The following is a 53,873-nucleotide window of genomic DNA, read 5'->3' as shown; positions in this document are numbered from 1 at the left end:
ATGGCTGGGGGATTCCTTATTGTGGGATAGATGTATCATACAATAAGAATGGTAACGGCAAGATTGCGACGATGCTCAAGTTTGCGTGAAAGAGGGGAGCACCTTCTAAAATCATGTACACATGGGTGTACACAAAATAATTATCAAACTTTAAATTTACATATAAAACAATGTACTTATGGGTTTTATTGTCTTTCACATCAAGAAAAGCAAATAAGCTATCAGCAAGATTTACTCACCAACATGAATCCTTCAAAGCCCGCTCTGCCGGGCTTTTTTATTAAGGACGATTGTAGCGACGCAACAACGCGCATGATTGGCATGTATATCTGCACGTATCCTATGAGATTTCTCATTTGCCAGCTTCGCTTGCTCAAGCAATTGTTTGAGTACGCTATGATAATATATACGCAGAAAGTTATCGCAATGATACGAGAGAAAACGCATCTGGATATATCGGAGAAAATCCACGGTGTCGCTCTTCTGTAATATGGGAGAAACTGGAGAGTCTACTTTATGGCTGAGTATTGTGGTAAATTGCGGTTCTTCCCAGGATGGGGAAATTAATCGGCAAGGCGCGATTATGTATTACAGCAATGTTGTCATCAGCTATTTACAGGCCAATAAAATTCTCGCAATGAAACTTGATCGCGCTGTTTCAGGCACAGAACAACGGGTTTCCGGTCAGGTTAAAACAATAGGTGCTGGCGTAACTCGAATCCTATATTATACATCCTGTTTTACTGATGAGTATCAGGATGTATGTAAAAAGCAGAAGAATGAGGATGTTAGATTTGCTAAAGGTATCTACCATCTTTTACAGCGTAAGAATATTGTATATGAAATACTGAAAATATATTTTGAAGAAATATTTAAGCACAAAACAACAGAGCAGTTAGAGCATATTAAAAGAATTCTGATGGCTGTTAACATTCATATCGCTGCAGACTCTCTAACCAAATCTGGATTTGTTTTAGCTACGGCTACCTGTGTTTCGGTTGGCATGAAACTAAGCCTTGATATGGGAGCGATTGCTGGGCGTTCTGCGGGGGTCGCCGTTACAGTGGCTGGTATGTATGGCGTTGTGCAGAGGGCTGCAGATAGCGCTGAGCGTCTCCGAATCTGTTATCCTGCATTCTTTTCTATACTATACGAACAAGAACTTGAAATGATGTATTTCCTGGTGGCGCCATTATTTGAACATGCCGACGCTTTTAAAGCCCAATGGGCTTCAGAGGCAGAGCTCGCTAATATCATCGAAAGAATGATTAGGTAGTGATGATGTCATTTATTAAAAGATCGCTTTTGTGGTTGTTCCAGCAATTAATTTCGCTGTATGCCCCGCCACTTTGCATTGTCATATTTGCAGTGGTTTTTTTTCAAATTTTTCCTGAGGGGCCGGTTTGGCCTGTTGGTATATTCGCTGTGCTTATGATTATTATCTTTGGGCGCTATGTGAAATGGTAATTCTAACGTTATTTATGATAAGGAAATTGTATGTCTACTCCCGCACATTTATGGCTTGAAGATGAAAACGGTTCTCCGATCATTGGAAGCTGCATGATGCCAACGCGTCTTGGATCTATTGAGTTAAAATCATTCTCTCATGGTATTACTATTCCAGTTGATCCAAGCTGGGGAAAATTGACAGGTACGCGAATACATCGTCCTGTGTCGATAGTGAAGGAATTCGATCAGACAACACCGATTTTGTATCGTGCCGTGTGTGAGGGGCGCCCGATGAAGAAGGCGATTATAAAGATGTATCGCATTCTGGAGGCGGGCATTGAGGCCGAGTATTTCAACATCATCCTGGAGAACGTCAAAGTCACTACGGTTACGCCGTATTTATCACCTACTGGTATGAGCAGTACCCACCTGGAAACGCTCGAGATGCGTTATGAGGCGATCACCTGGAAATACATGGACGGAAATATTTACTACCGCGACTCATGGAATGACCGTTGTTGTGCATGACTCCATTATTCTCACGCAAAAAATGCCAGGTATCTCGTAGTAGGTACAATTTTATACATCAATTCACAGTTGAAATTCATATTGGTGGGTTTTTGTGGCCGCCATGCCGGTAAATGTCAAAACCTTCCGCCATAATCCCGCGATACTTCGCCGGGAACAGAGCGGCTCAAAGGTGGACTTACTATGCAGATTGGTTTTATCGGCCTCGGCGCGGTGGTGGAAACCGCCTATTTACCGGCGCTGCGTCGCCTGGGGGACGTCATCGACCGCTGCCAGGGCTATGACCTGGACTGCAGCAGAGCGCTGCCGGGGATCCAGCGCTGTAGTTCGCTGTCGGCGCTGCTGGCCGAACCCCTGGATACGCTCTTCATTACCACCTCATCACTTCAGCATCTGCCCGTACTGGAGAGGGCGTTAGCCAGCGGCATTTCCCGCATCGTGGTGGAAAAGCCGATCGTGGCCAACCTTGAGCAGGCCGCCCGGCTGCGGGCGCTGCTGGCGCCGCCTGAGCAGGCCGCGCGGGTGCTGGCTCTTGACCACTGGATGGCGCGAGGCGTTGCGCTGAACGCTCCTGGCCCGCGGTGGCGAGCGGAAGGGGAGGCCAGCCGCCTGCCGCCGCCGCACCTGTCAGCGCAGGATATCGTCTGGCTCGAAGGCTATTTACAGGAGCCAAGCGGCTTTAACAGCGCTGGTGAGCCGGTCGCACTCAATTTTGCCACCGGGGAGCTGGATACCCGGCAGCTGCGTCACCCTGATGGGGTGATCCTTGATATCGGCACCCATGTCCTGGCGATGCTCCGCGAAACCCTGCACGCCAGCGGAGGCGATACGGCGCTGAGCCTTTCCCTTCGGGTGGCGAAAGACCGCCTCGGCCATGACATTGCTCCTGGGGATACGAGCACTGCCGAGGGGGAGGCGCATCTGCAGGGAACCCTGGGCACTATCCCGCTCAATATCTGGCTCAACAAATACGCGGGTCCCGCAGGCGGGCAAAAGGGAATGCGAATAGGACTGCGGGACGGGCGAATAATCACCCTCGATCGCGCCCCTGAGGGCGAAGTGGTGACGCTACAGGACGGCGAGCGGGTGCAGCGCTGGACCCGGCCCGGGGCGATCTATACGCACTGTCTTGATGAGCAGATCCTCGGCGCGGATAATCTGTTTATCCGGGCGCCGGACAGCGTGGCCGGGCTAACGCAGCGTAGGCTTGAGGAAGTGGAATGGCTGCTCAGGTTGCAGCAGCAATTACGCGGCCCGCATTAAACCCGGAACATGATAAAATAGGTGCAGATAAACGTTGAAAGGAATGGTTATGGAACTTGATTGCCCTCTGTGCCACGCGCCGTTAGATGTCAAAGGCAGTAGCGCGCATTGCGCCCAGTGCGAAAGGGTATTTACCCTTGAGGCCCGCTGCCCGGAATGCCACCAGCCGCTGGAGGTGCTGAAGGCGTGCGGCGCGGTGGATTACTTTTGCCAGCATGGGCATGGCCTTATCTCGAAAAAACGGGTGGAATTTATTCCGCTGGTTTAGTGGGCGAAGGCTTTCTGGCCCGCGTTTTTTTCACCGGCGCGATCTGCTTCACTTCGCTTTCGACCCAGCCGTCTTTCAGGCGGGTGGTGAGCAGATCGCCGGTTTTGACCTGTTTTGTCTGCTTCAGCACCGTACCGTCGCTCACCGAGGTGACGCTGTAGCCCCGCGCCAGGGTGGCTAAGGGGCTCACCGCCTCCAGATGGGTCACCGCGTTGCCAAACCGTTCACGCCGCTCGCTGAGGCGGCCACGCATAATTTCCGCCAGCCGGTATTCCAGCTGCTGGATCCGCGACTGCGCGCGGTGGATCCGCGGCTGCGGGTTGTAGTGATTCAGACGCTGAACGGTGCGCTTTTGCCGCTGTTCTGCGCGCTTAAGCTGTGACTCCACGGCGATACGCATCCGCTGGCGCAGGCGTTCCAGGGTGGTCTGCTGGCGGGCCAAGCGCAGCTGTGGATGCTGTTGCTGCAGGCGATGGAACAGCTGGGTAAAACGGCGCTGGCGACTGGCGAGGAAATAGTCCATCGCCATCTCCAGCCGCTGCTGTCCGGACTGCAGCTGGCGCAGCAGCTCCTGCTGGTTGCGGCTGACGATTTCCGCGGCGGCTGAGGGAGTCGGTGCCCGCAGGTCGGCAACAAAATCAGCGATCGTGACGTCGGTTTCATGGCCGACGGCGCTGACGATAGGGATCTGGCTGGCGAAAATAGCCCGCGCCACCCGCTCATCGTTAAAACTCCACAGATCCTCCAGCGAACCGCCGCCGCGTCCGACAATCAGTACGTCACACTCCTGGCGCGCGTTGGCCAGCGCGATGGCGCGCACAATCTGCCCGGGGGCGTCGTCACCCTGGACCGCGGTTGGGTAGATGATCACCGGCAGCCCGGGATCGCGGCGCCTGAGGACATGGAGAATATCGTGCAGCGCGGCACCGGTTTTCGAGGTGATGACGCCGACGCAGTGGGCGGGAGAGGGGAGCGCCTGCTTATGTTTTTGCTCGAACAGTCCTTCCGCCGTTAACTGCGCTTTCAGCTGCTCATACTTCTGCTGCAGCAACCCTTCGCCGGCGGGCTGCATGCTTTCGACGATAATCTGGTAGTCGCCGCGCGGCTCATACAGCGTGATGTTGGCGCGAACCAGCACCTGCTGCCCGTGCTGCGGGCGGAACGTGACCCGGCGGTTGCTGTTGCGGAACATCGCGCAGCGCACCTGGGCGTTATCGTCTTTTAAGGTGAAGTACCAGTGGCCGGAAGAGGGCTGGCTGAAGTTAGAGATCTCGCCGCTGATCCAAACCTGGCCCATTTCGCGCTCAAGCAGCAGACGCACCGTCTGATTGAGGCGGCTTACGGTAAAAATTGCGGGGGATTGAGAGGGTAACATGTGAGCAAGATCAAACTTTAAATCAGCAGGTTATTCAGTCGATAGTAACGCGCTCAGAGGGGATGGCAAGTATTATTTGCAAAAAAGGGTAGATGCAATCGGTTACGCTCTGTATAATGCCACGGCAATATTTATCCACCCTGGTCGAGATATTGCCCATGCTACGTATCGCTAAAGAAGCCCTGACGTTTGACGACGTCCTCCTCGTTCCCGCTCATTCTACCGTTCTGCCGAATACTGCCGATCTCAGCACTCAGCTGACGAAAACCATTCGTCTGAATATTCCTATGCTCTCCGCAGCCATGGATACCGTAACGGAAGCGCGTCTGGCTATTGCCCTGGCACAGGAAGGCGGCATCGGCTTTATTCACAAAAACATGTCCATCGAGCGCCAGGCTGAAGAAGTTCGTCGCGTGAAGAAACATGAGTCCGGCGTGGTCACCGACCCGCAGACCGTTCTGCCGACGACCACTCTGCGTGAAGTGAAAGAGCTGACCGAGCGCAACGGTTTCGCCGGCTACCCGGTGGTTACCGAAGAAAACGAGCTGGTTGGCATCATCACCGGCCGCGACGTGCGTTTCGTCACCGATCTGAACCAGCCGGTCAGCGTCTACATGACGCCGAAAGAGCGTCTGGTCACCGTTCGTGAAGGCGAAAGCCGTGAAGTGGTCTTCGCTAAGATGCACGAAAAACGCGTTGAGAAAGCGCTGGTCGTGGATGATAGCTTCCACCTGCGCGGCATGATCACCGTCAAAGACTTCCAGAAAGCAGAACGTAAACCGAACGCCTGTAAAGATGAGCAGGGCCGTCTGCGCGTAGGCGCGGCGGTCGGCGCCGGGGCTGGCAACGAAGAGCGCGTAGACGCGTTGGTAGCGGCAGGCGTTGATGTTCTGCTGATCGACTCCTCGCACGGTCACTCAGAAGGCGTTCTGCAGCGTATCCGTGAAACGCGCGCGAAATATCCTGACCTGCAGATCATCGGCGGCAACGTCGCCACTGGCGCAGGCGCGCGCGCGCTGGCGGAAGCCGGCTGCAGCGCGGTGAAAGTGGGCATCGGCCCGGGCTCCATCTGTACTACCCGTATCGTCACCGGCGTGGGTGTGCCGCAGATCACTGCTGTTTCCGACGCGGTGGAAGCGCTGGAAGGGACCGGTATTCCGGTTATCGCTGACGGCGGTATCCGTTTCTCCGGCGATATCGCCAAAGCGATCGCCGCCGGTGCGGCGGCGGTGATGGTTGGCTCCATGCTGGCGGGTACCGAAGAGTCCCCGGGTGAAATCGAACTCTATCAGGGTCGCTCTTACAAATCCTACCGCGGGATGGGCTCCCTTGGCGCGATGTCCAAAGGCTCCTCTGATCGCTATTTCCAGAGCGATAACGCCGCTGACAAACTGGTGCCGGAAGGTATCGAAGGCCGCGTGGCCTATAAAGGCCGCCTGAAAGAGATCATTCACCAGCAGATGGGCGGTCTGCGTTCCTGTATGGGTCTGACCGGCTGTGGTACCATTGACCTGCTGCGTACCAAAGCTGAATTCGTACGCATCAGCGGTGCGGGCATTCAGGAAAGCCACGTTCACGACGTGACCATCACCAAAGAGTCCCCGAACTACCGTCTGGGCTCCTGATTTCTTCGCCCGACCTTGCGTCGGGCGATTTATTTACTCTGTTTCACTTGCCTCGGAATTAGCGTCAATGACGGAAAACATTCATAAACATCGCATCCTCATCCTCGACTTCGGGTCTCAGTATACTCAGCTGGTGGCGCGTCGCGTGCGTGAGCTGGGCGTCTACTGTGAGCTGTGGGCATGGGATGTCACGGAAGCACAGATCCGCGAATTTAATCCAAGCGGCATCATTCTTTCCGGCGGCCCGGAAAGCACCACCGAAGAGAACAGCCCGCGCGCGCCGCAGTATGTGTTCGAAGCCGGCGTGCCGGTATTTGGCGTCTGCTACGGCATGCAGACCATGGCGATGCAGCTGGGCGGCCATGTAGAAGGTTCTAACGAGCGTGAGTTTGGTTACGCGCAGGTTGAAGTGGTTAACGACAGCGCGCTGGTGCGCGGTATCGAAGATTCCCTGACCGCAGACGGCAAACCGCTGCTGGACGTGTGGATGAGCCACGGCGACAAAGTGACCGCCATCCCAGCGGACTTCGTAACCGTCGCCAGCACCGACAACTGCCCGTTCGCCATTATGGCCAACGAAGAAAAACGCTTCTACGGCGTGCAGTTCCACCCGGAAGTGACCCACACCCGTCAGGGAATGCGTATGCTGGAGCGCTTCGTGCGCGACATCTGCCAGTGCGAAGCGCTGTGGACCCCGGCGAAAATCATTGACGACGCCGTTGAGCGTATCCGTCAGCAGGTTGGCGACGACAAAGTGATCCTCGGTCTCTCCGGCGGTGTGGACTCTTCGGTGACCGCGATGCTGCTGCACCGCGCTATCGGCAAAAACCTGACCTGCGTATTCGTGGACAACGGTCTGCTGCGCCTGAACGAAGCGCAGCAGGTGATGGAGATGTTCGGCGACCACTTTGGCCTGAACATTGTTCACGTTGAAGGCGAGCAGCGTTTCCTCGACGCGCTGGCGGGTGAAAGCGATCCTGAAGCGAAGCGTAAAATTATCGGTCGCGTTTTCGTGGAAGTGTTCGACGAAGAAGCGCTGAAGCTGGACGACGTCAAATGGCTGGCGCAGGGTACCATCTACCCTGACGTTATCGAGTCTGCTGCTTCCGCCACCGGTAAAGCGCACGTCATCAAATCTCACCACAACGTGGGTGGCCTGCCGAAAGAGATGAAGATGGGCCTGGTTGAGCCGCTGCGTGAGCTGTTCAAAGACGAAGTACGTAAGATCGGCCTGGAACTGGGCCTGCCGTACGACATGCTCTACCGTCACCCGTTCCCGGGCCCCGGCCTTGGCGTGCGCGTGCTGGGCGAAGTGAAGAAAGAGTACTGCGACCTGCTGCGTCGTGCGGACGCTATCTTCATCGAAGAGCTGCACAAAGCTGACCTGTATAACAAAGTCAGCCAGGCGTTCACTGTGTTCCTGCCGGTTCGTTCCGTCGGCGTGATGGGCGATGGCCGTAAATACGACTGGGTGGTTTCCCTGCGTGCGGTGGAAACCATCGACTTCATGACCGCGCACTGGGCACACCTGCCGTATGATTTCCTCGGCCGCGTCTCCAACCGTATCATCAATGAAGTGAACGGTATCTCCCGCGTGGTGTATGACATCAGCGGCAAGCCGCCAGCAACGATTGAGTGGGAATGATTAACGGCTACCTTATAGCTAATCATATCTACTCAAATCGAAATGTAACCCTCTGTTTTTACAGAGGGTTTTTCTTTATATCACTTCAACACTATTCACTCTATCTCACATTTTTTGACGGTATACCTGACGGTATTACCATTACGGTATACTCTCGTACCGTCAGAAAAATGATGCATCACGGGTGAAATGTGCTTACCGATACCAAACTAAAAAACCTGAAACCGCAGGGCAAAATGTACAAGGTCTCCGATCGCGACGGTCTATACGTAGCCGTGCTGATCTCAGGCACCATCTCGTTTCGTTACGATTACCGCATCAACGGCCGCCGGGAGACGCTGGTTATCGGTCAGTATGGTCGTGACGGTATCACGCTGGCAGAAGCCAGGGATGAACTGATAGCCGCTAAAAAGCTGCTGAACGCAGGCCAATCGCCGGCTGCGGCTAAACGTGACGGTATCAAACGGATCCGCGGCGCAGAAACATTTACGGTACATACCGACGCCTACATGAAACATGTGGTCCTGGCTGACAGCACGCGGGCTATGAAGCAATCAGTAATCGACCGGGATATTTTGCCTGTTCTCGGAAACAAAATGATGTCCGAGATAACGACCCCTATGGTGCGTGATCTTTGCGATCGCATAGTCGAGCGCGGCGGACGTGCGACGGCGGTGCAGGCGCGCGAAATAATTAGCAGCGTGTACCGGTACGCCAATGACCGCGGGCACGGGTTATTCAACCCGGCCGCAGATATCAAACCTTCTGCGATCGCCATGTTTAAACCGCGTGACCGTTGCCTGCAGCCGGAAGAAATCGGCGTGCTGTTCAGGTCGCTCGACATCGTCAGCACGTTGCCAACTTTAAAACTGGCGGTAAAGCTCATCCTGATCACGATGGTGCGCAAAACCGAGTTCATCATGGCGACGTGGAAAGAGGTGGATTTCAGCAAAGGAACCTGGACGATCCCATCTGACAGGATGAAGGGGAGCCGGTCGCACGTCATCTACCTGCCGCCTCAGGCGCAGGATCTGATGGTAGGCCTGCAGATGTGCGCAGGCGGGAGTGACTATCTGTTGCCAGGTCGCTACAGCACCAGTAAGCCGCTATCCAATGCCGCTCTGAACTCAGTCATCGATCGCGCGGTTGCTGCGGCAGCGGATGCCGGGGAGAGCCTGCAACCTCTCACGGTGCACGACCTGCGGCGCACAGCGAGCACGCTTTTGCATGAAGCTGGATTCCCGTCAGACTGGATAGAGAAGGCGCTTGCGCATGAACAGAAGGGCGTGAGGGCTGTTTATAACAAGGCTGAGTATGCAGATGGCCGTACTTATATGCTTCAGCAGTGGGCTGACATGATCGACATGTGGATAGCCGGGGAAAACACCGATCTGGTGCCGTTCTCTCCGGCTAAGTATGAGAGGTGGATGGAGAAAGGTGATTAATCACGCGGTTTGCTTCACCTTCTTCCCTGATGGTTGCGCCGACCGTCGACGCTCACTGCTACGGATAAGCTGCTGCGCGCCATCATCGCCGGGGCCGCGATTATTGCCTAGGGCGCGCATCACGCTTTCACGTTCGTAGCGTTCGATATCACTGCGCTTCACGGCTCACCTCCCACCCGCGCATGTTAATCCACTGGCTGACGCATACCAGCGCCACCAGTACGCCGTAACCAATGCACCAGGCTGCGATCTGATGGTCTGTCATAGCGCCTCCCCGATATTGACCAATGTTAAATTTCCGCAGAATACGGCACCGGTATCGATATACATCTGGTTGGCATATGTGAGCGGATTGCGCATCGGGGTATGCCCGAAGATAAACAGGTCAGCACCATTGATTTCGCTGACATTGCCATCCATCGCATCGCTGACGCGCTCTCGATTCCAGATGACCATTTCTTCTGGGACAGGCTTATCGAATGCGTATTCATCGTGGGGGTAGTCTGCATGGCAGATGACTACTTTCCGGTCTCCGGTCACAAGTTCGATGATCAACGGCAGTCTTGCCACCTTATCCAGTAGCGGCTTCACCAGACGCTCTTTTTCGTAGTCTAGATAGAAGAACCAACTCCCTCCGTTAGCCCTCCAATGGCGCTCATGAGTAGCGCTAGCAATGCCATCTAGCATCATCTGCTCATGGTTGCCGCGAACCGCCCGGAACCACGGTTGGTTGATCAGGTCCAGGCACTCTACGTTTTCTGTACCGCGATCAACCAGGTCGCCTACGGAGATGAGCAGGTCTTTATCAGCCTCAAAGCCAACCTCATCCAGACGGTTCATCAGGTTGGTGTAGCAGCCATGCAGGTCTCCAACGACCCACACGTTACGCCAGTCATCGCCATTAATTTTTTGGTATAGGCTCATGCTGCCTGCTCCTTCTGGTTCTTGATGAATTCAGCCATGCCGGGCATCAAGTTCACCGCAGGCGCCGTGCACTGGTTACCCCACACGTCGAAACCGTGAGACGACTGGCGGGCGAAGAGTTCAATACGCGGGACATCGCCAAGCAGCTGCACCAGTTTCTCGCGGATAACGTCCGGTTTGCGCGAGTTCTCCAGGCGCGGCGCCGTGACATGCTGGCAGATTGAGGCATCCATGCGGGCAGGTAGTTTTCCGCGCACGGCAAACAGGCAGTCTTCGCTGTTCGCCCGGGTCATATGGCCCATGCCGATCGCACTGTTGCCTTTGTGCTTGTTTGTCTTGTGCCAGGTGAATCCCTTCATGGTCATCAGGCGGAATCCCCAGGCTTCCATAACTTTCAGCGCCTCTACCGGCTGAGTCGGTACCCACCACATAGCCAGAAGGCAATCGTCGGCAGCCAGTTCCCACACAGGCAGCCGGCAGATATCCAGCACATTCATTACCGGGTATTTGAAACCGGCGCCGCGGTCACCGTCGGCTGCCTTGTCGCGGTATGCCCAAGGCGGATCGCTATAAATTAGAGTGTATTTTTTAGTTGTCATGATTTTTTCCTCAACAGCTCAGCTACGCGACGAAAAGATGAAAATGATTCGATATTTCTTGAATAATCAAGAATTCTTTGTTTTCCGGTAGGGTAAATTCGTCCTGGGTAAACTTTATCTTCAGTGCGAAACTCTAAAGTTTGTTTTATTGAGCCAATGTTTTTGCAGCTGGTAAGCTCCTTTGCTGCCATGAAACCTATTTTTTCATCCTCGATCACAACAAAGGCATAAAAATCACAATATCCACATTGAGTTGCTCGTATGCTCCCTTTTCCGGTTCTGGTGCTAAATCTGTAAACATTTTTTGACTTACCGTAATCTCGCATACGAAGTGTTGATCTGACCTGTCCTCGCAATAACCTTCCTTCACTTTGGACAACGATGTCATATGGCAATCCCTGGTCTGACGGGAAACAAATAAACCCTTGTTTTGTTAATGAGAAAATTGCGTAATACTCACCACATTTCCCCATTTCGAGTTCATTGACATATCCATCAGTCATGCTGCCACCTTCTTGCTATTCAGTTGCTCCGCCAGGCGCTGAGCCTTCAGCGGGTTCTGGATAACCTGGCCGCCGGGCGCCAGCCAGCCACGCCGCACGGACGAATAAACCAGCGTGATACTGCCTACGCGAATGCTGTCGTGTGGGTTAGTCATAAATCACCCCGGCGGTTGCGCAGATCCCGGCATAGCATCCCTGGCGAAGCCGGTTCCCGCGGCCAATGCACTGATCGCGGCGTATAGCGATACGGGCCCGCTCAACCTCGCCAGTGGCTGCATCCATGCACTCAAGCCAGAGACGAGCGGCCAGGCGGTACTGGCCTTTGTTCTCGCGAGCAATAGCGCGCTGCTCGATCTCCATTGCCGCCGGCGTTACGGCGACAAGAGGGGGCGCTTTGCGCTGCGAGACATAATCCGCGTGGTATTTTTCCATCCGATTCATCGTATCCAACCCTCTCGAAAAATTACCGCCAGCAGGAACATCCAGGCGGATACGGCGGCCAGGTACAGAACCCATCCTGACCACCTTTCCCAGTACCTCGCCAGCGACGTCACGCCGCGTTACCAACCGGGCGAAATACTCGCTGCTCAACCGGAGGCTTTTTTCCAGCAAACTCCGTTGTTCCGTTCTGCTGACGTTCATCAAGCCAGCGCTCGATCTCTTCGCTGTTCCAGGCACAGCGCTTGTCTGTGATCCAGAAACGCTTAGGGAACTCCCCGTTTTTCTCCATGCGGTCGATAGTGCTCATCGATACAGGCACCACCGCCAGCAGTTCCTTTTTGCCTAATGCACCTTTCATCGTTACCTCTCTTTTTTCAGTGCGGCGCGCCCGGCGCCGCGGTGGTGGTGTTATGCAAATTCAGGACGCATATCGTTAAGCGTCGTCATGAATCCCTGGTGGTATTCATCGCCTAACTTTTTAGCCAGTGCGTTTATTTCGTCTTCTGCCCGCTTAAAAAGCGCCTTTGCATCATCCACAGAAGGATCAAGGCTGTTCAGAATGGCGCTAGCGTATTCACGTGCTTCTTCTCGATCAGATTCAGAAACTGCTGTCATGCTCTGCTGCTCATCGTCTACGACGGAATACTCACCGGTGATAACAGCTGCGTTATCCTGGCTCAGGCCGGCTTCAGCTCGTTCATCCATCACAACCGCTTTTTGCAGTTCGATAGAAACAGGCAGGTATTTAAACAGGCGACGGATCACCGTCTTTTTGGCCATCTCGTCAAAGTGGTCCACCCACGGTCCGCTGCTTCCGGCTTTGCTCAGGGCACGAACTTTCTCAACGTCTGCCCGGCTCATAACTTCGAACTGAACACCGCCATCTTTCAGGCGTGCAACGGCGTAAACATGCGTAAGTTCTCCTCGGTCACCGGTCTCGCAAGGTGAATGCTCGAGCGTTTCTTCCAGTCCGTATGAGTAACTGAATTTGTCGTTCGCATGGACTGTGCGCGCTGATATGCTCAGGATTTGACCTGACCGACGGGCGAGGTCAATCATTCCGCGATAACCAATAATCAACTGCGCTTCTGTCGATACAGTTTCCCAGCGGCCATTTACTTTCTGGCGTTTGTCGAACGGAATCAGGTATGCATGGCCAAGTGCGCCGCCCGGTTCCAGTCCGAGTTGAGCGCACTGCATAATTGCCCCGAGGAAACTGGCCTGGTCACATGCGGCCAGTTTTGGGATCTTGCGGATCTCTGTAGTAGCGATGCGCGCAAGGCGGTCGGCTGTCATGTGCTTTGGAAGAGCCAGCGCCATCTGAGCCTTAATTTTTGGATCTGCGAGCAAGCCAGCCAGAGTGGTCGGTTTATCGCTATGCTGCGCGACCTGGTTTCCTGTCGCAGCTGCCTTAAGTGCGTTGGTAGACATGTTTTCTCCTTACTTCATTCTGAATACGCGTGATGTCGTTGCTGTTTTGAATTTTTCGTAAAGGTCAGGGTGTTCTGCCTGGAATAGCTTTTGGTCAAATCGATTGCTAACCTGAGATTTCCACGTGCAGATCGGCTTACCATCCAGCGTCAGAATTGAGTTATCCTGCATATAAATCTTCAGTTTCTCTTCTGATACAGCTATTTCTGCTTCCAGCGCTTTGCAGCGTGACTTCATATCTCTAAGGTCGTTGTATAGCGACAGAGCTTTACCGTCTGCCTCAATACTGGTACCGGCGTCCTTCTCAAACATCAGCGAAATATCGCTTACGCTGGTGGCCTCCGGCGGGTTGAGGTTTATTACCCTGTCCCAGAAGGAGACTTCTTTCTCCAGGATGGCCTGGATGGTTTCTTCGTCACGCTCAACCCGATAGATACGGAAGTCGTCACCGCCGATCAGCACACCAAATACGCATACCTGTTTCCCGGTAACCATCAGCCCATGCATGGCCTGCGCCGTGTAATGCACAGGGATCGCATCTGTCTGAACCTCTCCCCATTCCTTAGCCTTGAACGGGCTAACTGTTTTGATCTCGATGTTCTCTCCGGTAGCTGCTTCTGCATCAATCTCAGCTGCGATAAAGCCGTAATCACGATGGATGTACCGGTTCCCGCGGTGGATGATTTCGAGTCCTGTTTCTTCAGCCAGCAGGTCGATTACGTATGGCTCCATACGCTGGCCACGCGTAAACACTCTCTGTTTCCCTGGATCTATTGGCTTGTTGCGTGGCTGAACTTTGTCGAGGTAAACCTCAAGCGGAGTGCGCCACGGGCTAATCCCGAGAATACCGGCGACATCACTGCCGCCGAGATACTTGGTTCTGTCCATGCTTCCAACGTTATTCATCATGCTGCGTTCCTCGCCGTATCCAGTTGGTCAGCCAGATCCCACTTGGCAATGATGCCGGTGAGTTCCCGCTGATACGCGGCCAGGCATTCTTCAAACTCAGAGCTCATCATCAGCTCTTCCAGGATCTCGCTGCGCACGCCTTTGCGCTCCAGTTCGTAGAATGGCTTTTGCAGTTGATGGAACTTGATCGCGTCGATAAGCTCGACGTGGCGCTCATACAGCATCTGGTTAAGCTGGTAGTCGCCGTCGATGTTGTTCATGATTTTTTTCAGGTTGTTAATCTGCTGAATGTTCACTTGCTCACCCCCATACCCATTTCCGTCTTTGCTGCCAGTTTGCTGACGAACGCCCAGCTGATTGCTTCCGGCAGCGTGCGAAACTTCCAGCTCATCAGCCCGCATGCCGTAACGCAGTACCAGCCGTTAATGATTTGCCATTGCATACACACCTCACTATTACCATTTGGTAAATATCAGGGGTATGAGAAATCCACCCGATGGTGGGTTTCTGGTAATTTAACGCCCTGTTGTTACCGTTAAGGTAATAATCTGATCAATTTATGGTTGTGTCAATAGATTTGATGAGGAAAAGTTTACCATTTTGGTAAGTGCATGAGGCGCGGGGAGTTATCCCACCGGCAGGAGTGACAGGTAGGGTAGAGGTTACTGGTTCTGGCTGACGATGAACTTGATGAAGGCGGCGATCTTGTTTTTCTCTTCCTGCGGCAGCCCGGCGTATTCATGGTGGTCATAGTCAATCAGACCAGCATTACCAGGCGGCAGGATCAGCTCATATGCATCGCGGCCGAACGCCCTGGCGATAGCCGACAGTACGCCAATGCTGGTGGAACCTTCGCAGTTCAGGATGCGATTTACGGTCGCCTGGCCGATACCGGCCGCTTCCGAAACCTTTTTCTCTGAGTTCAGATCCGGATGCTGTCCCATCCATACACCAAGGGTAAACGCTGCCTGCTTTTCCACACTCCATTCCTGCGGGTCGATAATCTCCGGCAGCGTCGGGGTATCTGACAGATGGTCGATATCCAGCCAGAAACGACCTTTCCCGGCGAACGACTCGATCTCGCGTGCCGCGTTGGCGCCGATATTTTTTGTCCCCTTGCCCCACCTGTTAACGAGGTTAGCTGATTTTTTGATTCTCTCGGCAAACCGGAGTTGCGTGTTATCGAAATCCTTCCGGATTATCTCATTGAGGTTGTCGCGTCTTATGTCGTAGATGCTTTTCATTTCTATTTTTTTAGCCTGAAATTGTTACCTAACTGATTAAATTTAATAGAATATTACCATAAAGGTAAACTTACCAAAAAGGTAACAGTCATTGATTTTTACACCAGATTGGTAATAATCAGGCTGTCTAAAGTTAGTCCGGGACTAAAAAAATATGAGCGATGTGCAAAAATTTGACTTCAAACGCTGCTGGCTCGACCTCTCGCCGGCTGAGCGAGAAGAGTTCGCAAGTGACGCCGGCACGACCAGCCACTACATTCAGGTTCACCTGACTGGCCGTAGAAGAATTCCACGTAAACCTCTGTTAGAAAGACTGTTTAAAGCCTGCAAATCCCGTAAGTGGATCTCCGCAAAATCCGACCTGGTCCTCTGGTTCCACGAACGTTAATCCTCAAAACTCACCCGCGCCGCCACCCCCAGGCGGCTCCTGCCTCTCCCTGTACACCAATTTGGTAATAATTATCCAAATACGGTTGATCTTTTTTTGGCTTGCTGCAAAATTACCGTAACCACAACCAGAGTGAGACAGGAACTATGGAGATCATTACTCGCGTCGAAGCGGCAAAGGCAGGACTAAAGCGCTACTACACCGGTAAGCAATGTAAGCACGGCCATGACAGTGAGCGATGGGTATACAACGGGCATTGTGTCGAATGCACCCTCGAGACTAACCGCCGCCGCCATGCTGAGATAAAACGGCTAATGCATGAGGCCTCAAAAGGTAATGCCGTGGAGGTGATCTGATGGCCCGCATTCGCACCATTAAGCCCGAGTTCTGGACCGATGAAGACATGGCAGAGGTATCAGAACCAGCCTGCTTGCTGGCTATTGGTCTGCTTAATTACGCAGATGATGAAGGCTATTTCAATGCAAACCCGAAGCTTATCAAAGCTGCAGTTTTCCCCATCCGAGAACCATCCGTTCCTATTCCGGTACTAATACGGGAGCTTTCCAACTGTGGTTATTTATCCATGTTTTCCACCCCTGATGGCAAGCATTTTGGGGTCATAACTAATTTCCTTAAACATCAGGTAGTAAATAAGCCAAAAGAAAGCAAAATCAAAGGTTTACCCCTAGTACCGTATGAGTACGGTACTGATACGGTACAAGTACCATTAGGAATGGATCAGGGATCAGGGATCAGGGAAATAAAAACCCCTCTCTCTGCGCGCGAAGTAATTCAAGTCCCTCCGGTTGTCGTTGATGGTATCGGAGAGCCAATTGGCAAATTCACCATGCATGAAAACTGGAAGCCGTCAGAGGACTTTGTCATGCGCGCCAGAACATGGGGCCATGCGCTACCAGCTGACGGTTACAAGAAATCAGACCTGATCGAATTCATCACCTACTGGATGGCAGAAGGCAATGTGATGCAACACGTGCAGTGGGAGCAGAAGTTTGCCCGGCTGCTGATGAACAGGAAAAAAAGAGCGGCAGGAAAGCGCGGTGAAAGCTCTGACGATGAAGTACCACACTGGAACAGCCCTGAAGGCTGGAAGGATTTCTTATGAGTAACGTATTCGCAGCAATTCAGAATCGTGATGCCGGCGCCCTGGCTCGCATGATGGGTCCGGACAATCACCAGGCTCAGCAAGACAATGTTGTGAACATCAGCGCAGAGAGACTTGTCGATGCCCTGTTTAAACAGCTCAAGCAACTGTTTCCGGCAGCAGAGCAGACCAACCTTAAGACCGCACAGCAGGAGACCGACGCTAAGCGCCAGTGGATCGCCGCTTTCGCCGAAGGTGGTATCCGTACCCGCGAGCAGGTATCAGCAGGAATGCGCCATGCCCGTGCCAGTGAATCACCGTTCTGGCCGTCACCAGGTCAATTCATCAAGTGGTGCAAAGACAGCAAGATGGTGCTTGGCGTGAGCATCGAAGATGTGATGGGGGAGTTTCACCGCTACGCCAAGGAGAAAAGCCTACAGCCTGGCGGACCAGAACAATTCCCGTGGCGCCACCCTGTCATGTACTGGATTGTGTGCGATACCAGGCGCGCGATGTACCAGCGTCAGTTAAGTGAGATTGAGGTTGAGAAACATGCGCGTAAGCTTCTTGACGAATGGGCATCAAAGGTCGCGGCAGGTCATCAGATACCTGATCCGATTCTGAGCATCCAGTCGAAGCCAGAGCCTATAAGCACCCCTCCAGACCCCGGTGGCAATACCTACCATCCACCAGGTCGAAGCTTCGGATGCATGCCTAACGCGGCGACACTCGGAGGTATAACCCCGGCACAGTGGCTGATGGAGGAATACCGGCGAGGGAAGGCAGCAGGACTCATCAAGTAATACCGGCGCGGAAGCGCATTTTTTTACGCCTTAATGTTTACCAAAAGGGTAATAAAATATGCGCAAGACTATTGATATTGATCCGTTTATGGTTATAAATTACCAATAAGGTAAAAATCATGCGAAAGACACTACAGGCACTTGGCCGGCTTAAAGCGGGCCAGATGAACAAAACCGAAACGGCGTATGCGCAAGAGCTTGAGCTGCGTAAGCGCTACGGGGAAATCGCCTGGTACCGGTTCGAAGGCATCAAGCTGCGTCTGGCTGACAACACGTTCTACACGCCTGACTTCGCTGTGATGCTGGCAAACGGCCAACTGGAAATGCACGAAGTGAAGGGGGGTTACTGGACCGACGATGCCAGGGTGAAAACCAAAGTCGCCGCCGACCAGTACCCATTCCGGATCATCGGAGTAACGAAGCTCCCGGCAAAAGTCGGCGGCGGGTGGAAGGTCGAAGAGTTCTAAAACAACGATCTTCATTGATATCAATTGAATCAATAAGTTAAACGGGTAAGCGGGGGTAAGTATGGATTTCGATTTCGTGAATTACAGCCGGCGGTCACTGCTGCTGTTCGTGATGGTGGCAAACATCATTGGGTGGGTGGCGATCATCGCCGTCCTGTATGTGGCTTATCTGGCGATCGAATGGGTGGCGGCATGAACATCGAAACAGTAAACGAGCTCATCGCTTCCCTGGAGAGCGCAGGCGAGCTGTCGATCAAAGAGACAACGGTTATGGCGCTGGCGAAAGCGTATAAGCAGCTGGCTGCTGAGAATGTGGCGCTGAAGAACGCCATTACAGACCATAGTCATTCGGTTCACTTCTGCGAGGTTTGCGGAAAGGATGATCCGTGCAGCACTGACGATGTTTGTTATGCGCTGAAAGATATCCCCGCTACCGATGCCTACCTGGCCGGGATTAAGGCTAATGGCCGCGTTGAAGGTGCGCACTTTGTGGCTAACCGAATGCTGGCCGCCTGGGATGCAGGTTTTATTGAAGACACAGCCAAAAACGCCGCCGATATCGCCCAGCAGCTGCGCGAGGGGGCCGACAAATGAGCAAGCACCTAAAACTAACTGACGCTCAAATTTTCACGCTTCGCCGTATGTATAACGGCACACGGTATTTCATGCGCGGCGACAAACAAAAAGGTGAGCAAGATAAAATCTCCCACCGCGTTAATTGCCCCTCTATTCCGGTGCTTTTTCGTGAGGGGCTAGTGAATTGGCGTAATCCAGCGTGCAGAAAATTTGATGGCCTGTATTACAGCGTGAATTTAACCCCTTCAGGCTTCGATGCAGTCGTAGATGGAAAAACCAGCAAGGAGCGTGCCGCATGACAACTGATATCACCGAACTGGCGCTGAGGTTGAAGCTTGAAGTACATCGCGCGGTAAGCAATTTCAATTCTCAGATGAATATTAAAACCAGAGACCTAAAAGCGCTGGTAGAGGCACTGGAGAAGGCGCAGCACCGCATCGATGAGCTAGAGTCTGATCTGTCGGAATGGACAGACTGCAAGCACGATGGAGCTACCTACTACGACATGAGCGGCCAAGAGCGCTGCGGAAGATGTGGGGCAGACGTATGATCAGCAAATTAACCAAAAAAGAATCGGCCTGGTTCGATGAAGTTAACGCGGTGCTGGCGCGCTGTCCTTCGCCGGAAAAATTCGGCTTCTACACCATTGGCGATCCTAACGTGATGGTATACGACCTGCGCAAAGAGAAAGAGATCGATCGCTTGTTAGACACACGCCGTTCGCCAGATTGGTGTATTGCGGTTCGTGACGCCGACGCTGAGATCGACGCCAATATTTACTTTCCTTCTGCCGTACTGAGCACGGCAGGATAAGGAGCCAACCAATGACCAAATCAACCATAACCAGAGAGCAGTTACTCGAAATTATTGAAACCGATCACGTGCAGTGTGGTGAGGCATCGTATCTCGCCCGCATGGCGCTGGCCGCAATGGACAGCGAGCCGGTGGCTGAGGTGTATCAGACGCCAAATGTAGGAATATGCGCTGCGCTTGGGCCATCCATCAGGATGCTATGTGCCCTGGAGCCAGGAACTAAGCTCTATCGCCACGCGCAGCCAGCGCCGGTAGTACCGGAGAATTGCGTAACAGCAGAACACCGTCGCGTTATTGAAATGCTTCTAAACGTTTGCGGGGCCGCATTCGAACTCGCCGATGATAGTTGTCAGCAAGATGTTGACGGGGAAGATTGCCATGTTGTTCCAGACGATGCGTTTCAGAAACTAAGTGATGCGCTGGACGAAATCGAAAACACTCTCCCTACCGAGGATATCGACAGTCCTGACGTATTTCTTACCTGGTCGGCAATGCCGAGGGCAGCGCTGAAATCGCTTCTTCAGGCTGGCAACTCTCAGGTGATTCCGGATGGTTGGACATGCAACGATAAAGCAAACGCAGCGCTGATGATGCTTGATCGGATTGAAACGGTAGACCCTGTTGATGATGACCGTATCGACGGCATTAAGCGCATTGTTCGTGAGCTCGCAGCCGCCCAGCAGGAGGTGAAGGGTGAGTAAGGTCGAATTGCTTGAGAAGATATCGGCGCTCGCTACTGAATGCCACGCGCTGGCCTGTGAGCTTGATATTGGTGATGAGCGAACCGAAATGTTCGAAATCTACGGCGTGCTGCACAACCTCGGTCGCCGAGGCTACGCCAGTCAGGTAGGGCGGCGAATGAATCCATTGCTCTCATCCTGCGATGATGACGAGGATGAGGAAGATGACGATTGGGATGAGGATGAAGACTGATGCCTAAATCCCCCGCAGAACGCAAAGCCGCGCAGCGCGCGCGGCAGTCCGCCGCCGGTGAGCGCAAAATTGAAATAGTGCTGGATGAGCAGGAGCAGGAAATGCTGGCGCGGAACTGCGCCGCCCGGCGCCCTGGTCGTGAACCATACGAAATGGCCGAGTACATCGCGTTGCTGATCCGCCAGGATGATGCCCGGGTGCGCGGCCGGATTAACGCCATCAGCAAACGGCGCTGCGGCAAGTGCGGCGACCAACTGCCGGTGGCATCATGCCCGCACTCAGGAGAAGCCGCATGCTGGGTGATGTACGGTTGGCACGAAACCAAACTACCGCTGTGACATGTCACGACAGATTGACTAAATCCTCATATGATTATACTGTTTAAACATACAGTATTTTAGGGGTGAAGATCATGGGTGGCAAAGACCGTAATTATACTGTCGTTTATCGCGGGGATTTTATCGACGCCGTACCTGATGGCCGATGGATGATGATACAGCGTGGCAAGGAGTACGGCGGCGGGTACTGGTTTGGTCGAGCTTATGCCGACTGCTTCTGGCTTGAGTTTGAGCGGCCAATGCCACTATCAAGCTGTGTTGAGTACGTCGTGCTATACGACCATGTCGCCGCCCGAGCTCATGAGTTTGAGGATGAATTTAAACTGGAATGACCGCGGCCGCCGACTATGGCGGCTTTGTTTTGCGTGTTACTATTACCTAAAAGGTAATTATTTTCGGGGTGTTTACCATGCCAAAGGATCCGAAGCGCAAATCAACTCAGTACAAACCGTTGACGGTGATGCAGGAAGGCTACGCCCAGGAGTATGTGAAATGCCCTGAAAATCAGACGCAGGCGGCCATCAATGCCGGGTTTTCCCCAAAGTCTGCCCACGTCAAAGCCAGCACGATGATGCGTGATGAACGTATCCAGAAACGAATCGCTGAGCTGATGGAAGAGCGCAACAAGCGCCTGCGCGTCAGCGCCGATTACGTGCTGCTGCGCCTGGTGGAAATCGACCAGATGGACGTGCTGGATATCCTTAACGACGACGGCAGCCTGAAGCCTATCCGCGAGTGGCCGAAAATCTGGCGAACCACGCTAAGCGGGTTTGACCTGTCCTCAACCATCATGAACATGGATGAGACCTCGATAGAGACCATCCTCAAGAAAATCAAATGGCCCGACAAGGTGAAAAACCTCGAGCTCATCGGTAAGCATGTCGACGTTAACGCGTTCAAAGAGCGCATGGAAGTTAACGTGAACGTCACCATTGCCGACCGCATGGCCGCCGCCCGGCGCCGCCTGAAAGAGCGCCAGGGTGGTGACCAGTGACAGACGCCGCTTTATCCCCGGAAGAACAGCTGATCGACGATATCGCCAGCTTCACCCATGACCCGCTGGGCTATGCGCTGTATGCGTTTCCGTGGGGAGAGGATGGCACAGAGCTGGCGCATGCCTCAGGGCCGCGCGAGTGGCAGGCTGACGCATTCCGCGAGATAGGCGAGCACCTCCAGAACCCCGCGACGCGTCACCAGCCGCTGATGATTGCCCGGGCCTCCGGTCATGGTATCGGTAAATCCGCTTTCATCTCGATGCTGATTAACTGGGGTATGTCCACCTGTGAGGACTGCAAGGTGGTGGTGACCGCCAACACCGACAACCAGCTGCGCACGAAGACCTGGCCGGAAATCATCAAATGGTCGAACCTTGCTATCAACAAAGACTGGTTTACGTGCACCGCCACGGCGATGTACAGCAACGATCCGGGCCACGACAAACGCTGGCGCGCCGATGCTATCCCCTGGTCTGAGCACAACACCGAGGCGTTTGCAGGCCTGCACAACGAGCGTAAGCGCATCGTTGTGGTGTTCGACGAAGCATCCAACATCGCGGATCTGGTCTGGGAGGTGGCTGAGGGCGCGCTGACGGACGAAGACACCGAAATCATCTGGGTGGCGTTCGGTAACCCTACGCGCAACACCGGGCGATTCCGGGAGTGCTTCCGCAAATACAAGCACCGCTGGAAGTGCGCGCAGATCGACAGCCGCACCGTCGAAGGCACCAACAAGCAGCAGCTGCAGAAATGGGTGGACGACTACGGCGAGGACAGCGACTTTGTGAAGGTCCGCGTGCGCGGGATCTTCCCGGATGCCTCAGAACTGCAGTTTATCCCTACCGGTCTCACTGACGAGGCGATGAAGCGCGTAGTGACCTCGGCGCAGGTGGCGCACGCCCCGCGGATAATCGGCGTCGACCCGGCATATTCCGGCGTGGATGATGCAGTGATTTATCTCCGCCAGGGGCTGCACAGCAAAGTGCTCTGGACCGGCAACAAGACCACCGACGATCTGATTATGGCGAAGCGTATCGCTGATTTTGAGGATCAGTACCAGGCTGATGCGGTGTTTATCGACTTCGGCTATGGCACCGGGCTGAAGTCTATAGGTGACGGCTGGGGTCGCACCTGGCAGCTTGTGCCATTCGGCGGCGCATCGGCAGACCCACAGATGCTGAATAAGCGTGGCGAGATGTTCAACGCCTGTAAGACGTGGCTCAAGCTAGGCGGCGCTCTGGACGACCAGGAGACGGCGGACGACCTGTCCGCGGCAGAGTACAAGGTGAGGGTGGACGGTAAGATCGTCATGGAGCCGAAGGAAGATATCAAAGAGCGTTTGGGCCGGTCGCCGGGCAAGGGCGATGCGCTGCTTCTGACGTTCGCATACCCGGTGACGAAGCGTTCAGATTTCCCTGCTGCCGGCGGAAAGCAGCCCAACGTGATCAGCGAGTACGACCCGTGGGCATGAAAAGCCCGCGCATCGGCGGGCTGATTGTGACATGTCACGGTATTATTTTTCGCTCAGTCTCTGCTTCAACAGATAACCTTCCAGCATCCAAATTTTATTTACCGCATTCTCGCGGGCAATCTTGCGCCCGATTTCAGGGTCGAAGTTTTCCGGGCTGGCGCAGGCGCTTTCGCCAGTGACGGTGAAGCCGTTGCGCAGCACCATGACGCAGAACGTCAGCAGAGAAAGTGATTCGTGCGGCTGGTAGTTTACCTCTCCGCCAGTATGTTTTGCTTTTATGGCTACGCCAAAGGCACCATCTTCTGCTGTGAAATACGCCTCCTGAGCAATAATGCTTTCGATATGGTCGGGCGTAACGCGCGGCGCCGTTAAGCCTTTAGCCTGAATTTCAGATTCAATGTCTTTGTCACTCATAGTCTAATCTCACCTTAAAAAAATGCCCGGACGAACCGGGCGAAACAGGGATGATGGAAAGTGCCGTCCTTGGCTGGGTGTCACAGGGTTTACAGCATGAAGTCATCGCAATGGCGTCATGGTGTAAAAAGTGCGGTGGTCAGAAAGGGAATAACTGCCACCGCCAAACTTGCACTGGAACTACGGGTATCACGGTCATGAGGCGTGATTCTGGTGTGGTGGCCGGTGCTGATCTCCGGCTTACTGGTTAGAGCGCCCGCACTACCAGTGACACTGTCTTGAGGCGCCGATTGGTTACGGCTTGCCATGGGCGCTGTGAATACATCGGTCGCGCATCAGCCTACGCATTCACCACAACAAAAAGAGCACTACCGCGTTATGCCGTTCCATCCTGGCTTTTGGTACCGCAACGGCTGCGAGATGTTTTTTGCATGCCAGCACTCTTTTGGTTGTGCCCTCGTCTCTTCCGAGGTGTCACACCGAACCGCCACGATGGTGAGTCGCTGTCGTGCATGCATGGCATGGCTTGCACATTCCGGCTACCCGCTGGGCCATGTACCAAGGAGCCCCCGGACCGCTATCGGCGCATGTGCCATACGCCGGATGCTTTCACACCTGGAAGCGCACTCCGCCATCTGAGTAACGACAAAGCCACCAATGGAAGAGAATGGGGTGCGCTTTCATGTTGTGTTTACCAAAAAGGTAATAATTTATCGTCAAAAGGTCAATACACTACGACAAATAAATCATATGTGGTTAAATTGGTAATAATTTAAACGCGTATGGAGCGCAGCAAAATGTGCATCAGCAAGCCGAAAGTGAGTTCTCCGCAGGTTCAGGCGGCGCCGCAGGTTTCCGATTCTGCTGTACAGAACGCCGCTGATAGCGATCGTCGTCGCCGTGCCGCAGCGGGCGGGCAGAAATCAACAATCCTGACGTCGAGCCAGGGGGTAACGCAGCCTTCTGGCGGCACTCAGGGTAAGACCCTGCTCGGGGCGTAATCCATGGCCGAACTCTCTCCGAAACAGCATTACCTCAAACACCTGGGGCAGCTCAAAAATGAGCGCACCAGCTTTGAGGAGCACTGGCGCGAACTGGCGGAATTTATCGATCCGCGCAGCACGCGCTTTCTTACGACGGAGAGAAACAACGGCAGCAAGCGTAATACCCGCATCGTTGACCCTACCGCCTCCAAAGCTGCCCGCACTCTGCAATCAGGCATGCTGTCAGGTATCACCAGCCCAACCCGCCCATGGTTTAAGCTGGCAACGCCGGATCCGGAGATGATGCAATATGGACCGGTAAAACGCTGGCTTGATGTGGTCATGACCAGGATGAACGACGTCATGAACCGCTCTAACGTCTACCAGTCCCTGCCGATTATCTACCGGCACCTTGGTGTTTTTGGTACCGCGGCTATGGCGGTTCTCGAAGACGACGAAGATGTGATTCGTACTCATCCTCTGCCGATCGGAAGTTACTACCTGTCAAACTCGCATCGTTTGTCAGTCGATACCACGTATCGCGTTTTCTCCATGACTGCCCGCCAGATTGTTATGCAGTTTGGCCTGGACAATGTCAGTAACGCCGTGCGCGGCGCCTGGGATAACGCGAACTATGAAGCATGGTTCGATGTGGTCCATCTGACAGAGCCCAATATCGATCGTGTGAATGGCAAGCTGAACTCCCGCAACAAGGCATTCAAATCGGTGTATTTCGAGTTGTCCGGAGACGGTGACAAGCTCCTTCGTGAGGCTGGTTTTGATGAGCCGCCGATCCTTTCACCGCGCTGGGAGATTAACGGGGAAGACGTTTACGGGAGTAACTGCCCGGGAATGATGGCGCTCGGTACTGGTAAGGCGCTGCAGCTGGAGCAAATTCGCAAAGCTAACGCGATCGATAAGCTTGTTAACCCGCCAATGGTGGCCCCGACAGGTCTTAAAAATAAGCTGATCAACCTTGCCCCTGGCGGCGTTACTTATGTTGATGAGGTTGATGCTACCAAGCTAGTGCGTCCGGCTTACGCCGTCAGCCCTCAGCTTAATGACATGCTCGGCAGCATTGCTGATGACCGCCAAATGATTGAAGCCTGCTTCTTCTCTGACCTGTTTAACCTGTTCAGCACCATCAACACCAGGAGCATGCCAGTGGAAGCTGTGGCTGCAATGCAGGATGAGAAACTCCTGCAGCTTGGTCCAGTACTTGAGCGACTTAATGATGAATTCCTTGATCCTTTCGTTGATCGCACATTCAACATCATGGCGCGCCGCAACCTCTTTCCTGAGCCACCGGAAGAACTGCAGGGAACTCCTCTGAAAGTTGAATATGTATCCATTTTGGCACAGGCCCAGAAATCCATAGGGATCAGCAGCGTTGAGCGCTTTGTTGGCTTTGTTGGGAATCTTGCAAAAGCCAATCCTGCGGCGCTCGACAAACTCAATATCGACCAGACGATTGACGAGTACGGAAATATGCTCGGCGTCCCGGCCACGATCGTTAACTCTGATGATGAGGTGCAAGCTACGCGCGAGCAGCGTGCTCAAATGGAGCAACAGCAGCAGATGATGGCTATGGCCCAGCAAGCTGGCGCAACCGCTAAGACCCTGAGCGATACCAACACCGCTGACCCTAGCCTGTTAAAAACCCTCTCTGATGCTGCTCAGCAGCCGGCGGTGACGCAATGACTGATTACCTGAGCGAAGAAGAGCGTGAAGAACTGGCAGCAGATGAGCTCAAAAGGCAGCAGTTACGGCGCGAGAACGAACTTAATGACCTGCGTCTCATCTGCGAGACAGAACACGGCCGCCGTTTCATCTGGCGCCTGATTGAGCAGGCTGGGGTGTGGCGTACGACTTATACCGGTGAGGCGCTCTCGGCAGCCTTCGCCGAAGGAAAACGTAACACGGGACTGAAAGTCTTTTCCGACGTGATGGAGGCGTGTCCCGATCAGTATCTGGCAATGGCCAAAGAGGCCAGCGAGGAATAGCGATGAATTTATTTGAGCGTCTGATGTATCGGCGTTTGTGCAATGAGCAGCCTGCAGATGGTGGGGCAGCTCCAGCAGCATCCGAACCATCCCAGACTCCTGCGGCTGAGCAATCTGAAGCAGCGCAACAACCAGCAGCAGATCCAGAACCTTCGCCAGCTGATGGTGATAAACCTGAGCCGACTGGCGATAAGCCAACTCCTGCTGCTGAGCCACCGGTTCCCGAGAAATACGAGCTTACGGCCCCGGAAGGTACGGAACTGGACTCAAAAGCTGTTGAGCTGTTTGAGCCCGTGGCGCGCGAGCTTGGTCTTTCTAATGACCAGGCGCAGAAGCTGGCTGGACTGTGGCCACAACTGCAGGAGCAAATCCAGAACCGCCAGGCTGAGTCGTGGGGGCAGCAGGTTGAACAGTGGGCAGCTGACACGAAGGCTGACAAAGAAATCGGTGGCGACAAATTAACGGTATCCGTAGGGCACGCGCAGAAGGCGCTGGATACCTTCGCATCGAAAGAGTTCCGCGAATTCCTTGACTCGACTGGCCTGGGTAACCACCCGGAAATGGTTCGGGCATTCGCAAAGGTAGGCAAGTTGATGAGTGAAGACAGTTTCGTCACTGGCCAGGGTAACGGATCGCCGAAAAACGATCTGGTCGAAGCGTTTTATCCAAGCAAAAAATAGTGAGGTGTAATCATGGCTTTAATTGGTCAGACGCTGCCTTCTCTTCTTGACGTGTACAGCCGTACCGACAAGAACGGGCGGATCGCTAAAATCGTCGAGCAACTGGCGAAAAGCAACGATGTCATTACCGATGCGATTTACGTGCCGTGTAATGACGGTTCCAAGCACAAAACCACCATTCGTGCCGGTATTCCCGAGCCGGTGTGGCGCCGTTACAACCAGGGCGTGCAGCCTACCAAAACCCAGACCGTTCCGGTGACTGACACTACCGGTATGCTGTACGACCTTGGCTTTGTAGACAAAGACCTGGCCGATCGCTCCGGTAATGCGGACTCGTTCCGCGTGTCCGAGAACATGGGCAAGCTGCAGGGATTTAACAACAAGGTTTCCCGCTACACCTTCTACGGCAATACCGATGCTGAGCCGGAAGCGTTCATGGGCCTGGCTCCGCGCTTCAACACTCTGAGCACTTCCAAAGCGGCCAGCGCGGAGAACGTATTCAGCGCCGGTGGTAGTGGTTCTACCAATACCTCCATCTGGTTCATGTCCTGGGGTGAGAACACTGCGCACATGATCTATCCGGAAGGTATGGTCGCCGGGTTCCAGCATCAGGATCTGGGTAATGACCTGGTCAGCGATGCGAACGGCGGTCAGTTCCTGGCTTACCGTGATGAGTTCAAATGGCATCTCGGCCTGTCAGTCCGTGACTGGCGTTCGATCTCGCGCATCTGCAACATCGATGTCACCACGTTGACCAAAGATGCTGCAACCGGCGCCGACCTCATCAGCATGATGGTTGATGCGTACTACGCGCGTGATGTAGCAATGCTGGGCGATGGTAAAGAGGTCATCTACTGCAACAAGACCATCCATGCCTGGCTGCACAAGCAGGCTATGAATGCGAAAAACGTTAACCTGACGATCGACGAATATGCCGGTAAGAAAATCGTTTCTTTCCTGGGTATTCCGATCCGTCGCGCTGACGCCATCCTGAATACTGAATCAGCCGTAACGGCATAAGGGGGGATCATGCTGCTCGACCAGCAAGCGCTTTTTTCCGCAGCTCAGGCCATTACGGCCACGGCTGCTTCGACCAACGTCATTGATACCGGCAGCAATAAAGATGTCGGTAAATATGGCGATATCCCGCTGCTTATCCAGGTGGTTGAAGGTTTCAACAACCTGACCAGCCTGACTGTGACGGTGCAAACCGATGACAACTCTGCATTCAGTTCCGCTGCGGACGTGCTGTCCATGACGATCCCTCTGGCGTCTCTGGTGCTGGGCTATAAGTCGCCGGTTATCACGTTGCCGATGAAGATGGAACGCTACATCCGTCTGAACTATACGGTGACTGGTACTGCGCCGACCACCGGCAAAGTCACTGCGGGTATCACCGGAGGCGTGCAAACCAATGCCTGAGTACAAAGTCGCTAAGCGGTCATTCATCAATGGCCGCCTGCATGAGCCGGGCGACATCGTTACCTACGACGGTGAGCCGGGAAGTAATCTGGTTTCCGTTGATGCCAGCCTGAGCGAAAAGATTGTCCCGGCCAGTGCAGAAGAGTTAACCGAGCTTGATGATTTGCGCAAACAGTATGAAGAAATGTTCGGCGAAGCGCCGCATTTCAATACCAAAGCGGAAACTCTGAAGGCGAAGATCGCCGAAAGGCGGAAAGAACTCGGGGTGTAAGCCCTCATAACCAAAGGGGCGAAAGCCCCTTTTTAGTTGGTGGATGATATGGCATCAGTGATCAATATCTGCAATATCGCGCTGGCACGTATAGGCAACAGCCGGACGATTAATAGCCTCACCGAAAAGACCAAAGAGGCATATACCTGCAACCTGTTTTACGAGTCCATGCGCGACGCAGTCCTGGCAGACAACGACTGGAACTTTGCCATGTCGCGCGTTGTCCTGGCTGACCTTGGCGACCCTGCGCCGGGATGGTTGTTCCGGTATCAGTACCCTACCGACTGCGCGCGCATAGCTGCCATATTACCGAAGTGGTTCACTGGGTCTCATATCGTTCTGCAGGATAAGCCTGTTTTTGAAGTTGGCAGCAATGAAGATGGCACTGGCCGCGTCATTCATACCAATGAGTCTCAGGCGGTACTGCTATACGTGAAAAGCATCACTGACCCGACGATGTTTGATGCCCTGTTCGCTGATGCTCTTTCGTGGCGTATGGCGGCAGAGATAGCCATGCCGATCGCGGCAAATGCCAGTCTCGGTCAGCAGGCAATGGCCAATTATCAGCAGGTGCTTACGGCGGCCATGCAACGCTCTCTTGATGAGGCACATGAACCGCAGCAGGCGATGTCTGACCTTGCCAGTGCGAGGATCTGCTGATGGCCTATTCACTGGTGCAACCGTCGCTTGCCGGCGGCGAGATATCGCCTTCACTGTATGGTCGAATCGATCTTGAAAAATACCAGACGTCATTGCGCCGCTGCCGCAATTTCATCGTCCGGCAGTCAGGCGGCATTGAAAATCGTCCCGGGTTCCGGTTCCTGGGGAGCGCGAAATATGCAGACCGTTACTGCCGGCTAATACCTTTCCAGTTCAGCGTATCGCAAACCTATGCGCTCGAGCTCGGTGATCACTATTTCCGTGTCTGGTCTAACGGCGCGCTGGTTACGGACGGCGGCAGCCCTGTTGAAGTGGCTACCCCATGGCCGGTGAGCGTCATCTCTGAGCTGAAATTTACGCAGTCTGCCGATGTGATGACAGTGTGCCACAACGATTATCCGCCGCTTGAGATCCGCCGTTACGGAGAGGCTGACTGGCGCACCGCCGCAGTGACAACAACCAGCGGGCCATTCCAGGACCTGAACACAGACGACTCGGTAACTGTGTACGCCTCAGGCCGAACTGGATCTGTAACGTTGACTGCCAACAGCCCGATTTTCAAAAGCCAGCACGTTGGAAAACTGTTCTACATGGAACAGAAAGCGGTAGATAGTGTTGGTAGGTGGGAAACCGACAAAGACATCGGGATCGGTGACGAGTGCCGATATCAGGAGAACTTTTATCGCTGTGTTGACGGCGGTTCTAATGGCACCACCGGCACTGTTGCTCCGACCCATACAACGGGAGATTCCTGGGATGGCTGGGGTCTTGGTGGCCGTAACGGTGTGCTGTGGCGCTATCTGCATAGTGGTTTTGGCGTGTGCCGTATTACCGCCGTCGCCGGTGATGGACTAACTGCAACGGCCGACGTTGTGCCACGTCAGGATGGTGAGATCGAGCTGCCAGCGCAAGTGGTAGGTAGCACATTCGCCACTTACAAATGGGCGCATTATGCCTGGAACGATACAGACGGCTACCCGGGTACAGTTACCTATTACCAGCAGAGGCTGATTTTCGGCGGCAGCCGGGCATTTCCTCAGACTATATGGTGTAGCCGTACCGGTGATTATCACAACTTCTATCGCAGCAACCCGAAGGTTGACGACGATGCGATAACCTATAACTACGCCGGTCGCCAGCTGAACAAAATCCTGCACCTTCTCGATGTCGGTCAGCTTATCGTGCTGACCAGCGGCGGAGAGTTCAAGGTGACAGGCGACAGCAACGGCAACCTGACGGGAACCGGTGGCTTTTCGATGTCCGGTCAGTCGTTCAACGGTAGCAGCGATCTGGTACCAATCAACGTTGGTAGCGTTGCACTGTACGTTCAGCAGAAGGGCTCCATCATCCGTGACCTGTTTTACTCATTCGACCAGGACAGCTATCAATCCAGTGATCTGACCCTCCTTGCCAGCCATCTGTTTAACGGTTACAGCATCAGAGACTGGGCTTTGTCTGTACAGCCGTTCAGCGTTGCATGGTGTGCGAGGAGTGACGGCATGCTGCTTGGCCTTACTTATCTCCGCGAGCAGCAGGTATATGCCTGGCATCCGCACCCAATGACTAATGGCTATGTCGAATCGATCTGCAGTATTAGCGAAGGGCAGGAAGATGCAGTCTATGCGCTTATTCGCCGTACGGTGAATGGATCGACAGTTCGTTATGTTGAGCGACTGAACACCAGGCAGTTTACAGAACAGCAGGATGCATTTTTCGTGGATTCTGGCCTGTCTTACAGCGGAGAAAACACCGACTATTCACGCACAATGACGATCAGTTCCGCCGGTGGCTGGACATATCAGGATGAATTCACGCTAACGTGCAGCTCTGCAATCTTCGACTCATCGAGCACTGATTACGAGATCCATATTCCCTACACCGAAGGCGGTGTCAGCAAGTCGATGCGTTTGAGCATTGCTGGTGTTATCTCATCAACAGTGGCTACCGTATTAGCAAACCGTGATGTGCCGACAGCGCTGCGCAACACTGCGCAATCAACATGGTCGATAGCACGTCGGACATTTGCTGGACTGTCTCATCTCGAGGGGCAGGAGGTTAGCATTCTTGCCGACGGTAACGTTGAACCTCAGCAGGTTGTATCAGGTGGCGAAGTGACGATCGAAAACCACTCGTCAGTGGTGCATATCGGTTTGCCGGTAGCCGCGGTTATCGAAACGCTGGACGTGAACGTTGCAGGGCAGTCTACGCTGCTGGATAAGACCAAACTCATCAATCAGCTTTGCGTAATGCTCAACAGCGGGCGCTCGGTTTGGGCCGGAACAGATGATGCTCACTTACTGGAGTATACCCAGCGTGAGTGGGAATTCTACGACGACCCGGTAGGGCTAAAGACGGGCATCATCGATATGAACCTCGATGCAAACTGGGAGCGTAACGGGAGAGTTGTAATTAGCCATTCCGATCCGCTGCCGCTTGGCATTCTGGCCATTATACCGCGTGTAACGGTAGGGGGCTGATATGCGGAAAGTTGAGATAGTCAGCGTTACTGACGAGCATATCTGCGCCATTCTCCCGCATGTCCGCCAGGCAGACCACGATGAGTTTATGGCTGCCGCTGGGATGACTCCGGAGGAAGTCATTAATCGCGCCATGAAAAGCGCTTCGGTAGCCGCTGCAGGGATGATTAACGGCCAGGTGGTAACCATCTTCGGTATATCTCCTGCATCGATCATCACCGGTCGCGGTATTCCGTGGCTTGTAAGCACCGACCACATTGAGCATCAGCCGCTGACATTCCTCCGCCATTGCCGCCCGGTTCTTCGTGACATGTCACGCGGATATCGCGTGCTTGAAAATTACGTCGATGCGCGTAACCACGCAGCAAAATCCTGGCTTCACTGGATGGGGTTCACCCTGGCAGATCCTGAGCCATACGGATTGATGAGAATGCCTTTCCACCATTTCATTAAGGAAATAGCCCATGTGTGAACCAGCTACCGCAGCACTAGCCGTAACCGCAGTTGCTGGCGGTCTCAGCGCTTACAGTCAGATCCAGACAGGCCGCGCTAATGCTGCGCTGGCGAACGCTAACGCTGACGCTCAGGAGCAGGCCGCCCGCGACACTATCAATACAGCTAATGACCAGGCATATCAGCAGCGGCAGCAGGCCCGGCGGGTTGCCGGACAGCAAACCAATGCACTGGCTGCTAACGGCGCCGACCTGACGAGCGGTAACGCATTGGACCTGACAACTGAAACCATGCAGCAGGGGACGCTTGACGCACTGACAACCATCAACAATGGCCAGCGACAGGCAGCCGGGTTGCAGTTCCAGGCTGATACCAGCCGCGCTCAGGGGAAAATTGATAAGCAGTCCGGAATGCTTGGCGCAGGTTCAACACTGCTCAACTCCACGCTGACCGGTCTTAATGCATACAAGACGCTGGGCGGTACCTGGAAGCCGCTTTCCGCTAAGTAAAAGGAGCTGACTATGCCAACCGTTCCGCAATATCAACGCCAGAGCCAGACGCAAACCGCGCCGGTGATGACGAGTAATCTTCGTGTCCCGGAAAATCCGCTGGTGCAGGGCATCCAGCAGGCTGCTGATACGTCGATCAATATGATGGCTGATGCAAAGCGCAAGGCTGATGTAGCGCTTAGCCAGGATGCTCTGCTGCAGTTTAATCAGTTCGGTGATGACCAGTTCAACAACCCTGACAATGGTCTGATAACGAAGCAGGGAAAGGCTGCGCTCGGGCAAAGCGATGTCGTCATGCAGAACATGCAGCAGAAAGCTCAGGACTTGCTGGTTACAGTGCCGGATGGCGAAGCCCGTCAGCAGTTATCTTTTCAATTGCAGCAGTCCATGCAGTCATTTCACAACCAGGCCCGCCGGTATGAGGTTGGCCAGTTCCAGCAGTTTCAGGATCAGGCGTTTACTTCTGGGAACTCCCTGGCCGTAACTCAGTCCACCGGTCTTTATAACGATAACCAGGCCTTCGTGGGTCTTGCCAAACAGCGTTTTGATGCTATTGATCAGTATGCTGATGCTCATGGCATGCCTGATGAATGGCGCGTGCAGCAGAAAACGCAGCTGAAGGAGCAGATGGGGCAATCGGCCTGGGTCGGAAACATTGCTCAAAAATACAGCGAATTACTTCAAACAAACGGCGAACCAGGAGATCTTGATGGTGTTGGCCGCGTTGTGGCTCACGGTAACTCTGGCGCAGCCAGGGGCCTGAGGAATAACAACCCCGGTAATATTGAAGCAGGTTCAAACCCCTGGGAGGGGCAGACGGGGAGTGATGGCCGTTTTGCTACTTTTGCGACGCCCGAGCATGGGATCCGCGCGCTGGGTAAAAACCTGCTGTCGTACCAGCGCCAGGGATACGACACCGTGAGCGAGATCGTTAATCGTTGGGCGCCGGCCAGCGATGGCAATAACACCGATGCTTATATCAAGGCGCTGTGCAGCGCTCTTGGTGTGGGAGCTAATGACCCGCTTGATGTGTCCAACCCTAAAACCCTTGCAGCTTTGTGTGCCGGTATTGTTAAGCATGAAAATGGCAGTGTTCCATATAATGCTGACCAGCTTGAAACTGGCGTGTCGGCTGCGCTCGGGTTAACTAACCTTGATTCACCAAAGCGCTATACGGGAAATGCCGCTTTTGATGCTATGAGCCCTCAAATGCAAATGCAGGCATTGAGGCAGGCTAACGAGCTTAATAACCAGTACCGTCAGCAGTATGCTGAACAACTTAGCTCTGTAGTGAAGGATGCATATTCAGCTCTTGATGAGGGGCTTAGACCGGCTCAATTACCTTCTGAGGCTGATTTTATCCGGGCTAATGGCCCTCGCGTTGGGGCGTTGAAATGGCAAGATATGCAGGCGCAGATACAATATGGCGGCGTAATTGGTGCAGCTAAGGACCTTACCCCTGAAGGACGACAGGACATTCTTGAGCGACTTCGCCCTCAGGATCCAAATGCTCCTGGCTTTGCAGCTAACCAGCAACGATGGGAGAAAATGCAGAGCAAATTTAAGCAAATGGATACAGAGTGGCAGGCACAACAGGGGCGCAACCGCTTAGTTTCATCCTTGCAAAATAACTTCCCCTTAGATCCTAACGACAAAAATAACCAGGCAGCCGTGGACCATTACTTTGCTCAGGATATTGCGCCTTCGTTTTCGATATCTGATCCGCAGAGCATCAATGCGCTGGCCACCGTCACAACTAAAAGCGGCATGATACCAACGCAGGTCAAAACTATGCTTAACAGCGGAGCAACCTCAAGAGATCCTGCACTGGTTGTTCCTATGGCAAAATTCTACGGCCAGTTATTCGATAATAACCCGGCGGCCGCGGCAACCCTTGATAAGGGAACGATGGCATTTTATGGGAAGGTTTACGATTATTCCCGCGCTGGAGTTCCGGAGGATAAGGCTGTGGACATGGCATATAGCCAGGTATTCCAGCAGGATGACCGGATGAAACAGATGCTTTCCACTGCCATGCGAGACAAAAAATATGTCGCCGCACGGACAACTGCTGCACAAAACAACGCTAGCAGCCTGACCTCATTTGGTTCTTGGTCTCCAGACATTACCGATCCAGGCAAATCAAATGCGGCCTATCAACGTGATTACCAGACAATTTACGATGCAAACTTTGCACAGACTGGGGGCGATGCAGACCAGGCTGAGAAAATGACCAACGCCATGATCAGAACCACATGGGGAGTTTCTACTATTAATGGTAGTGCAGAGGTTATGAAATATGCCCCAGAAGCGCTTTATGGGGTAAACAGTGGATCCGGTAACTGGATAGAAGGCCAATGGTATCAGGAGAAAAACGAGCTTAAAGCTAAAGCTTTTGGTGGTGCTCGTAGTGATACTGATTTGGTTATCGTTCCTGATGGTGTCACGCCAAGAGATAAAAGCTATGCGGTCATGGTGAGACAGAAAAATCAGGACGGTTACGATGATGTCCGTCCGTATTATGGTGAGAATGGGCTTCCCGTTCGCTTCAAACCAGATCAGCAGACATCTCCGATGTACAGGCAAACCATGCAGTTCCAGCAGCAACGAGTCGATGAGGCTAGAGTGAAGCGAGAAGGAAATCCATTACCGCAGTTCAGTAACAATGAAGGCTATACGCCGCCAGATCTGACTAAGCCTTTTGGCTATGGTTCAGCCAATAACCTTCCTAGCAACATTTACGCAGGGGGCAAATAATGCCGACGTATGAACAGGATCCGAAAGAGTTGCTTGGCGAGGACATTCAGCAGATAGCCGCGCCAGATGACAGCGATTTTTATATGGAAACGCCTTCTTTACTTTCCGCCGTAAACCCATTTACCAGCGATCAGCGCGTGCAGAAATCCAGGCAAGCGGCTTTCCGCATAGATAACTCCCTGGGTAGCTTCATTGCCAGTGCTCCATTTAGTCAGTTTGATCGCGTTGATGGCTATAACCCGTTTGATAATGATGCCGCAGATATTAAAGGCTATGAGGACTTTGCTGATTCATTTATCAACGCCGGATCGCCAGAGGAAACTCTTGCTATTAAGCACCGCATAGATCAGCAGAAGGCGGACAGGGAATATCTATCCGAGGTCGGAGGCGCAGGAACGATTTCAAGTCTGGCAATGGGAATGATTGATCCAGTTAACGTCGCTGCGATGTTCATTCCTGCTGGAGCCGTGGCCCGCGGCGGGAGCATCGCAGAAACAGCAGGGCGTTTTGCCTTAGCTAACGCTGCAGGCGGAGTTGCGTCAGAAGCATCATTGCAGGCGACGCAGGAAACAAGATCGGCGATGGAGAGTATTTCAAACGTTGCGGTTGATGCTCTTGTCGGCGGTATTCTTGGCGCTGGCGCACAGGTTCTTGCAGGGCCCGCTCAGCGCTCCGCTGTTGCTAATGCCATTGGTGAAAATTTGCGGGGCATGGACTCTCCGCAGAGCATTGGCGCCGCGCAGGTGTTCAATACGACGCTAGATCAGGAGCAACTAGCTGGGCTTGGTCTCGCAAATAAAACACTCAGCGTCACGCCTGCTGGCCGGCTGGCTCAGTCTCCATCACTGGTTTCCCGACAGATAAACCAGCAACTGGCTGAGAATAACTATTTCTTTGCCAAAAATGACGAAGGCCTAGCTACATTTACGGCAGCAGAAACAAAGATTAAGCAATACGATGCCATGCTCTATAAGCAGATGGAAACCACCCGAGACGCTTATCAGCAGTACAGCAAGTCCGTCAGCGCCAGCGGTGCGAAGAGGATGAACTTTGTAGATTTCAATGAGGCTGTGGGCATGGCTATGCGCCGCGGCGATCAGAGTGATATTCCTGAAGTGGCGCAGGCGGCCGCCAGTATTCGGCCTATTTTCGAGAGCACAAAAGCCCGTATGCAGGAGCTTGGGATCCTTCCGGAAGATGTCGATGTTGTGACGGCACAAAGCTATCTTCCACGTATTTATAAATTCGATAAGATACTTTCAGACCGCACTGAATTCAGGGGGAGGATAGCCAACTGGATACAGGGTATTAGTGCTAAAGGAGCTGATAAAGCCGGGCAGAGAATTGAAAAGATAAATGCAGGTCTGAAAAATGCGGAGGAATCAGCGCCGCGCGCTGAGGCCCTGGCGAGTGATATCGCCGAAGCCGAGAAATGGTCCGGGAAAAAAATCCTACTCATGGAAGAGCTGGATAAACGCAATAAGCTCATATCTCAGGAAGCTGACACACAGGCGCGCCTTACCAGAATAGAAAAACAATTGGCTGATACTTCATCAGAAAGACTTCAGGCCAGAATGATGAAAGAAAGCTCTGATCTCAAAACACGGCTTGATGATATAGCTCAGGCTAAAGAAGAACTTCCGGTCTATCAGCGCCATATGGAGTTGCTGGATAACCCACGGAAATACCGTTCTGAGCTTCGCCGACTGCAAAAACGGGCAAATTCAACCACAAGGCTGAATGCAAGCCGCGAGCGGGCTCTAAAGCAGATGGAACCTCTATCCCGAGAGGAAGCAGAGGACGCTGCTGACGAGATCGTGAATAAAATAATCGGCGCACCTTCCGGACTTGTTCCTGCCGATATTATCCCAGAGAGACTCGTTGGCCGGGCTGGTTTCACCAAAAGCCGAACTCTACTTATTCCCGATGAACGTATAGAGGATTTCCTGGAGTCAGACGTCAATCACATCATGGAAAGCTACCTCAGGCAGGTGGCTCCGGAAATCGAACTGACAGCGCAGTTCGGCCGTAAAGACATGGGGGATCAGATTCGGCAGGTTAGCGAAGAATATACGCGGCTGATCAAAGAGGCGAAAACGCCTAAACAACGTGCAGCGCTTGAAAAACAACGCGAAGCAGATATCAGGGATATAACTGCAATGCGCGACCGCCTTCTAGGCACCTACGGCGCCCCGCAGGATCCTCGCAGTTTCTTCGTTCGGGCCGGGCGGGTTGCAAGGAATGTTAACTTCCTTCGCCTGCTTGGCGGCATGACCGTCGCCGCGGCCACCGATCTGATGCGGCCGATGATGCAGCATGGTCTGCGTAAATCTCTCGGTCCTATGGCCAGCATGCTAAGGAACATGGATGCCGTAAAGATCGCCACAAAAGACCTGCGCGAAATGTCTGTTGGCCTGGAGTACGTTCTTTCAACGCGTACCAAAGCTATTGCCGACCTCACCGATCCCTACAGCCGGCGCACTGCATTCGAGCGCGGTCTTAACTGGATGACGCAAAAGTTTGGGAACTGGACATTGATGAACCAGTGGAACAGCGTGCTTAAATCGTGGTCAGGAATGATTGTGCAGTCGAGGATACTTGATGCGGCTCGGCAGATATCCAGCGGCGGCGAGATAGCCAAAACCGAATTACGCAAGATGGCGCAGGTTGGTATCAATGAGGATATGCTGCGGCGCATCGGTGAGCAGTTCGGTAAGCACGGCGAGGATATGGATGGACTTCTAACCGGCCACAGCCACTTGTGGGACGATCGTCACGTTAGGGAGATATTCCAGGCCGCGGTGCTGAAGGATGTCGATTCGGTGATTGTAACCCCTGGCGTGGGCGATACGCCGCTGTTCTTCAGTAAAGAGGGGTGGAAACTGATCACCCAGTTCAAAACGTTTATCTTTGCTCAGCATAATCGCGTGCTGGTATCTGGTATTCAGCAGGGCGATGCATCATTCTATCTTGGTGCTCTTGGAACTGTTGCGCTGGGCTCGATGGTGTATATGATGAAGCAAAAGCTTAGCGGTCGTGACATAGATTACAGCTGGAATAACCTTGTGAAAGAGGGGATCGACAGGGGCGGCATGCTGGGATGGTTGTCAGAGCCGCTGAACACCCTTGAAAATGTAAGCGGCGGCAGGTTTGGTCTTGGCGCGATGTTTGGGGCGCCGCCGGTATCCAGGTTCCAGAGCCGCAATGCTATAGGCGCATTGCTTGGGCCGACCTTCGATCTCGGTGGTGATGCTGCAACGGTGGCGCATGGGGTACTGAACGGAGAATTTGACAGCCAGCAAACCCACGCGGCCCGTAAAATGCTACCATTTCAGAACCTGTGGGCGATATCACCACTACTAAACAAAGTTGAAGAGCAGATGAAATAAGGAAATATCATGGGGATTCTTGGTAAGTTCGGTAATTTTTTAGAGAAATCTGGTGTTTCTGTTTTTTCAAAAGAAACATTAAAACTGCTTACCGAGATGAATGATCAGGGTGTTTACCAATCATCGCTTGCGGCAGTTGACTTTGCGTTATCAATGAGAAATGAAGAGCACTTTGAAACCTTCGTACTTTCGAGAATTCTTCTCGAGCCGTACCAGTCCAGCAATGATGAGCGCATGACCTTATACAGGATTATGCAAGACAATTATGGGCAGGGGTTAAAAATGTTCAAGAAATCATTAGCTTTCGCAAAACAGTATGGTGGAGAAGATATTGTTAAAGGTGAATTTAATTTCAAATTAATGGGTTTCAGAATAATTATGTTCAACCTTGCATATAATTCTAAATTAATTGATTTTGATATTGCCTCAAAGTTTTATGAAACCTTGTGGCGATCTACAAAAGGTGACACTCCTGATAATGCTATTGATGATTTTATACAAAGAGAAAAGTTAATGGTAAGTATCGGCGTATCCGATCCAACTGCGAATCAAAAAAAAGAGGATTATCAATTTTATAAGAATGTGATTTCTTTGTGGGCAAGTCGTGGAATCATGAATGTATGAATGAGTTAAACAGGCCGCTTTCGCGGCCTTAATTATCACTGACCGCCGGGGCGGGAGTCAGCAGAACGGCCGCCACAGCGTGAGCCGTCAGCAGCAGTATCATCAGGATGCTGGCAGTTACCAGCGAAAGCCTGTGTAGCTGAACCCAGAGACAACAGAACAAACAGCACTGCTAATGCTTTTTTCATTTTCACTTACCATGTGTAGACCACTGAACCGTGGCTTTATGATTGTAGCGCTGTGCTCAGATTTCATCCATCAAAAAGCCCGCGGCGCGGGCTTATCCACTTTTAACTTTCTTTGGAACTATCGCAGATAGCGATATCATAAAACCTGTTAATGCCGCGATAATAAGCGGAAAAATAAAAGCATCAGAAGTTCTGAGTGGGTTTTTTATGTCAAACAGGATCACTATAAAGAACGCGCTTGTTGCGAACGTTGACGAGGAGTATACCTCATTCATCTTGTACTGAAGCTGATCCAAGGAGAATGGTGGTGTCTCTTTACACCAAGCGTCCCAGATAAGATGAACCAGAAGATAAGCAATGCACAGGATGAAGTAAAATCTGGTTAACTCCTGTGCATTCTGTGGTGCCAGCCAGTCAAGAACGTGCATTTTAGTTAGCAAATTTCCTGGCAGCATAGATAGCTGGCAGAGCAACAGCACCAGCTAAAGCAAAACCATAGGCAATTCCTGCCGTTACGGTAAACGCAGGAATAACGAAAGATAAGCCGCCAGGAAGTGCGAATCCTAATCCAGCACCGCCAATGATAGCTTTCATCAAAGTAATGATGTTGATTTCCATTGTTCCTCCTGAGCATTCAACAAAAGGTTGAATTACCTCTGGGGTAATCTTAATCAAATTTGAGCAATGATGCAAAATGAATTGAGATGAAAAGCGATGAATAGGACGAATGTACAAACGCATTCAAAGGCGCTTCCCTGCGCCAGCAACCTCAGTAACCCTTGGCCTTAGCCATCACGTACTGAGCATGCGTCTCTATGTCGCGCAGTACGGTGCCGATACCAACAATGTAGCTGAGCATGGCCGTGACCTCTGCGGCGGCGCCGGACACATCATGCCCGTCAGCATCGAGTTCGCGGAGCAGCTTCATCACCATTGAGCTTTTCGCCAGTTCACGCAGGCCATCAGGTGAATGGATGTGATCCTGATAGCGTCGGTTAAGAGGGAAGGTGTAATGCTTCTGTTCGACCTGCAATGCATCCATGATCGCCGGCAACATGCTGCTGGTCATCTCCTGCGCCAGCATGCGGGCTTTATCAGCCTGGGAGAGTTCTTCCCGAACGTAGCGGCCAGTCTTGCGGATCTGCGGCAGTACCTCGCTGGTTACCCATTTGCGGAAGCGGTAGGGGATGGTGCCCGGCGTCACCGCATCGCGGCAGCGGAGGATAAGAGTGTAGAGGCCAGACTCAGAGATGATGGTGAAATCTTGCTGACCACCAGGGGTGTGCATTGAATGCACCCCCTTTTCATCATCGTCTAAAGCGCGCATGGCACTAGCAGTGTGTTTGATGCCTATGGCCTTGCAAACATCAGAAGAAACGAACCAAGGATTGCCGTCGATATTAACTGCACGAATGTTGCTGTGCGATTCGAATGAAAAAACTGATGGGTTGGTGTTCATAGTGAATCTCCTGTGACTAGGACGATCACCACCGCAACGCCAATTACTGGTGGTGAACTGAACGGAGTTGGCGTACCGGCGTCACAGGGAACCGGCGTCCTTTCGGACCCCCGCCCAGCCCACCATTGAATAGGTACACTGAAGCGTAAGCACAAAAAAACACGCTAGCGCGTGTCGTGCGCTGTGACATTAACCGGGACGCCAATCCCGGCACCGGATTTTGCCGATGCCCGATCACTATGGCACAAGGGAAATGGGTTGTAAATTTACCATTTTGGTAATCTTATTTTGTTTATTAGGTAAAATCAATCTCTTTATGAGTTGTTTTGCGATTTTTTTTATTTGCATATAGAACAATCCTAAAAATAGTTCTAGTCTATTTTTCATGGGTATTAATGTTTACCCATGTTATTCAAACTAATAAAGTCACATAAATTATTTTTTATTACTACACATACTATGGGTGATTAAATGGAAAATCATGTTTTAATGTTTCCTGATATGTTTATTAACGCAGATAATAATAGCATACATATAGCACAATCTAATTTAAACTACAGGAAGTTATTGATAAACGCTCTTTATTGGGATAAGATTATTACTACAAACAACAATTTAATTCATGTTTCTAATAATGACACTCCAGGCGTTCCAGAGCTTAAAAGGGAAGGGTTATTTACTGAGGTAATGTTGCCTATCAATGGTAATGGTAATTTTGCTACGATATTATATGAAGCAAACATGAAATTTATGATCGAGTCACTTGCGCGTAAAGATATAAACTTTATTGCCAGTGAGGCTGATAAGGTATTGATTAAGAATAGTAATGAGGTTGCACCTGATAATGGCGAGTTATTTACTTTGATAAATGCAATTCCAGAGCCTGATGAAAGTGTAAATATTCATGATGTTTTGGAGTTTAGGCATAAAAGACAGGGTGAACTAAAAAACCTCATGAACAAAATTAATGAGTTGAATATTAGGGTGTTAAAAGCTGAAAACAGAGACTTAGAGTTAAAGGCAGCAATAAATGAAATAGATATTGCGTGCGCTGATGTCATTAGACTATATAATGAAAGCCGTATAAAATTTAACTTATCAGAAGTAAAATTTAACTTCAATATTCCTGAGATAGTAACAAATGCAGGTGCAGCGTATTTTGGCGCAAAATCAATAGGTCTTCCAGAAACAGGTGCTATTTTAGCTTCTGCAACATACGGATTTAATACTTTTGTGAACTTTTCTTCTGCCATGTCATTAAGAAGAATAGACAAATCAAACCCATTTAATTATGTTGGGCAAATGAGTGTAAAACTTAATTAAACTTTATTGTTATGGATGGGAGCGCATTTATAGTAGCAATGAATATTAGCCCCCATCCTATCCCGATCTGATATGTAACAATTGCCACTATTAGCATTTTTACAGTGGAAGTTAAACACTTAGACTCTTTTTTTAAAAACACATTCATTTTGCCACCTCTTATTCGCAACTCGTCTTCATATAAATATAGTATGTAGACGAGTAGCTTATAACTTACTTTAAATGTTGTCTAATCTGCATTGTGCAGAAGTCCAGGTGTGTTTGCAGCTCCCGCATCGACAACTGCGAGCTTGTCACATAGTTAACCAGCGCCACCAGTTCCGCCGCCGCACCGCTGACATCGTGGCCGTCTCGCTCCATCTCCCTGAGCAACTCCATCAGCTGTGATTTTACAACCAGGGATCTTACCCCTTCCGGGGTGTGAATACGATCCGCAAAACCTTCGTCGACAGGATACTGGTACCGCTCTGGCATTAGGATTACTCCGATAAATACTGTATATATATACATATATCAAAAGGTAACAGGGTTTTCCAGAAGGTTTTTATTTACCTTAATGGTAATGTTTTTGCTCGTTTCGATCTGTTTTATTCATATATGGTTTGATGGGTAATAGAATGCTTCTATGCACGCGCGCCAGCGCTGACCACTGGAGCAGACTATGACAGTTTCAACGCAGGTAAGCCGTAACGAGTACACCGGGAACGGCGCCACTACCCAATACGATTTCACGTTCCGCATTCTTGATAAAAGCCACCTGCTGGTGCAGACGCTGGATACCTCCGAAAACATCGTGACGCTGACGCTCGGTACCGACTACACGGTTACTGGCGTGAACCGTTACAACGGGGGTAAGGTGGTTCTGACATCAGCGCTGCCAGCTGGCTACAAAATCTCTATCGAGCGCAGCACGCCGGTTACGCAGGAAGCCAGCATCAGGAACCAGGGGGGCTTCTTTCCTGAGATCCACGAAGATGCTTTCGATAAGCTGACTATGCTGGTGCAGCAGGCGTATGGATGGTGGTCTGGTCTATCTCTCAGGAAGCCATCATGGCTCGCGAACTATTACGACGCACTCAACAACCGCATTCGTAACCTGCGTGACCCGTCACAGGCGCAGGATGCGGCTACGAAGAATTATGTTGATAACGGAATATCTGGGTCTATTTCACATGCAGATGATCTTTTTAAAAGAACTCTGCGAGTCCCTGAATCGTTGGTTGGAATGTTGCCAAATATTTATGGCCGCAAAAATAGAATATTAGCGTTCAATGATCATGGTAATCCTATTGCTGTACTTCCTGAATCAGGTAGTGCAGCTGATGTTCTTATAGAATTGGCTTCTGAAGACGGCGCCGATTTAGTTTGGTACAAAAAGCCATATACAGGTGCTATACATCGCCCAATAGCAGATCAACTATCTGAAACGATCTCTCCGTGGGATTTTGGATGCAAATCAGATGCAGTATTCGACCCCGTAACGCAACGTCTGGTAGATGGCACAGATAATACGACTGCTCTGCAAAGAATGCTGTGTGAAGCACATCATCACGGCATAGAAATTAGTCTGCCGATGAACGGGAAATTCGCCAGCAGGTCCCTCTACATGCACTACGATGCCGTAAAAAATCCCAATTGGACTGATCGTCCTGGCCGGTTGAAAATTTCTGGCGGGGTGCTGGGGCACGCAACCGGGGACGTGGAGCGTCAGGGTACGGCAATATTCCATATACCAGGTGAAGCATCTGCTTTGCTATCGATGGTTGGAGAATTCAGCCTGACCAACCCTGCCGGAATGGGTGGCTATTTTCAGCTGGAGGGGATGAATCTTATCGGTAGTCAGGACAGCTCTGACGTCTTGCTGATGCAGGGCAGTCAAGGGGCAATAATGCTGGCTAACTATACAATAAAGGTGCTGAATCTCGCCGGGAACGGACTGACAGAGGCTACCACATGGGAAACCATGCACATGAACGGTCTTATTCGTGGGCCTGCTACAGGAGACGGCTCGTGTACAGGTATAGGCCTGAACATCAAATCTGATGGAACGATCGGCCAGATCAATATGAAGCAGTACATGAACGTCAACGTAATGAAAATGGGTTACAGTATCCGCGCGGGACGTCGTGAAAAAACTAATGGGACTTTAGGGCCATTAGTATTCGTTGGTGGGCAAACTTCTGGTGCAGATCATCATGGGATGTGGTTGGATGGTGGCGTGATCTCATTCACATCTATCGGTCAGCAGCATGAAGGATGCAGAAAAAATGGCATAAGGATAGACAATGTACTTGAAGACGGGACAGTAAGCTCTGACCTCCCGCGCACCATTAAATTCCAGCAAAACTACCTTACTGGCTGCGGAAGAATTGAGGACGGTTCGGTAAATAGTTACGGCATTTACATTGCTAACGGCGACGGTATCGAGTTCGACACCCCAACGTTTAATGAGTGTGGGAACGGCATTGCATTCGATGCTGCAAATGTCGATAACCTGTTAATTCGCCGCCCCACATTCCGTACTGTTCGGGCGTACGGAACATCTCAGGGGTTTGGAATTCGCTCATTTGCAGATGGTGTTCCTCAAAAACGGCAATATCTTGAACACCCTGTTTTTAACCAGACTCCGGCAACGCAGATTGATGATAAAGCCCGTGAAATATTTGGTCGCGGAGCGGCAGGAGGTCGAATCTCATTTTCGACAAACACACCGACGCCGAGCATTATTCATGGCTCAGGGTCCGGGAATGAGTCTTATCGTATCCTAAATTTTAATAACTCGACAGCAACCACTATTACAAACATCACAGGAGGAACACCGTACCAGCGTCTCCTGATTACATTCTCAAATAACACTACAACAATACAACACAACAGCAGCATTATTCTTCAGGGTGGTAAAGATGTTCAGGGAATGGTAGGGAAAACGCTGGAGCTGTACTACACAGGATCAGTCTGGCATGAAGTAGGTGACCCAGTAAGAGCGTTATCAGGAACAAGTGCAAACAGACCTTTTAGCACTGCATATCCAGGCATGGAATACTTCGATACAACATTAGGAAAGCCTATCTGGCGTAATGCTGCAAATAACGCCTGGGTTGACTCAGCAGGTAATGTTGTCTGATTTATTACCCGCCCTATTGGGCGGGTAATTATATTTACTAAATGAGGTTATCTTATGTCTTTTGTGAAAAACAAAACGCTTGAGGCCAGTGTTATTGCGGACAGTGGCACGGCGATTGGTTCAGTTCAGGTTGCAGTAGACGTAACGTATTCTATTTCACTTATTCAGGTAGTAGATGGTGACAAAGCCTATGCCTCAGTATCTGCATCGGTTAATGGGCAGGCACCAAGACAGGTTGATCTGTTTGAGTTTAATTATTTTCTTAATAATGGGAAAACCCTTTTTGAACAGGCTGAAGAAGCCTTGCTTATCAGTGAGAGATATACATAAACGATGATCTTATCATCCATCAATCATTACCATTTATCCATATACGGTTTATTGTGTATGATGAACCTACCCAACTAAGGAGGTTCATCATGCATAGTAAACGGTGGTCATCATGTCCGCATCGCTAACCGCTGATACGATAAATCAGGGGCTTAGCTACGGTGCGCTGGCGGCAGTCATCGCCGGCGTACCTCCTGAAGTGGCGCTTGGATCGCTGGCCGGGGCGGTAATTTTTGTTACCTCTGCAATTGAGTATCCGGTCAAGCGCCGCGTTCTCCTGGCGTTACTCAGCTTTTTCTGCGGTCTTCTCTTTTACAAACCCACAGCATCAATCCTTATCGGCGTTGCCAGCATGATCCCCACCATCACACAGGACTCGTTCGAGCGGGGTATTGTCTACTCTGCCGGCGCGTTCGTTGCGGCAATTGTCGCTGTGCGGGTTGGGATATGGCTGTATCACCGCTCTGACAATCCGCGCGATTTAATCCCGGGAGGAAAAGACGATGACAGGCCATGATCTGCTGCTTATCGCTAATTCCATCATCTGCGGCGGGATAGCGATGCGGGTGATGTTCTTCCAGCGCAACGGATCGCGCCACCGCCGCTGGGGTGGGTGGATAGCCTATTTCCTCATCGTGGCGGCGGCCAGTATCCCGCTGCGCACCGCGTACTCATACCTGTACCACTTTCCTATGACCGCAGATCTTTCTGAGGTCGTTATCAATGCTGTGATGTTCGCCGCGGTGCTGAAGACGCGCGGCAACGTCGTGCAAATCTTCAAGATATCGAGGTCGCAACATGGACATTAACGAGTTTCAGAAAGCTGCCGGCGTTAGCCTGGCGCTGGCCACACGCTGGCATCCGCACATTGTGGCGGCCATGAAAGAGTTTGGCATTATCAAGCCGTTGGATCAGGCGATGTTTATTGCCCAGGCCGGGCATGAAAGCACTGGCTTTACCCAGCTCGTTGAGAGCTTCAATTACAGCGTGGCGGGGCTGGCTGGTTTCGTCCGTGCCGGGCGACTGACGCAGGGCCAGGCTAATTCCCTCGGGCGCCGACAGGGTGAACCATCGTTGCCACTGGAGAGGCAGCGGGCCATTGCCAATCTGGTGTACAGCAAACGCATGGGGAATAACGGGCCGACAGACGGCTGGTTTTACCGCGGGCGCGGGCTTATCCAGATCACCGGGCTGAACACCTATCGCGACTGCGGCAACGGCTTGAAGGTGGATCTGGTTAAGCAGCCGGAGCTGCTGGCGCAGGACGAGTATGCAGCGCGGAGCGCGGCGTGGTACTTCGTGAAATATGGATGCCTGAAGTACACCGACGACCTGATGCGCGTCACGCAGATCATCAACGGCGGGCAGAATGGCATCGACGATCGCCGTGTGCGTTACCTGTCGGCCAAGAAGGTGCTGGCATCATGATCACGGCATTCGTGAAAGCGTACTGGAAACAGTTGCTTATCGTGTCGATGCTTGCTGCTATGGTGGCCGGCGGCGTTGTAGCCTGGAATATTCACGGTGACAGGCAGTACGACGCCGGGTATGCGCAGGCGAAGGCAGACCGCAAAGCAGAAGATGATAAAGCCCGTCAACATGATGAACAGGAGAAAGCAACCAATGAACGTGAGGCGCAGCAGAGGATCGACCAGGCGCGCAATGATGCTCTTGATGCTGCCGCTCGCGCTGGCCGGCTGCAGCAGCAGCTCGTTGCCATCCGTGAGCAGCTCAGGCAGTATAACGCCACTGTCGGCGCTGGGTCGTCAGCCGCAGACACCGGAGTTTTGCTTGCCGACGTGCTCGAAAAATCTCTCGAACGAAACCGGCAACTGGCAGAATACGCTGACCGGGCAGCTGAAGCCGGAAGGGTCTGTGAACGGCAATATGACGAACTGACGAAGCGGGGCACAATTTCCCGGTGACGGTATATAAAACGGTATCTTGGATTTTGTTTTTAAAAATGTTGTTTTCAGTCAATTGGTTACGATACCTGTAAATAATTGAGTGGGAGTAATCCCCGGCGTTAGCTGAGTAAAACGAAACCCTCTGTGTTTACAGAGGGTTTTTTTATAGCTGCTACACTAAGGTCTCCCACCTGACGGCAAGCGCTAATCGCGCATATATTGATGCATCTGGGCCGCCGTCAGATCCCACTGGCTTCCTTCAAACGGGGGCATATAGCTGCCATCATCTTCGCCAATCTCAGCGGCAGTGAGCTGATTGAGTTTATCGTTCATTGTCATTAACAGATCCCGGTATTTCTCTGGCTCCCGGGCGAGGTTATGATTTTCTTCGGGGTCGTTAACCAGATCGAAAAGTTCAACATCATTATTCTCCAGCAGTTCGGCCAGGGTAGCAGGAATATGATGCTGCTTGAGCGAAAAGTAGCGGGCAAATTTATAGTGTCCATCGTTGATCATACGGATCCCTGAGCGATGGGAAAAATCAGGATGGAGTGACGCGATCGCTTTTTTAAATTGATCGTGCGGGAGTTTCTCTCCAGCCAGCTTTCTGAATTTTGCCGTGTATTGCGCATCCATATACAGGATCATGCCGTAACAATAAAGCGAACCCGGACGCAGCGCATTTAAGCCCGCTTGCTCAGGATGCGCCAGTAATGGGCTCATATCCCGGCCTTTTCTGCCCTCCAGGACTTTCTCTCGCAGCGAGCGATCGCGTCCAGTCAGACCAATCAGGGTCGGTACTAAATCCAGATGATTGGTCAAACTGTTGCAGCGGATATTTCCCGGATACGCCGGATGGCGAATGATCATCGGCACATGGATCTGCTCTTTGTACACCGAGGAACCTTTACCATGCATCTGGTGGGAGCCACCGAGTTCCCCATGGTCGGCGGTAAAGACGATAATCGTATTTTGCGTCAGCTGCAGGTTATCCAGCTCATTGAGAATCGCCTCAAGATGCTGGTCATTATCGCGAATACAGTTGAAATAATAATCCAGTAATTTGCGCCAGCGCCGGTCTTCATCGGGGAACTGTCCCTCCATCACCGCCCTGGCATTCTGGTACTCTTTATGGGCGGCAGGTCTGCCAGGCTCATCGAGCGGCTGATGGCGGTTTGCAGGCAGCGGATAGTCTGGCCAGCTTTGCTGATAGATTTGGTTGTGCGGGGGTTGGGTTGGCAGCAGGGTGTGGTTTTCTTTATCCATTGGCCCTTTCCACTGCACCTGCTCACCATGCTCATCGGTGTCGATAAACATGACATCGTGGGGGTTAACCAGGTTTACTGCCGCGAACCAGGGTTTATTTTCATCATTCAGCGGGCGGCCGGTGTTACGTAGCCAACTAATGGTCTGCCCCGTGGTGACTGAATCAAAGAAATAGCCGCCCTTACTTTTCCCGATGACATCGCCAATGCCGTGATAATCAGAGAAACCATACTTTTCCATAATTTCATGCAGTCGCGGCGTCGGGATCTCGCCCAGGTCCATTTCTTCTACCGATTTACCAGCGACCGGCTGATCGATCTCCCGGGTAAGATGCCATTTACCTTTATACGCCGTGTAATAACCCAGTTCACGCATCATATGGCCCACGGTACGTAATTCCGGGTCCAGATCGTAATTCATCCAGGGGAAGCCAAGATTATCAAACATCCGGGTGTGCGGCATATGGAGCCCGGTGTACATGACAGAGCGCGATGGCGTACAAACGTTGGCCGTGTTCTGATGATTGGTAAAAGTGATACCCGTTTTCATCAGGCGTTCCCGGCCCGGCACCGGAAAGGGATACCGCTCGAAATAACGTTCCTGATCGCAGGTTATTAGTAAAATATTGTAGCCTTCGGGCAGTGTGTCAGGGATTTCGCCGGTGAAAGGAATATCCCATGCCGCTTTCGGGGCGGCATTATTTTGCGCGGCGTTTCCCGTCTCTGGTAACAGGCTCACGACTGCGGCAATCCCCAGACCTTTGAGGAGATCGCGGCGATTTCCATCTATTTTATTTGGCTCTTTCATCTTCAGACTCCGTTAATTGTAATATATTTTGCCGTATCTCCGGGATAAGACTCATAATGAGCGCGGGCGGCTGGCAATTTAATAAAAGCCTTCTCATGACGTTCATATAGGGCGTGATATGGCCGAAAAAGGTTAAATAGCCGCTGCACAGGTAATTCTGTGCTTCGTCGTCATGGATGGTAAAACGGTGTTTAGGGCATCCTCCATGGCAGGCAAAGCGCCAGTGGCAGCCCTGACAGCGGGCAGAGAGTTGGCCCTTTTGCTTCCCGAACTGTTGCTGAAATGGCGAGCTCGCCATCGCTGCCATAGCATCTTGCTTCAGATTACCCAGCTTATATTCCGCTGAGACAAAGTGATCGCAGCTGTAGACATCGCCGTTTTGCTCCACCAGTAAACTCTGCCCACAGACAGGCTGCATGGTGCAGAGCGTGGCGGGCTGGCCGGCCCATACGCCGAGTAGATTATCAAAGTACTGGATAAACACCCTGCCAACATCGTTTTCCAGCCAGTCGTCGAAAACACTGCACAAAAATTTGCCCCAACCCTCAGGGGTAACTGACCAGGGAGCAGGGAAGTCAACGAGAGGAATAAACTGGAGATGGTGAAGGTTTAGCTCGCGGCTCAGGCAGCGATAGAGACTTTTCCCCTGGCTTGCAGACTGGCGGCTGACCACCACCATGGCATTTACCGGAACGTCATGCTGCTGCAGGCAGCGTATGGCCTGCACAACTTTTTCCCAGGTGGGTTTTCCGCAGCCCGTCGTACGCCAGGTGTCGTGGAGTGACGCAGGGCCATCAATGGATAATCCGACCAGAAATCCATGACGACGCAAAAAACGAGCCCAGTTATCGTTCAGCAAGATGCCGTTGGTTTGCAGGCTGTTGGCGATGATTTTGTTACCACGGTAACGCTGCTGGAGCTCGACCACCTTTGCAAAAAAATCCAGCCCGCATAAGGTAGGCTCACCGCCCTGCCAGCAAAACTCGACGTTTTGCGAGGGGGTCGATGAAATGGTGTTGTGAATGTACGCTTCCAGCGTGAGGTCGTCCATGGTGGCATACCCTGGACGCGGAACCTCGTTTTCCAGATAAAAACAATACCGACAGGCCAGATTGCATCGATTGCCGCCGGGTTTTGCTACGGTATTAAAATTAGCGCTCATTCTTTGCTATGCTCGAACGTTTTCGATGAGGAAGAGAGTAAAGCTAATTGTGTTACCGGAGGTGTGGCTAATGTTACCGATGGCGACTGGCTTTATTTTTTGGATCATTATGCAAGAGAAAAATACAGGCGGTATCGTTATTTTTCGCAGGTGACAGCATGCCCTGCTATTCTCTTAAAAATTTCATCATTGATTTGGTGAATGTATTTTCATTAAAAATTTATAATATGAATAATGCCTGCCATATGGCTATAAGGGCAGGCGTAAATTATCAAGGGCGTAGTGATCCACGTTTACTCTTCAGCAAGGTTGTTTTTGGCTATCGGTTGGTCAACGGCCGCTGCCGGATATTCTACATTACGTTCATCCTGCGCCTTACCCGCCTCGCGCACAATCGCCAGCGCCAGTCCGGCAACGATCAACGTTAACCCGGTGGACACCCACATTCCGCCGATAATGCCCAGCCGGTGGTTCAGCCATGCGTAGGCAAAGGGTGAAACAGCTGCCATCAGTTGCCCGGGGATCAGCAGGAGACCCGTGCGGCTGGCGTAGCTTTCTGCGCTAAACAGCGCCAGCGGCAGCGTCGCTTTGACAATCGTCACCAGCCCGTTAATCGCGCCATAGCCCAGCACAAACCCGGCTGCGCATCCGGCAAAGGTCGTGCTGCTCAATCCAAGGAGAAAACAGAGCGGCATGGCGAGCGCAGTAAAACGCGTTAGCGTGAGTGAGGTGACCCGGGGACCGGCCAGCACTTCCCCCAGCCGGGCGCCGGTCTGGCCGAATCCCCACAGCACACCGACGGCAACCGGCAGACCAAAGTGGCTGATAAACTCCGGCAGATGGGTAGAGGTACCGTTAGAGATGAAGGTGATCAGCGCAATAAAGATCGCGTAACGCGCCCCGTTACGCCGGTCGCCCTCTGCTGTCGCTGGCGAGGCTGGTGATTTCGCCGCTGAACTGAGCCGCTGGCGAGGCAGTTGATAACTCAGCCATGCGCTCAGCAGGCCAAACAGCGCATAGATCCGCAGAGCATTCTGCCAGGGCATGATGGTTAATAACGCCTCGCCCAGCGGCCAGAAGAGGGCAGAGGCCAGACCGCCAGCGAGAGTGATATGAGAGATAGTTTTCCGCGCCTGCTGACCGTACAGATTCACCACTGCGGCGAACAGCGCATCATACAGTGAGAGCCGCATGCCGATGCCGGTCAGCAGCCAGGCGCCGTACCAGCCGGCCAGCGAAGGGCGCCAGGACATCATGGCGCAGCTGGCGGCTATCAGCAAGGTACCGCTGGTGACCACCAGCCTTCCGCCAAAGCGAGCCAGCAGCCTGGCAACGAACGGGGAGACAGCGGCCATCATCAGCATCGCAAGCGTCAGGCCGAGATAGATCTGCGGCAAGGACCATCCTTTGTCGGCGGCGATAGCCCCGGCAAAGGTGCCGGGCATATAAAAAGAGATCCCCCAGTTGATGAGTTGCTGACCGCCCGCGGTGAAGGCAAGGCGTCGGGGAATAACGTTTATTTCCATGGTTTTTCATTCCGTTAAGACAGTTGTCCTGAGCATACCCGGCAGGCTATTGTTCTGGCAGAGCGGCTACCTTATGCGCGGTATAAGAGAAACTTTTATGACAACACTGAACCTGGGAAATCTGGCGACCTTCCGGCTGGTCGTACAGCGCGGCAGCTTTTCTGCCGCCGCCGACGCGCTGGGGATCTCCCAACCTGCCGTCAGCCTGCAGGTACGTCAGCTGGAGCAGTTTTTACAGACCAGGCTGCTGGAGCGAACCGGACGTGGGATCAAGGCGACGGCGGCGGGAATGGCATTGCTGGCCCACAGCGAGCAGATCGATCGGGCGGTGAATAGCGCGGTGCAGTCGGTCAGCGCATTCAGTCAGGAGGTTAATGGATCGTTGACGCTGGGGACAGGCGCGACGGCCTGCATTCATCTTCTTCCACCGCTGCTGCAGCATCTTCGTCAGCAGCACCCGCTGCTGACGGTGGGGGTGACCACCGGCAACACGCTGGATATCGTCCGCGCGGTGGAAGAAAACCGGCTCGATCTCGGGCTGGTCACGCTGCCCGTGCAGGGGCGCAGTCTGGCGGTGACTGCGCCCCTGCACGGGCAGCGTGAC

Annotated in this window: 66 protein-coding genes (1 of these 66 running past the window's edge); 45 read left to right on the top strand and 21 right to left on the bottom strand. The window is 52.4% G+C overall.

Annotated features, from left to right (window positions below; translation table 11 throughout):
- On the bottom strand, positions 1–2 hold a 2-nt sliver of the coding sequence (locus tag KHQ28_RS09310) for a hypothetical protein (RefSeq protein WP_040216554.1). 358 nt of this gene lie to the left of the window's left edge; only 2 of the gene's 360 nt are visible here; only part of the start codon is in view: it crosses the left edge, with 2 bases visible at positions 1–2; its stop codon lies beyond the left edge, outside the window.
- A 581-nt stretch (positions 3–583) separates the two neighbouring features.
- Here KHQ28_RS09310 and KHQ28_RS09305 point away from each other — a divergent pair.
- From KHQ28_RS09305 to KHQ28_RS09290, 4 genes are all read left to right on the top strand, one after another.
- Positions 584–1,276 (top strand): hypothetical protein, encoded by a 693-nt coding sequence (locus KHQ28_RS09305; RefSeq protein WP_032418518.1) that lies wholly within the window; start codon positions 584–586, stop codon positions 1,274–1,276.
- Between the two features lie 221 nt (positions 1,277–1,497).
- A complete protein-coding gene (locus tag KHQ28_RS09300) occupies positions 1,498–1,977 on the top strand; it encodes a type VI secretion system tube protein TssD (RefSeq protein ID WP_032418520.1) in 480 nt (159 codons plus the stop codon).
- 183 nt (positions 1,978–2,160) lie between these two features.
- Positions 2,161–3,240, top strand: coding sequence for a Gfo/Idh/MocA family oxidoreductase (locus KHQ28_RS09295; RefSeq protein ID WP_032418522.1), 1,080 nt, complete (start codon positions 2,161–2,163; stop codon positions 3,238–3,240).
- Between the two features lie 49 nt (positions 3,241–3,289).
- On the top strand, positions 3,290–3,508 hold the full coding sequence (locus KHQ28_RS09290; RefSeq protein ID WP_004144303.1) for a zinc ribbon domain-containing protein: 219 nt from the start codon (positions 3,290–3,292) through the stop codon (positions 3,506–3,508).
- Here the strand turns inward: KHQ28_RS09290 and xseA are convergent.
- The gene (gene xseA / locus KHQ28_RS09285; RefSeq protein ID WP_032418523.1) at positions 3,492–4,883 is read right to left on the bottom strand and encodes an exodeoxyribonuclease VII large subunit; all 1,392 of its coding nucleotides are present in this window, start codon (positions 4,881–4,883) and stop codon (positions 3,492–3,494) included. The two genes, KHQ28_RS09290 and xseA, sit on opposite strands and share 17 nt — an antisense overlap.
- 158 nt (positions 4,884–5,041) lie before the next feature.
- Here xseA and guaB point away from each other — a divergent pair, with 158 nt between their 5' ends.
- From guaB to KHQ28_RS09270, 3 genes are all read left to right on the top strand, one after another.
- The gene (gene guaB / locus KHQ28_RS09280) at positions 5,042–6,508 is read left to right on the top strand and encodes an IMP dehydrogenase (protein ID WP_032418525.1); all 1,467 of its coding nucleotides are present in this window, start codon (positions 5,042–5,044) and stop codon (positions 6,506–6,508) included.
- Between the two features lie 67 nt (positions 6,509–6,575).
- Entirely contained in the window at positions 6,576–8,153 is a 1,578-nt protein-coding gene (guaA, locus tag KHQ28_RS09275) for a glutamine-hydrolyzing GMP synthase (RefSeq protein ID WP_004151979.1), read from the top strand.
- Between the two features lie 191 nt (positions 8,154–8,344).
- Positions 8,345–9,598 (top strand): site-specific integrase, encoded by a 1,254-nt coding sequence (locus KHQ28_RS09270; RefSeq protein WP_032418526.1) that lies wholly within the window; start codon positions 8,345–8,347, stop codon positions 9,596–9,598.
- A gap of 261 nt (positions 9,599–9,859) precedes the next feature.
- Here KHQ28_RS09270 and KHQ28_RS09265 read toward each other — a convergent pair whose 3' ends face one another.
- The 11 genes from KHQ28_RS09265 to KHQ28_RS09215 form a co-directional block, all read right to left on the bottom strand.
- On the bottom strand, positions 9,860–10,522 hold the full coding sequence (locus KHQ28_RS09265) for a metallophosphoesterase (protein ID WP_032418527.1): 663 nt from the start codon (positions 10,520–10,522) through the stop codon (positions 9,860–9,862).
- The gene (locus KHQ28_RS09260) at positions 10,519–11,121 is read right to left on the bottom strand and encodes an MT-A70 family methyltransferase (protein WP_032418529.1); all 603 of its coding nucleotides are present in this window, start codon (positions 11,119–11,121) and stop codon (positions 10,519–10,521) included. Before KHQ28_RS09260 ends, KHQ28_RS09265 begins: the two co-directional genes overlap by 4 nt.
- Positions 11,118–11,624: a hypothetical protein gene (locus tag KHQ28_RS09255; RefSeq protein WP_023285452.1), complete on the bottom strand. Its 507-nt coding sequence runs from the start codon at positions 11,622–11,624 to the stop codon at positions 11,118–11,120. The genes KHQ28_RS09260 and KHQ28_RS09255 overlap by 4 nt, the downstream gene beginning before the upstream one ends.
- The gene (locus tag KHQ28_RS09250) at positions 11,621–11,779 is read right to left on the bottom strand and encodes a DUF1317 family protein (protein ID WP_009485474.1); all 159 of its coding nucleotides are present in this window, start codon (positions 11,777–11,779) and stop codon (positions 11,621–11,623) included. Before KHQ28_RS09250 ends, KHQ28_RS09255 begins: the two co-directional genes overlap by 4 nt.
- Positions 11,772–12,065, bottom strand: a complete 294-nt coding sequence (locus KHQ28_RS09245) for a PerC family transcriptional regulator (RefSeq protein WP_009485475.1) — start codon at positions 12,063–12,065, stop codon at positions 11,772–11,774. The genes KHQ28_RS09250 and KHQ28_RS09245 overlap by 8 nt, the downstream gene beginning before the upstream one ends.
- Positions 12,066–12,174: 109 nt before the next feature.
- The gene (locus KHQ28_RS09240; protein WP_004144294.1) at positions 12,175–12,423 is read right to left on the bottom strand and encodes an AlpA family transcriptional regulator; all 249 of its coding nucleotides are present in this window, start codon (positions 12,421–12,423) and stop codon (positions 12,175–12,177) included.
- Positions 12,424–12,473: 50 nt separating this feature from the next.
- Positions 12,474–13,496, bottom strand: coding sequence for a recombination protein RecT (recT, locus tag KHQ28_RS09235; RefSeq protein ID WP_032418530.1), 1,023 nt, complete (start codon positions 13,494–13,496; stop codon positions 12,474–12,476).
- A gap of 9 nt (positions 13,497–13,505) precedes the next feature.
- Positions 13,506–14,405, bottom strand: a complete 900-nt coding sequence (locus KHQ28_RS09230) for a YqaJ viral recombinase family protein (RefSeq protein ID WP_004144292.1) — start codon at positions 14,403–14,405, stop codon at positions 13,506–13,508.
- The gene (locus KHQ28_RS09225) at positions 14,402–14,701 is read right to left on the bottom strand and encodes a hypothetical protein (protein WP_004164029.1); all 300 of its coding nucleotides are present in this window, start codon (positions 14,699–14,701) and stop codon (positions 14,402–14,404) included. Before KHQ28_RS09225 ends, KHQ28_RS09230 begins: the two co-directional genes overlap by 4 nt.
- Entirely contained in the window at positions 14,698–14,847 is a 150-nt protein-coding gene (locus tag KHQ28_RS09220) for a hypothetical protein (protein WP_004164037.1), read from the bottom strand. Before KHQ28_RS09220 ends, KHQ28_RS09225 begins: the two co-directional genes overlap by 4 nt.
- A 220-nt stretch (positions 14,848–15,067) precedes the next feature.
- Positions 15,068–15,649 (bottom strand): helix-turn-helix transcriptional regulator, encoded by a 582-nt coding sequence (locus KHQ28_RS09215; RefSeq protein ID WP_211777593.1) that lies wholly within the window; start codon positions 15,647–15,649, stop codon positions 15,068–15,070.
- Positions 15,650–15,803: 154 nt separating this feature from the next.
- On the opposite strand from KHQ28_RS09215, the gene KHQ28_RS09210 reads away from it, so the two are divergent.
- The 16 genes from KHQ28_RS09210 to KHQ28_RS09140 all read left to right on the top strand — a co-directional run bounded on the left by KHQ28_RS09210 (position 15,804) and on the right by KHQ28_RS09140 (position 23,535).
- The gene (locus KHQ28_RS09210; RefSeq protein ID WP_004152538.1) at positions 15,804–16,037 is read left to right on the top strand and encodes a hypothetical protein; all 234 of its coding nucleotides are present in this window, start codon (positions 15,804–15,806) and stop codon (positions 16,035–16,037) included.
- 146 nt (positions 16,038–16,183) lie between these two features.
- Positions 16,184–16,393, top strand: a complete 210-nt coding sequence (locus KHQ28_RS09205; protein WP_004152537.1) for a hypothetical protein — start codon at positions 16,184–16,186, stop codon at positions 16,391–16,393.
- Positions 16,393–17,160 carry a DnaT-like ssDNA-binding domain-containing protein gene (locus KHQ28_RS09200; protein ID WP_004207253.1) on the top strand — a complete coding sequence of 256 codons (768 nt, stop codon included), beginning with the start codon at positions 16,393–16,395 and terminating at the stop codon, positions 17,158–17,160. The genes KHQ28_RS09205 and KHQ28_RS09200 overlap by 1 nt, the downstream gene beginning before the upstream one ends.
- Positions 17,157–17,942, top strand: coding sequence for a replication protein P (locus KHQ28_RS09195; RefSeq protein WP_032418532.1), 786 nt, complete (start codon positions 17,157–17,159; stop codon positions 17,940–17,942). Before KHQ28_RS09200 ends, KHQ28_RS09195 begins: the two co-directional genes overlap by 4 nt.
- Before the next feature lie 119 nt (positions 17,943–18,061).
- Positions 18,062–18,409 carry a DUF1064 domain-containing protein gene (locus KHQ28_RS09190; protein ID WP_032418534.1) on the top strand — a complete coding sequence of 116 codons (348 nt, stop codon included), beginning with the start codon at positions 18,062–18,064 and terminating at the stop codon, positions 18,407–18,409.
- A gap of 61 nt (positions 18,410–18,470) precedes the next feature.
- Positions 18,471–18,605: a hypothetical protein gene (locus tag KHQ28_RS29480; RefSeq protein WP_254913182.1), complete on the top strand. Its 135-nt coding sequence runs from the start codon at positions 18,471–18,473 to the stop codon at positions 18,603–18,605.
- Complete coding sequence (locus KHQ28_RS09185; protein ID WP_032419436.1) at positions 18,602–19,003, top strand: hypothetical protein; 402 nt, start codon at positions 18,602–18,604, stop codon at positions 19,001–19,003. The genes KHQ28_RS29480 and KHQ28_RS09185 overlap by 4 nt, the downstream gene beginning before the upstream one ends.
- The gene (locus KHQ28_RS09180) at positions 19,000–19,284 is read left to right on the top strand and encodes a hypothetical protein (RefSeq protein WP_223175068.1); all 285 of its coding nucleotides are present in this window, start codon (positions 19,000–19,002) and stop codon (positions 19,282–19,284) included. The genes KHQ28_RS09185 and KHQ28_RS09180 overlap by 4 nt, the downstream gene beginning before the upstream one ends.
- On the top strand, positions 19,281–19,535 hold the full coding sequence (locus tag KHQ28_RS09175) for a hypothetical protein (protein WP_032418536.1): 255 nt from the start codon (positions 19,281–19,283) through the stop codon (positions 19,533–19,535). Before KHQ28_RS09180 ends, KHQ28_RS09175 begins: the two co-directional genes overlap by 4 nt.
- Positions 19,535–19,798, top strand: coding sequence for a hypothetical protein (locus tag KHQ28_RS09170; protein ID WP_032419437.1), 264 nt, complete (start codon positions 19,535–19,537; stop codon positions 19,796–19,798). Before KHQ28_RS09175 ends, KHQ28_RS09170 begins: the two co-directional genes overlap by 1 nt.
- Before the next feature lie 11 nt (positions 19,799–19,809).
- Positions 19,810–20,499, top strand: a complete 690-nt coding sequence (locus KHQ28_RS09165) for a hypothetical protein (RefSeq protein WP_191974511.1) — start codon at positions 19,810–19,812, stop codon at positions 20,497–20,499.
- Positions 20,492–20,731, top strand: coding sequence for a hypothetical protein (locus KHQ28_RS09160; RefSeq protein ID WP_032418538.1), 240 nt, complete (start codon positions 20,492–20,494; stop codon positions 20,729–20,731). Before KHQ28_RS09165 ends, KHQ28_RS09160 begins: the two co-directional genes overlap by 8 nt.
- A complete protein-coding gene (locus KHQ28_RS09155; protein WP_032418539.1) occupies positions 20,731–21,069 on the top strand; it encodes a hypothetical protein in 339 nt (112 codons plus the stop codon). The genes KHQ28_RS09160 and KHQ28_RS09155 overlap by 1 nt, the downstream gene beginning before the upstream one ends.
- A gap of 74 nt (positions 21,070–21,143) precedes the next feature.
- Positions 21,144–21,401 carry a hypothetical protein gene (locus tag KHQ28_RS09150; protein WP_032418540.1) on the top strand — a complete coding sequence of 86 codons (258 nt, stop codon included), beginning with the start codon at positions 21,144–21,146 and terminating at the stop codon, positions 21,399–21,401.
- A 77-nt stretch (positions 21,402–21,478) separates the two neighbouring features.
- On the top strand, positions 21,479–22,063 hold the full coding sequence (locus KHQ28_RS09145) for a terminase small subunit (RefSeq protein ID WP_032418541.1): 585 nt from the start codon (positions 21,479–21,481) through the stop codon (positions 22,061–22,063).
- On the top strand, positions 22,060–23,535 hold the full coding sequence (locus tag KHQ28_RS09140) for a hypothetical protein (RefSeq protein ID WP_032418542.1): 1,476 nt from the start codon (positions 22,060–22,062) through the stop codon (positions 23,533–23,535). Before KHQ28_RS09145 ends, KHQ28_RS09140 begins: the two co-directional genes overlap by 4 nt.
- 42 nt (positions 23,536–23,577) lie before the next feature.
- On the opposite strand, the gene KHQ28_RS09135 is transcribed toward KHQ28_RS09140, so the two are convergent.
- Positions 23,578–23,949, bottom strand: a complete 372-nt coding sequence (locus KHQ28_RS09135) for a Gp49 family protein (protein WP_032413826.1) — start codon at positions 23,947–23,949, stop codon at positions 23,578–23,580.
- A gap of 797 nt (positions 23,950–24,746) precedes the next feature.
- Here KHQ28_RS09135 and KHQ28_RS09130 point away from each other — a divergent pair.
- The 14 genes from KHQ28_RS09130 to KHQ28_RS09065 are packed head-to-tail and all read left to right on the top strand — an operon-like array spanning position 24,747 to position 40,177.
- Positions 24,747–24,950 (top strand): hypothetical protein, encoded by a 204-nt coding sequence (locus KHQ28_RS09130; RefSeq protein WP_004152472.1) that lies wholly within the window; start codon positions 24,747–24,749, stop codon positions 24,948–24,950.
- Positions 24,951–24,953: 3 nt separating this feature from the next.
- Entirely contained in the window at positions 24,954–26,633 is a 1,680-nt protein-coding gene (locus tag KHQ28_RS09125) for a portal protein (RefSeq protein WP_004149313.1), read from the top strand.
- Positions 26,630–26,935 carry a hypothetical protein gene (locus tag KHQ28_RS09120; protein WP_004152470.1) on the top strand — a complete coding sequence of 102 codons (306 nt, stop codon included), beginning with the start codon at positions 26,630–26,632 and terminating at the stop codon, positions 26,933–26,935. The genes KHQ28_RS09125 and KHQ28_RS09120 overlap by 4 nt, the downstream gene beginning before the upstream one ends.
- A gap of 2 nt (positions 26,936–26,937) precedes the next feature.
- Positions 26,938–27,615: a peptidase gene (locus KHQ28_RS09115; protein ID WP_174805912.1), complete on the top strand. Its 678-nt coding sequence runs from the start codon at positions 26,938–26,940 to the stop codon at positions 27,613–27,615.
- 12 nt (positions 27,616–27,627) lie between these two features.
- Positions 27,628–28,635: a major capsid protein gene (locus KHQ28_RS09110; RefSeq protein WP_004197367.1), complete on the top strand. Its 1,008-nt coding sequence runs from the start codon at positions 27,628–27,630 to the stop codon at positions 28,633–28,635.
- A 9-nt stretch (positions 28,636–28,644) separates the two neighbouring features.
- Entirely contained in the window at positions 28,645–29,037 is a 393-nt protein-coding gene (locus KHQ28_RS09105) for a Bbp16 family capsid cement protein (RefSeq protein WP_004152466.1), read from the top strand.
- Positions 29,030–29,308: a hypothetical protein gene (locus tag KHQ28_RS09100; RefSeq protein ID WP_024622837.1), complete on the top strand. Its 279-nt coding sequence runs from the start codon at positions 29,030–29,032 to the stop codon at positions 29,306–29,308. Before KHQ28_RS09105 ends, KHQ28_RS09100 begins: the two co-directional genes overlap by 8 nt.
- Before the next feature lie 48 nt (positions 29,309–29,356).
- On the top strand, positions 29,357–29,968 hold the full coding sequence (locus KHQ28_RS09095; RefSeq protein WP_004197381.1) for a hypothetical protein: 612 nt from the start codon (positions 29,357–29,359) through the stop codon (positions 29,966–29,968).
- Positions 29,968–32,445, top strand: coding sequence for a hypothetical protein (locus KHQ28_RS09090; RefSeq protein WP_032418543.1), 2,478 nt, complete (start codon positions 29,968–29,970; stop codon positions 32,443–32,445). The genes KHQ28_RS09095 and KHQ28_RS09090 overlap by 1 nt, the downstream gene beginning before the upstream one ends.
- A gap of 1 nt (position 32,446) precedes the next feature.
- On the top strand, positions 32,447–32,917 hold the full coding sequence (locus KHQ28_RS09085) for a hypothetical protein (RefSeq protein WP_032418545.1): 471 nt from the start codon (positions 32,447–32,449) through the stop codon (positions 32,915–32,917).
- Complete coding sequence (locus KHQ28_RS09080) at positions 32,910–33,407, top strand: hypothetical protein (protein ID WP_025860587.1); 498 nt, start codon at positions 32,910–32,912, stop codon at positions 33,405–33,407. The genes KHQ28_RS09085 and KHQ28_RS09080 overlap by 8 nt, the downstream gene beginning before the upstream one ends.
- Positions 33,408–33,419: 12 nt before the next feature.
- Positions 33,420–36,164, top strand: a complete 2,745-nt coding sequence (locus KHQ28_RS09075) for a hypothetical protein (RefSeq protein WP_055314490.1) — start codon at positions 33,420–33,422, stop codon at positions 36,162–36,164.
- Complete coding sequence (locus KHQ28_RS09070) at positions 36,164–39,553, top strand: DUF919 family protein (protein WP_032418549.1); 3,390 nt, start codon at positions 36,164–36,166, stop codon at positions 39,551–39,553. The genes KHQ28_RS09075 and KHQ28_RS09070 overlap by 1 nt, the downstream gene beginning before the upstream one ends.
- A gap of 9 nt (positions 39,554–39,562) precedes the next feature.
- On the top strand, positions 39,563–40,177 hold the full coding sequence (locus KHQ28_RS09065; protein WP_025368005.1) for a hypothetical protein: 615 nt from the start codon (positions 39,563–39,565) through the stop codon (positions 40,175–40,177).
- 35 nt (positions 40,178–40,212) lie between these two features.
- Here KHQ28_RS09065 and KHQ28_RS29575 read toward each other — a convergent pair whose 3' ends face one another.
- The 3 genes from KHQ28_RS29575 to KHQ28_RS09055 form a co-directional block, all read right to left on the bottom strand.
- Entirely contained in the window at positions 40,213–40,365 is a 153-nt protein-coding gene (locus KHQ28_RS29575; RefSeq protein WP_071844733.1) for a transmembrane anchored protein, read from the bottom strand.
- A gap of 429 nt (positions 40,366–40,794) precedes the next feature.
- Positions 40,795–40,983, bottom strand: a complete 189-nt coding sequence (locus KHQ28_RS09060; protein WP_032418553.1) for a hypothetical protein — start codon at positions 40,981–40,983, stop codon at positions 40,795–40,797.
- 151 nt (positions 40,984–41,134) lie between these two features.
- The gene (locus tag KHQ28_RS09055; protein WP_032418554.1) at positions 41,135–41,824 is read right to left on the bottom strand and encodes a Bro-N domain-containing protein; all 690 of its coding nucleotides are present in this window, start codon (positions 41,822–41,824) and stop codon (positions 41,135–41,137) included.
- Between the two features lie 471 nt (positions 41,825–42,295).
- On the opposite strand from KHQ28_RS09055, the gene KHQ28_RS09050 reads away from it, so the two are divergent.
- Positions 42,296–43,147: a DUF6236 family protein gene (locus tag KHQ28_RS09050; RefSeq protein WP_057193984.1), complete on the top strand. Its 852-nt coding sequence runs from the start codon at positions 42,296–42,298 to the stop codon at positions 43,145–43,147.
- 213 nt (positions 43,148–43,360) lie between these two features.
- On the opposite strand, the gene KHQ28_RS09045 is transcribed toward KHQ28_RS09050, so the two are convergent.
- On the bottom strand, positions 43,361–43,657 hold the full coding sequence (locus KHQ28_RS09045) for a hypothetical protein (RefSeq protein ID WP_032409245.1): 297 nt from the start codon (positions 43,655–43,657) through the stop codon (positions 43,361–43,363).
- A gap of 151 nt (positions 43,658–43,808) precedes the next feature.
- Between KHQ28_RS09045 and KHQ28_RS29165 the strand changes: the two genes are divergently transcribed.
- The 6 genes from KHQ28_RS29165 to KHQ28_RS09015 all read left to right on the top strand — a co-directional run bounded on the left by KHQ28_RS29165 (position 43,809) and on the right by KHQ28_RS09015 (position 48,526).
- The gene (locus KHQ28_RS29165; protein ID WP_032418556.1) at positions 43,809–46,271 is read left to right on the top strand and encodes a phage tail fiber protein; all 2,463 of its coding nucleotides are present in this window, start codon (positions 43,809–43,811) and stop codon (positions 46,269–46,271) included.
- A 54-nt stretch (positions 46,272–46,325) separates the two neighbouring features.
- Positions 46,326–46,601, top strand: a complete 276-nt coding sequence (locus KHQ28_RS09035) for a hypothetical protein (protein WP_032418557.1) — start codon at positions 46,326–46,328, stop codon at positions 46,599–46,601.
- A gap of 112 nt (positions 46,602–46,713) precedes the next feature.
- Positions 46,714–47,118, top strand: a complete 405-nt coding sequence (locus KHQ28_RS09030) for a putative holin (protein WP_032418558.1) — start codon at positions 46,714–46,716, stop codon at positions 47,116–47,118.
- A complete protein-coding gene (locus KHQ28_RS09025) occupies positions 47,105–47,410 on the top strand; it encodes a phage holin family protein (protein ID WP_032418559.1) in 306 nt (101 codons plus the stop codon). Before KHQ28_RS09030 ends, KHQ28_RS09025 begins: the two co-directional genes overlap by 14 nt.
- Positions 47,400–48,029: a glycoside hydrolase family 19 protein gene (locus KHQ28_RS09020; RefSeq protein ID WP_032418560.1), complete on the top strand. Its 630-nt coding sequence runs from the start codon at positions 47,400–47,402 to the stop codon at positions 48,027–48,029. Before KHQ28_RS09025 ends, KHQ28_RS09020 begins: the two co-directional genes overlap by 11 nt.
- A complete protein-coding gene (locus KHQ28_RS09015; RefSeq protein ID WP_032418561.1) occupies positions 48,026–48,526 on the top strand; it encodes a DUF2514 domain-containing protein in 501 nt (166 codons plus the stop codon). The genes KHQ28_RS09020 and KHQ28_RS09015 overlap by 4 nt, the downstream gene beginning before the upstream one ends.
- Positions 48,527–48,712: 186 nt before the next feature.
- On the opposite strand, the gene KHQ28_RS09010 is transcribed toward KHQ28_RS09015, so the two are convergent.
- From KHQ28_RS09010 to KHQ28_RS09000, 3 genes are all read right to left on the bottom strand, one after another.
- A complete protein-coding gene (locus tag KHQ28_RS09010) occupies positions 48,713–50,581 on the bottom strand; it encodes a sulfatase-like hydrolase/transferase (protein WP_009309501.1) in 1,869 nt (622 codons plus the stop codon).
- Positions 50,565–51,743, bottom strand: a complete 1,179-nt coding sequence (locus tag KHQ28_RS09005) for an anaerobic sulfatase maturase (protein WP_032440239.1) — start codon at positions 51,741–51,743, stop codon at positions 50,565–50,567. Before KHQ28_RS09005 ends, KHQ28_RS09010 begins: the two co-directional genes overlap by 17 nt.
- Positions 51,744–52,036: 293 nt before the next feature.
- A complete protein-coding gene (locus KHQ28_RS09000; RefSeq protein ID WP_032418564.1) occupies positions 52,037–53,269 on the bottom strand; it encodes an MFS transporter in 1,233 nt (410 codons plus the stop codon).
- Positions 53,270–53,342: 73 nt separating this feature from the next.
- Here KHQ28_RS09000 and KHQ28_RS08995 point away from each other — a divergent pair.
- Positions 53,343–53,873, top strand: a 531-nt coding sequence (locus KHQ28_RS08995; protein WP_211777592.1) for a LysR family transcriptional regulator, incomplete at its 3' end; no start/stop codon positions are given.

The sequence above is a fragment of the Klebsiella sp. 28 genome (assembly GCF_018223905.1).
Lineage (GTDB): Bacteria > Pseudomonadota > Gammaproteobacteria > Enterobacterales > Enterobacteriaceae > Klebsiella > Klebsiella pneumoniae.
Note: the sequence above shows the minus strand (reverse complement) of the source record. Positions and strands in the feature narration are given on the sequence as shown.

What these genes read in the sequence shown, in the direction of transcription:
- KHQ28_RS09305 (WP_032418518.1), top strand. Translation starts at nt 584, where the DNA reads ATGTATTACAGCAATGTTGTCATCAGCTATTTACAGGCCAATAAAATT.
- KHQ28_RS09300 (WP_032418520.1), top strand. Translation starts at nt 1,498, where the DNA reads ATGTCTACTCCCGCACATTTATGGCTTGAAGATGAAAACGGTTCTCCG.
- KHQ28_RS09295 (WP_032418522.1), top strand. Translation starts at nt 2,161, where the DNA reads ATGCAGATTGGTTTTATCGGCCTCGGCGCGGTGGTGGAAACCGCCTAT.
- KHQ28_RS09290 (WP_004144303.1), top strand. Translation starts at nt 3,290, where the DNA reads ATGGAACTTGATTGCCCTCTGTGCCACGCGCCGTTAGATGTCAAAGGC.
- xseA (WP_032418523.1), bottom strand. Translation starts at nt 4,883, where the DNA reads ATGTTACCCTCTCAATCCCCCGCAATTTTTACCGTAAGCCGCCTCAAT.
- guaB (WP_032418525.1), top strand. Translation starts at nt 5,042, where the DNA reads ATGCTACGTATCGCTAAAGAAGCCCTGACGTTTGACGACGTCCTCCTC.
- guaA (WP_004151979.1), top strand. Translation starts at nt 6,576, where the DNA reads ATGACGGAAAACATTCATAAACATCGCATCCTCATCCTCGACTTCGGG.
- KHQ28_RS09265 (WP_032418527.1), bottom strand. Translation starts at nt 10,522, where the DNA reads ATGAGCCTATACCAAAAAATTAATGGCGATGACTGGCGTAACGTGTGG.
- KHQ28_RS09260 (WP_032418529.1), bottom strand. Translation starts at nt 11,121, where the DNA reads ATGACAACTAAAAAATACACTCTAATTTATAGCGATCCGCCTTGGGCA.
- KHQ28_RS09255 (WP_023285452.1), bottom strand. Translation starts at nt 11,624, where the DNA reads ATGACTGATGGATATGTCAATGAACTCGAAATGGGGAAATGTGGTGAG.
- KHQ28_RS09250 (WP_009485474.1), bottom strand. Translation starts at nt 11,779, where the DNA reads ATGACTAACCCACACGACAGCATTCGCGTAGGCAGTATCACGCTGGTT.
- KHQ28_RS09245 (WP_009485475.1), bottom strand. Translation starts at nt 12,065, where the DNA reads ATGAATCGGATGGAAAAATACCACGCGGATTATGTCTCGCAGCGCAAA.
- KHQ28_RS09240 (WP_004144294.1), bottom strand. Translation starts at nt 12,423, where the DNA reads ATGAAAGGTGCATTAGGCAAAAAGGAACTGCTGGCGGTGGTGCCTGTA.
- recT (WP_032418530.1), bottom strand. Translation starts at nt 13,496, where the DNA reads ATGTCTACCAACGCACTTAAGGCAGCTGCGACAGGAAACCAGGTCGCG.
- KHQ28_RS09230 (WP_004144292.1), bottom strand. Translation starts at nt 14,405, where the DNA reads ATGATGAATAACGTTGGAAGCATGGACAGAACCAAGTATCTCGGCGGC.
- KHQ28_RS09220 (WP_004164037.1), bottom strand. Translation starts at nt 14,847, where the DNA reads ATGCAATGGCAAATCATTAACGGCTGGTACTGCGTTACGGCATGCGGG.
- KHQ28_RS09215 (WP_211777593.1), bottom strand. Translation starts at nt 15,649, where the DNA reads ATGAAAAGCATCTACGACATAAGACGCGACAACCTCAATGAGATAATC.
- KHQ28_RS09210 (WP_004152538.1), top strand. Translation starts at nt 15,804, where the DNA reads ATGAGCGATGTGCAAAAATTTGACTTCAAACGCTGCTGGCTCGACCTC.
- KHQ28_RS09205 (WP_004152537.1), top strand. Translation starts at nt 16,184, where the DNA reads ATGGAGATCATTACTCGCGTCGAAGCGGCAAAGGCAGGACTAAAGCGC.
- KHQ28_RS09200 (WP_004207253.1), top strand. Translation starts at nt 16,393, where the DNA reads ATGGCCCGCATTCGCACCATTAAGCCCGAGTTCTGGACCGATGAAGAC.
- KHQ28_RS09195 (WP_032418532.1), top strand. Translation starts at nt 17,157, where the DNA reads ATGAGTAACGTATTCGCAGCAATTCAGAATCGTGATGCCGGCGCCCTG.
- KHQ28_RS09190 (WP_032418534.1), top strand. Translation starts at nt 18,062, where the DNA reads ATGCGAAAGACACTACAGGCACTTGGCCGGCTTAAAGCGGGCCAGATG.
- KHQ28_RS29480 (WP_254913182.1), top strand. Translation starts at nt 18,471, where the DNA reads ATGGATTTCGATTTCGTGAATTACAGCCGGCGGTCACTGCTGCTGTTC.
- KHQ28_RS09185 (WP_032419436.1), top strand. Translation starts at nt 18,602, where the DNA reads ATGAACATCGAAACAGTAAACGAGCTCATCGCTTCCCTGGAGAGCGCA.
- KHQ28_RS09180 (WP_223175068.1), top strand. Translation starts at nt 19,000, where the DNA reads ATGAGCAAGCACCTAAAACTAACTGACGCTCAAATTTTCACGCTTCGC.
- KHQ28_RS09175 (WP_032418536.1), top strand. Translation starts at nt 19,281, where the DNA reads ATGACAACTGATATCACCGAACTGGCGCTGAGGTTGAAGCTTGAAGTA.
- KHQ28_RS09165 (WP_191974511.1), top strand. Translation starts at nt 19,810, where the DNA reads ATGACCAAATCAACCATAACCAGAGAGCAGTTACTCGAAATTATTGAA.
- KHQ28_RS09155 (WP_032418539.1), top strand. Translation starts at nt 20,731, where the DNA reads ATGCCTAAATCCCCCGCAGAACGCAAAGCCGCGCAGCGCGCGCGGCAG.
- KHQ28_RS09150 (WP_032418540.1), top strand. Translation starts at nt 21,144, where the DNA reads ATGGGTGGCAAAGACCGTAATTATACTGTCGTTTATCGCGGGGATTTT.
- KHQ28_RS09145 (WP_032418541.1), top strand. Translation starts at nt 21,479, where the DNA reads ATGCCAAAGGATCCGAAGCGCAAATCAACTCAGTACAAACCGTTGACG.
- KHQ28_RS09135 (WP_032413826.1), bottom strand. Translation starts at nt 23,949, where the DNA reads ATGAGTGACAAAGACATTGAATCTGAAATTCAGGCTAAAGGCTTAACG.
- KHQ28_RS09130 (WP_004152472.1), top strand. Translation starts at nt 24,747, where the DNA reads ATGTGCATCAGCAAGCCGAAAGTGAGTTCTCCGCAGGTTCAGGCGGCG.
- KHQ28_RS09125 (WP_004149313.1), top strand. Translation starts at nt 24,954, where the DNA reads ATGGCCGAACTCTCTCCGAAACAGCATTACCTCAAACACCTGGGGCAG.
- KHQ28_RS09120 (WP_004152470.1), top strand. Translation starts at nt 26,630, where the DNA reads ATGACTGATTACCTGAGCGAAGAAGAGCGTGAAGAACTGGCAGCAGAT.
- KHQ28_RS09115 (WP_174805912.1), top strand. Translation starts at nt 26,938, where the DNA reads ATGAATTTATTTGAGCGTCTGATGTATCGGCGTTTGTGCAATGAGCAG.
- KHQ28_RS09110 (WP_004197367.1), top strand. Translation starts at nt 27,628, where the DNA reads ATGGCTTTAATTGGTCAGACGCTGCCTTCTCTTCTTGACGTGTACAGC.
- KHQ28_RS09105 (WP_004152466.1), top strand. Translation starts at nt 28,645, where the DNA reads ATGCTGCTCGACCAGCAAGCGCTTTTTTCCGCAGCTCAGGCCATTACG.
- KHQ28_RS09100 (WP_024622837.1), top strand. Translation starts at nt 29,030, where the DNA reads ATGCCTGAGTACAAAGTCGCTAAGCGGTCATTCATCAATGGCCGCCTG.
- KHQ28_RS09095 (WP_004197381.1), top strand. Translation starts at nt 29,357, where the DNA reads ATGGCATCAGTGATCAATATCTGCAATATCGCGCTGGCACGTATAGGC.
- KHQ28_RS09090 (WP_032418543.1), top strand. Translation starts at nt 29,968, where the DNA reads ATGGCCTATTCACTGGTGCAACCGTCGCTTGCCGGCGGCGAGATATCG.
- KHQ28_RS09085 (WP_032418545.1), top strand. Translation starts at nt 32,447, where the DNA reads ATGCGGAAAGTTGAGATAGTCAGCGTTACTGACGAGCATATCTGCGCC.
- KHQ28_RS09080 (WP_025860587.1), top strand. Translation starts at nt 32,910, where the DNA reads ATGTGTGAACCAGCTACCGCAGCACTAGCCGTAACCGCAGTTGCTGGC.
- KHQ28_RS09075 (WP_055314490.1), top strand. Translation starts at nt 33,420, where the DNA reads ATGCCAACCGTTCCGCAATATCAACGCCAGAGCCAGACGCAAACCGCG.
- KHQ28_RS09070 (WP_032418549.1), top strand. Translation starts at nt 36,164, where the DNA reads ATGCCGACGTATGAACAGGATCCGAAAGAGTTGCTTGGCGAGGACATT.
- KHQ28_RS09065 (WP_025368005.1), top strand. Translation starts at nt 39,563, where the DNA reads ATGGGGATTCTTGGTAAGTTCGGTAATTTTTTAGAGAAATCTGGTGTT.
- KHQ28_RS29575 (WP_071844733.1), bottom strand. Translation starts at nt 40,365, where the DNA reads ATGAAAAAAGCATTAGCAGTGCTGTTTGTTCTGTTGTCTCTGGGTTCA.
- KHQ28_RS09060 (WP_032418553.1), bottom strand. Translation starts at nt 40,983, where the DNA reads ATGGAAATCAACATCATTACTTTGATGAAAGCTATCATTGGCGGTGCT.
- KHQ28_RS09055 (WP_032418554.1), bottom strand. Translation starts at nt 41,824, where the DNA reads ATGAACACCAACCCATCAGTTTTTTCATTCGAATCGCACAGCAACATT.
- KHQ28_RS09050 (WP_057193984.1), top strand. Translation starts at nt 42,296, where the DNA reads ATGGAAAATCATGTTTTAATGTTTCCTGATATGTTTATTAACGCAGAT.
- KHQ28_RS09045 (WP_032409245.1), bottom strand. Translation starts at nt 43,657, where the DNA reads ATGTATATATATACAGTATTTATCGGAGTAATCCTAATGCCAGAGCGG.
- KHQ28_RS29165 (WP_032418556.1), top strand. Translation starts at nt 43,809, where the DNA reads ATGACAGTTTCAACGCAGGTAAGCCGTAACGAGTACACCGGGAACGGC.
- KHQ28_RS09035 (WP_032418557.1), top strand. Translation starts at nt 46,326, where the DNA reads ATGTCTTTTGTGAAAAACAAAACGCTTGAGGCCAGTGTTATTGCGGAC.
- KHQ28_RS09030 (WP_032418558.1), top strand. Translation starts at nt 46,714, where the DNA reads ATGTCCGCATCGCTAACCGCTGATACGATAAATCAGGGGCTTAGCTAC.
- KHQ28_RS09025 (WP_032418559.1), top strand. Translation starts at nt 47,105, where the DNA reads ATGACAGGCCATGATCTGCTGCTTATCGCTAATTCCATCATCTGCGGC.
- KHQ28_RS09020 (WP_032418560.1), top strand. Translation starts at nt 47,400, where the DNA reads ATGGACATTAACGAGTTTCAGAAAGCTGCCGGCGTTAGCCTGGCGCTG.
- KHQ28_RS09015 (WP_032418561.1), top strand. Translation starts at nt 48,026, where the DNA reads ATGATCACGGCATTCGTGAAAGCGTACTGGAAACAGTTGCTTATCGTG.
- KHQ28_RS09010 (WP_009309501.1), bottom strand. Translation starts at nt 50,581, where the DNA reads ATGAAAGAGCCAAATAAAATAGATGGAAATCGCCGCGATCTCCTCAAA.
- KHQ28_RS09005 (WP_032440239.1), bottom strand. Translation starts at nt 51,743, where the DNA reads ATGAGCGCTAATTTTAATACCGTAGCAAAACCCGGCGGCAATCGATGC.
- KHQ28_RS09000 (WP_032418564.1), bottom strand. Translation starts at nt 53,269, where the DNA reads ATGGAAATAAACGTTATTCCCCGACGCCTTGCCTTCACCGCGGGCGGT.